Annotated in this window: 45 protein-coding genes and 2 pseudogenes (2 of these 47 cut by a window edge); 26 read left to right on the top strand and 21 right to left on the bottom strand. The window is 74.1% G+C overall.

The genetic code is table 11. The features are described from left to right. The coding region annotated (locus GA0070558_RS19635; RefSeq protein WP_176734275.1) for a glycoside hydrolase family 43 protein crosses the window boundary (this coding region is incomplete at its 3' end): on the bottom strand, positions 1-899 show 899 of its 1,035 nt. 136 nt of the annotated region lie to the left of the window's left edge. 425 nt (positions 900-1,324) lie between these two features. Here GA0070558_RS19635 and GA0070558_RS19630 point away from each other — a divergent pair. Both GA0070558_RS19630 and GA0070558_RS19625 read left to right on the top strand, forming a co-directional pair. Next, a complete protein-coding gene (locus GA0070558_RS19630) occupies positions 1,325-1,963 on the top strand; it encodes a M23 family metallopeptidase (RefSeq protein WP_091282366.1) in 639 nt (212 codons plus the stop codon). Between the two features lie 107 nt (positions 1,964-2,070). Then, positions 2,071-3,351 (top strand): S1 family peptidase, encoded by a 1,281-nt coding sequence (locus tag GA0070558_RS19625; protein ID WP_091282297.1) that lies wholly within the window; start codon positions 2,071-2,073, stop codon positions 3,349-3,351. Here GA0070558_RS19625 and GA0070558_RS19620 read toward each other — a convergent pair. The 3 genes from GA0070558_RS19620 to GA0070558_RS19610 are packed head-to-tail and all read right to left on the bottom strand — an operon-like array spanning position 3,273 to position 7,487. After that, a complete protein-coding gene (locus GA0070558_RS19620; RefSeq protein ID WP_091282293.1) occupies positions 3,273-4,226 on the bottom strand; it encodes an AfsR/SARP family transcriptional regulator in 954 nt (317 codons plus the stop codon). The two genes, GA0070558_RS19625 and GA0070558_RS19620, sit on opposite strands and share 79 nt — an antisense overlap. A gap of 29 nt (positions 4,227-4,255) precedes the next feature. Beyond that, a complete protein-coding gene (locus tag GA0070558_RS19615) occupies positions 4,256-6,913 on the bottom strand; it encodes a helix-turn-helix transcriptional regulator (protein WP_091282289.1) in 2,658 nt (885 codons plus the stop codon). Positions 6,914-6,944: 31 nt separating this feature from the next. Further along, positions 6,945-7,487, bottom strand: a complete 543-nt coding sequence (locus GA0070558_RS19610) for a winged helix-turn-helix domain-containing protein (RefSeq protein ID WP_256092026.1) — start codon at positions 7,485-7,487, stop codon at positions 6,945-6,947. Positions 7,488-7,780: 293 nt separating this feature from the next. On the opposite strand from GA0070558_RS19610, the gene GA0070558_RS19605 reads away from it, so the two are divergent. After that, on the top strand, positions 7,781-12,175 hold the full coding sequence (locus GA0070558_RS19605; RefSeq protein WP_091282282.1) for a carboxypeptidase regulatory-like domain-containing protein: 4,395 nt from the start codon (positions 7,781-7,783) through the stop codon (positions 12,173-12,175). Between the two features lie 132 nt (positions 12,176-12,307). Here GA0070558_RS19605 and GA0070558_RS19600 read toward each other — a convergent pair whose 3' ends face one another. Further along, positions 12,308-12,802 (bottom strand): winged helix-turn-helix domain-containing protein, encoded by a 495-nt coding sequence (locus GA0070558_RS19600; RefSeq protein ID WP_091282278.1) that lies wholly within the window; start codon positions 12,800-12,802, stop codon positions 12,308-12,310. Between the two features lie 117 nt (positions 12,803-12,919). Here GA0070558_RS19600 and GA0070558_RS19595 point away from each other — a divergent pair, with 117 nt between their 5' ends. Then, on the top strand, positions 12,920-13,393 hold the full coding sequence (locus GA0070558_RS19595) for an SRPBCC family protein (protein ID WP_228986512.1): 474 nt from the start codon (positions 12,920-12,922) through the stop codon (positions 13,391-13,393). A 68-nt stretch (positions 13,394-13,461) separates the two neighbouring features. On the opposite strand, the gene GA0070558_RS19590 is transcribed toward GA0070558_RS19595, so the two are convergent. Then, on the bottom strand, positions 13,462-14,637 hold the full coding sequence (locus tag GA0070558_RS19590) for a pectate lyase (protein WP_091282270.1): 1,176 nt from the start codon (positions 14,635-14,637) through the stop codon (positions 13,462-13,464). Positions 14,638-14,874: 237 nt separating this feature from the next. Between GA0070558_RS19590 and GA0070558_RS19585 the strand changes: the two genes are divergently transcribed. The 4 genes from GA0070558_RS19585 to GA0070558_RS19570 all read left to right on the top strand — a co-directional run bounded on the left by GA0070558_RS19585 (position 14,875) and on the right by GA0070558_RS19570 (position 21,476). Then, entirely contained in the window at positions 14,875-15,519 is a 645-nt protein-coding gene (locus GA0070558_RS19585; RefSeq protein WP_256092025.1) for a hypothetical protein, read from the top strand. Positions 15,520-15,631: 112 nt separating this feature from the next. After that, complete coding sequence (locus GA0070558_RS19580) at positions 15,632-18,370, top strand: helix-turn-helix transcriptional regulator (RefSeq protein ID WP_091282267.1); 2,739 nt, start codon at positions 15,632-15,634, stop codon at positions 18,368-18,370. A gap of 101 nt (positions 18,371-18,471) precedes the next feature. Further along, entirely contained in the window at positions 18,472-19,107 is a 636-nt protein-coding gene (locus GA0070558_RS19575; protein WP_218107038.1) for a maleylpyruvate isomerase family mycothiol-dependent enzyme, read from the top strand. A 107-nt stretch (positions 19,108-19,214) separates the two neighbouring features. Beyond that, on the top strand, positions 19,215-21,476 hold the full coding sequence (locus tag GA0070558_RS19570; protein ID WP_091282265.1) for a catalase: 2,262 nt from the start codon (positions 19,215-19,217) through the stop codon (positions 21,474-21,476). A gap of 86 nt (positions 21,477-21,562) precedes the next feature. On the opposite strand, the gene GA0070558_RS19565 is transcribed toward GA0070558_RS19570, so the two are convergent. Continuing rightward, positions 21,563-22,048: a hypothetical protein gene (locus GA0070558_RS19565; protein WP_091282356.1), complete on the bottom strand. Its 486-nt coding sequence runs from the start codon at positions 22,046-22,048 to the stop codon at positions 21,563-21,565. A 145-nt stretch (positions 22,049-22,193) separates the two neighbouring features. On the opposite strand from GA0070558_RS19565, the gene GA0070558_RS19560 reads away from it, so the two are divergent. The 3 genes from GA0070558_RS19560 to GA0070558_RS19550 all read left to right on the top strand — a co-directional run bounded on the left by GA0070558_RS19560 (position 22,194) and on the right by GA0070558_RS19550 (position 25,315). Beyond that, entirely contained in the window at positions 22,194-23,210 is a 1,017-nt protein-coding gene (locus GA0070558_RS19560) for a bile acid:sodium symporter family protein (RefSeq protein WP_218107037.1), read from the top strand. Positions 23,211-23,249: 39 nt separating this feature from the next. Further along, positions 23,250-24,569, top strand: a complete 1,320-nt coding sequence (locus tag GA0070558_RS19555; protein WP_091282262.1) for a sensor histidine kinase — start codon at positions 23,250-23,252, stop codon at positions 24,567-24,569. Between the two features lie 65 nt (positions 24,570-24,634). Beyond that, on the top strand, positions 24,635-25,315 hold the full coding sequence (locus GA0070558_RS19550) for a response regulator transcription factor (RefSeq protein ID WP_091282259.1): 681 nt from the start codon (positions 24,635-24,637) through the stop codon (positions 25,313-25,315). Positions 25,316-25,365: 50 nt separating this feature from the next. On the opposite strand, the gene GA0070558_RS19545 is transcribed toward GA0070558_RS19550, so the two are convergent. Continuing rightward, positions 25,366-26,724 (bottom strand): FNR domain-containing protein, encoded by a 1,359-nt coding sequence (locus GA0070558_RS19545; protein ID WP_091282257.1) that lies wholly within the window; start codon positions 26,722-26,724, stop codon positions 25,366-25,368. Then, positions 26,721-28,373, bottom strand: a complete 1,653-nt coding sequence (locus GA0070558_RS19540) for an amino acid adenylation domain-containing protein (RefSeq protein ID WP_091282253.1) — start codon at positions 28,371-28,373, stop codon at positions 26,721-26,723. Before GA0070558_RS19540 ends, GA0070558_RS19545 begins: the two co-directional genes overlap by 4 nt. A 442-nt stretch (positions 28,374-28,815) precedes the next feature. Here GA0070558_RS19540 and GA0070558_RS19535 point away from each other — a divergent pair, with 442 nt between their 5' ends. The 3 genes and pseudogenes from GA0070558_RS19535 to GA0070558_RS19520 all read left to right on the top strand — a co-directional run. Further along, a complete protein-coding gene (locus GA0070558_RS19535; RefSeq protein ID WP_091282250.1) occupies positions 28,816-29,883 on the top strand; it encodes a TauD/TfdA family dioxygenase in 1,068 nt (355 codons plus the stop codon). 975 nt (positions 29,884-30,858) lie between these two features. Further along, positions 30,859-31,074, top strand: coding sequence for a hypothetical protein (locus tag GA0070558_RS19525; RefSeq protein ID WP_091282244.1), 216 nt, complete (start codon positions 30,859-30,861; stop codon positions 31,072-31,074). Between the two features lie 944 nt (positions 31,075-32,018). Further along, positions 32,019-32,300 (top strand): annotated as a pseudogene (locus GA0070558_RS19520) (TetR/AcrR family transcriptional regulator C-terminal domain-containing protein); the annotation flags it as partial. Positions 32,301-32,360: 60 nt separating this feature from the next. Here the strand turns inward: GA0070558_RS19520 and GA0070558_RS19515 are convergent. After that, positions 32,361-34,586: a cytochrome P450/oxidoreductase gene (locus tag GA0070558_RS19515; protein WP_141722265.1), complete on the bottom strand. Its 2,226-nt coding sequence runs from the start codon at positions 34,584-34,586 to the stop codon at positions 32,361-32,363. 115 nt (positions 34,587-34,701) lie between these two features. Then, on the bottom strand, positions 34,702-35,784 hold the full coding sequence (locus GA0070558_RS19510; RefSeq protein WP_091282239.1) for an NAD(P)-dependent alcohol dehydrogenase: 1,083 nt from the start codon (positions 35,782-35,784) through the stop codon (positions 34,702-34,704). 73 nt (positions 35,785-35,857) lie between these two features. On the opposite strand from GA0070558_RS19510, the gene GA0070558_RS19505 reads away from it, so the two are divergent. The 8 genes from GA0070558_RS19505 (at position 35,858) to GA0070558_RS19470 (ending at position 46,132) form a co-directional block, all read left to right on the top strand. Beyond that, complete coding sequence (locus GA0070558_RS19505; protein WP_091282236.1) at positions 35,858-37,327, top strand: aldehyde dehydrogenase family protein; 1,470 nt, start codon at positions 35,858-35,860, stop codon at positions 37,325-37,327. After that, positions 37,324-38,616: a helix-turn-helix domain-containing protein gene (locus GA0070558_RS19500; protein WP_091282233.1), complete on the top strand. Its 1,293-nt coding sequence runs from the start codon at positions 37,324-37,326 to the stop codon at positions 38,614-38,616. Before GA0070558_RS19505 ends, GA0070558_RS19500 begins: the two co-directional genes overlap by 4 nt. 192 nt (positions 38,617-38,808) lie before the next feature. After that, positions 38,809-39,825 (top strand): alcohol dehydrogenase catalytic domain-containing protein, encoded by a 1,017-nt coding sequence (locus tag GA0070558_RS19495; protein ID WP_218107036.1) that lies wholly within the window; start codon positions 38,809-38,811, stop codon positions 39,823-39,825. Continuing rightward, the gene (locus tag GA0070558_RS19490) at positions 39,822-41,282 is read left to right on the top strand and encodes an amidohydrolase family protein (protein ID WP_091282227.1); all 1,461 of its coding nucleotides are present in this window, start codon (positions 39,822-39,824) and stop codon (positions 41,280-41,282) included. Before GA0070558_RS19495 ends, GA0070558_RS19490 begins: the two co-directional genes overlap by 4 nt. Before the next feature lie 13 nt (positions 41,283-41,295). After that, the gene (locus tag GA0070558_RS19485; protein ID WP_091282224.1) at positions 41,296-42,375 is read left to right on the top strand and encodes a BMP family ABC transporter substrate-binding protein; all 1,080 of its coding nucleotides are present in this window, start codon (positions 41,296-41,298) and stop codon (positions 42,373-42,375) included. Positions 42,376-42,411: 36 nt separating this feature from the next. Continuing rightward, positions 42,412-44,001 (top strand): ABC transporter ATP-binding protein, encoded by a 1,590-nt coding sequence (locus GA0070558_RS19480; protein ID WP_176734274.1) that lies wholly within the window; start codon positions 42,412-42,414, stop codon positions 43,999-44,001. After that, positions 44,001-45,221 carry an ABC transporter permease gene (locus tag GA0070558_RS19475; RefSeq protein WP_091282221.1) on the top strand — a complete coding sequence of 407 codons (1,221 nt, stop codon included), beginning with the start codon at positions 44,001-44,003 and terminating at the stop codon, positions 45,219-45,221. The genes GA0070558_RS19480 and GA0070558_RS19475 overlap by 1 nt, the downstream gene beginning before the upstream one ends. After that, the gene (locus GA0070558_RS19470; protein WP_091282217.1) at positions 45,218-46,132 is read left to right on the top strand and encodes an ABC transporter permease; all 915 of its coding nucleotides are present in this window, start codon (positions 45,218-45,220) and stop codon (positions 46,130-46,132) included. The genes GA0070558_RS19475 and GA0070558_RS19470 overlap by 4 nt, the downstream gene beginning before the upstream one ends. A gap of 75 nt (positions 46,133-46,207) precedes the next feature. Here GA0070558_RS19470 and GA0070558_RS19465 read toward each other — a convergent pair whose 3' ends face one another. Beyond that, positions 46,208-46,432 carry a hypothetical protein gene (locus tag GA0070558_RS19465; RefSeq protein ID WP_091282214.1) on the bottom strand — a complete coding sequence of 75 codons (225 nt, stop codon included), beginning with the start codon at positions 46,430-46,432 and terminating at the stop codon, positions 46,208-46,210. A 106-nt stretch (positions 46,433-46,538) separates the two neighbouring features. After that, positions 46,539-47,624, bottom strand: a complete 1,086-nt coding sequence (locus tag GA0070558_RS19460) for a sporulation protein (RefSeq protein WP_091282350.1) — start codon at positions 47,622-47,624, stop codon at positions 46,539-46,541. A 317-nt stretch (positions 47,625-47,941) separates the two neighbouring features. Between GA0070558_RS19460 and GA0070558_RS19455 the strand changes: the two genes are divergently transcribed. Next, the gene (locus tag GA0070558_RS19455) at positions 47,942-48,136 is read left to right on the top strand and encodes a helix-hairpin-helix domain-containing protein (RefSeq protein ID WP_077937498.1); all 195 of its coding nucleotides are present in this window, start codon (positions 47,942-47,944) and stop codon (positions 48,134-48,136) included. Between the two features lie 50 nt (positions 48,137-48,186). Here GA0070558_RS19455 and GA0070558_RS19450 read toward each other — a convergent pair whose 3' ends face one another. The 6 genes and pseudogenes from GA0070558_RS19450 to GA0070558_RS19425 all read right to left on the bottom strand — a co-directional run bounded on the left by GA0070558_RS19450 (position 48,187) and on the right by GA0070558_RS19425 (position 53,858). Continuing rightward, positions 48,187-48,765: an HD domain-containing protein gene (locus tag GA0070558_RS19450; protein ID WP_091282210.1), complete on the bottom strand. Its 579-nt coding sequence runs from the start codon at positions 48,763-48,765 to the stop codon at positions 48,187-48,189. Next, positions 48,762-49,103 (bottom strand): annotated as a pseudogene (locus GA0070558_RS19445) (transcriptional regulator); the annotation flags it as partial. The gene GA0070558_RS19450 and the pseudogene GA0070558_RS19445, both read right to left, overlap by 4 nt. A 76-nt stretch (positions 49,104-49,179) precedes the next feature. Next, positions 49,180-50,160, bottom strand: a complete 981-nt coding sequence (locus GA0070558_RS19440) for a phosphotransferase (RefSeq protein WP_091282203.1) — start codon at positions 50,158-50,160, stop codon at positions 49,180-49,182. Between the two features lie 104 nt (positions 50,161-50,264). Continuing rightward, positions 50,265-51,917: a glycoside hydrolase family 27 protein gene (locus tag GA0070558_RS19435; protein ID WP_091282199.1), complete on the bottom strand. Its 1,653-nt coding sequence runs from the start codon at positions 51,915-51,917 to the stop codon at positions 50,265-50,267. Between the two features lie 362 nt (positions 51,918-52,279). Next, on the bottom strand, positions 52,280-52,774 hold the full coding sequence (locus GA0070558_RS19430; protein ID WP_091282195.1) for a GNAT family N-acetyltransferase: 495 nt from the start codon (positions 52,772-52,774) through the stop codon (positions 52,280-52,282). Between the two features lie 58 nt (positions 52,775-52,832). Then, a complete protein-coding gene (locus tag GA0070558_RS19425; protein ID WP_077937505.1) occupies positions 52,833-53,858 on the bottom strand; it encodes an aldo/keto reductase in 1,026 nt (341 codons plus the stop codon). Between the two features lie 221 nt (positions 53,859-54,079). Here GA0070558_RS19425 and GA0070558_RS19420 point away from each other — a divergent pair, with 221 nt between their 5' ends. The 3 genes from GA0070558_RS19420 to GA0070558_RS19410 all read left to right on the top strand — a co-directional run bounded on the left by GA0070558_RS19420 (position 54,080) and on the right by GA0070558_RS19410 (position 56,042). Further along, a complete protein-coding gene (locus tag GA0070558_RS19420; RefSeq protein WP_228986516.1) occupies positions 54,080-54,493 on the top strand; it encodes a VOC family protein in 414 nt (137 codons plus the stop codon). Next, entirely contained in the window at positions 54,481-54,891 is a 411-nt protein-coding gene (locus tag GA0070558_RS19415) for an ester cyclase (protein ID WP_256092024.1), read from the top strand. The genes GA0070558_RS19420 and GA0070558_RS19415 overlap by 13 nt, the downstream gene beginning before the upstream one ends. Before the next feature lie 383 nt (positions 54,892-55,274). Then, positions 55,275-56,042 (top strand): IclR family transcriptional regulator, encoded by a 768-nt coding sequence (locus GA0070558_RS19410; RefSeq protein WP_077937506.1) that lies wholly within the window; start codon positions 55,275-55,277, stop codon positions 56,040-56,042. Here GA0070558_RS19410 and GA0070558_RS19405 read toward each other — a convergent pair. Both GA0070558_RS19405 and GA0070558_RS19400 read right to left on the bottom strand, forming a co-directional pair. Further along, positions 56,035-56,889 (bottom strand): IclR family transcriptional regulator, encoded by an 855-nt coding sequence (locus GA0070558_RS19405; protein ID WP_158229416.1) that lies wholly within the window; start codon positions 56,887-56,889, stop codon positions 56,035-56,037. The two genes, GA0070558_RS19410 and GA0070558_RS19405, sit on opposite strands and share 8 nt — an antisense overlap. Positions 56,890-56,938: 49 nt before the next feature. After that, positions 56,939-57,671 carry the 3' portion of a zinc-binding metallopeptidase family protein gene (locus GA0070558_RS19400; RefSeq protein ID WP_091282188.1) on the bottom strand. Its footprint extends 584 nt past the window's final position, so the window shows 733 of its 1,317 coding nt (coding positions 585-1,317); its start codon lies off the right edge, out of view; it ends in the stop codon at positions 56,939-56,941.

Below are 57,671 nucleotides of genomic sequence, written 5' to 3'. Positions count from 1 at the left end.
TCCACCGCCACCGACCTGGTGAAACCACCACCACCCGGCAACGCACCATTGTGATAGAAGAAATACGACCCACCGTTGAAGTCCACGATCCCCGGATGATTGGTGAAACTACTGCCCTGCCGCGGCATCACCGTCCCCCGGTACGTCCACGGCCCCGTCGGACCCGGCGCCGTCGAATACGCGATGAACTCACCACAACACTCCGCCGCGAAGATGTTGTAGTAGACACCGTTGCGCTTGTACACCCACGGCGCCTCCTCATACAACGTCGGACGACTCGCGTTGCCGTTACGCGTGCCGAACCCGGCCGTGGTCAACGGGATCTTCGTCGGGCTCCCCGAGTAGGAGATCATGTCCTGGTTCAACTTCACGTACCACAGGTTCGGGTTACCCCAGTACAGGTACGCCTGCCCGTCGTCGTCGATCATCACGTTCGGATCGATCTCACCATTACCCAGCAACGGACGACCGATCGCGTCACGGAACGGCCCCGTCGGACTGTCGGCCACCCCGACACCGATCACCATCCCGCCACCACGCTGCTTCACCGGCACATACCAGTAGAACTTCCCGTTACGCGCCGCCACATGACCCGCCCACGCATCCGACTCCGCCCACGCGAACGTCGCCAGACTCATCGGCGAACCATGATCAGTCCAGTTCACCATGTCAGCCGACGAGAACACCCGCCAGTCCTTCATCGTGAAGTACGTCGACCCGTCCTCGTCATGCCCGGTGTACAGATACACCCGACCGTTGTGCACCAACGGCGCAGGATCCGCCGTATAGATCGTCTGCACGATCGGGTTGTCCGCGTGGGCCGGGGCGGCGAACAGCGTCCCGACGCAGAGCAGGGTCGCGACCAAGGCGACACCGCGCCTGAGTCTCGTGCCGGTCAGGGTCTTCACAGATACCTCCCGAGGCGTGGGCAGCGCACCTGGCACAGGTGTCCGCCCGGGGTGGGTGAGTGCGTGGGTGGCCGACCGGCACCCGCCCGGGGGTGCGGCGGCGCGGTCGGCCCTGGTAGGGGCTGCGACATCACGGGTCGGAGCGGGCCCTGACGTCCACGCGGACGCCGGACGTGCTCAGCTCCCGGCTGTTGCTCTGGCTCTGCCGCCCCGGATCGGCGATCTCGGTGGCGGCGGCGGAGCGTGCCCTTCGCTCCTGAGAGGCAGGATACTTGTTACCGTTAACACGGACAAGACGGGGATCGATGTCGTGGCGGTGCCGCCCCGCGCGGGCCGCCCGCCGGCACCCCGGGCCGACCCCTCGGCCCGGCCACCCGGCACCCGGGGCGTTGCCCGGGTCTGCCATGCTCGGCACGATGACGACCGGCCGCCCCACTTCACGCCGCCCGCGCCGCCGGGCCGCCCTCGTCGTCCTGGCGGTCGGGGCGGTCGCCGCCCTCGTCGCCGTCGCCGGGGTCGCCTGGCAGTATCTGCGGCCACCGGGCCCGCGCCCGCTGTTCCAGCTCCCCGTCGCCTGCGGCGAGACGTGGCAGCTCGGCACCTATCCCGGGCACGACGACTACGACGTCGACCTGTTCCCCAAGCGGGGCGAGGCATGGGGGCGGCCGGTGCTCGCCTCGTACGCCGGCACGGTGACCGTGGCGGGGATCAACGGGTCGCTGGGTGGCCGCACCCCCGACAACCCGGACGGCCCGCGCGGCCGGGGCGGCGGGTACTGGGTGAAGATCGACCACGGCGGCCGGTGGGAGACGCAGTACCTGCACCTGCTCGAACCGCCGCTGGTCCGCGAGGGCCAGCGGGTCGCCCAGGGCGAGCAGATCGGGCGGGTCGGCAGCACCGGCAACTCCGGCGCACCCCACCTGCACTACGAGCAGCGCCGGGGCTGGGAGAAGGTCGAGACCCACTTCGACGGCGAGCCGTCGGGGATCACCCACGACGACGTCGAATACACGGTCACCCGCAAGAGCAACAACTGCGCCGTCGCGCGGCCGTAGCCGGCCGCGCCCGCCTTCCACTCACCGTCCAGATTGCTTCCACAGCCGGCTGGCAGCGTCTACGCCACAGACGCGAAGGGCGTCACGTGCGAAGGGACGCGACTCAGGTGCGAAGAGGAACGAACTGGAGGCTGGCCGCGGCGCTCAGCCTGATCGTCGCCGCCGGATCCCTCACGGTTTCCGGGCCGGCGGCGGCCGCCCCCGTCATCCGGCTGGCTCCGTCGGCCCCCGTGCAACCGGCCGACGTCGCCGGCTCGGTCGACTATCTCACCAGGACCTACGGCGTCAGCGTGCGGGAGGCGGTGCGGCGGCTGGAGTTGCAGCGGACCGCGGGGGCGTTGCAGGACGTGCTGGCCCGCGACCACGGCGACACCTTCGCGGGTTCCTGGATCGACCAGGAGAACGGGGGCGTGCTCCACCTCGCCAGCACCGCCGCCGAAAGGCTGGCCCCCGCGCTGGGCGCGATCCCGGACCGGCGGCACATCCGCGTCGTCGGGGTGCGGCACTCCCTCCGGGAGCTCGAGGCCAGGGCCAGAGAGGTCAGTGCCCGGCTGGGGCTCACGCCTGAGCAGGAGCCGGTGATCAACCCGCAGCGCAACCGGGTGGAGTTGCACCATGGCGCGGCGGACGCCGTGCGCGGCTCGGCCAGCCGGCGAGCGCTGGCCGCCGACCTGGGCGTCACGGTGGTCGACTCGCCGACCCCCGTCCCACAGGCCTGCGCGATCCGCAACTGTGAGGCGCCGATGCGCGGCGGACTGACGCTGGACTTCCTCGACTTCAACAAGAATCCGAGGCGGACCTGCACCAACGGCTTCAACGTGCACGGCTCGGACGGCTGGCAGTACACGGTCACGGCGGGGCACTGCAGCAAAGCCGGGGACGGCTACTACTCCCGGCACGCGGGCCTGTGGGTCGGCCGCTACAACAATCCGACCTATGTCAGCGAGATCTACCCCAACGACGGAATCATCATGCCGTACGTGGTGATGAACGGCTTCGAGTACGTCACGTACTGGGTGGTGAACCCACGCAACACGGTGTTCAACTCGCGGGTGAGCGCGCAGTTCCCGATCTACGGAATGTACAGCTACTCCCAGATCGGGGTCGGCTGGGTGGCCTGCCACACCGGTCAGACGTCCAACAACACCAGGTGCGGCACGGTCCTCACGAAGGACGGCGGGATGATCACGGACATCTGCACGCAGGACGGGGACAGCGGCGGCCCGCTCTTCAGCGAGGTCGACCACATGGCCTACGGCATCCTGCACGGCGGCACCAACAGCAACGGCACCTGCACCACGCGGTCGTACTACTCGCCGCTGTCGAAGGTCTTCGACTCCGCACGCTCGTACTCCGGCATCACGTTCAACGTGAACTCGGCCGCCTGATCGACCGGCCCCGCCGACCGGCGGGAGGGCCGTAGCCAGCGCCGCCGCCTGGCTACGGCCCTGCCGGTCCGTCGGGGTGGCGGCCCGGCCTGGGTCAGCACCCGCCGGTGCGCCTCCCGCAGGTCCGGCCCCGGGTCGATGCCCAGCTCGTCGGCGAGCCGCTCGCGGATCGACCGGTACGCCGCCAGGGCCTCGGCCTGACGGCCGGCGGCGGCGAGCGTCGTCACCAGGCCCGCCTGGACGCGCTCGTCGAGCGGGTCCCGCTCGGCCGCGCGGCGCAGCGGCGCCAGCACCGGCGCCGGACGGCGCAGCCGGACCGCGATCCCGGCGGCGTCGAGGACGGCGTCGGTGAACTCGCCGTCGAGGCGCGCGAACGTGGCCAGGGCCGCCGGGGTGCCGGCCAGGCCGTCGCCGGCGGGGCCGTGGCCGAGCCGCAGCGCCGCGGCGTACCGGTCGAGTGCCGCGGCGGGCTCGCCGCCCCGCGCGTACGCCTTCGCCTCGGCGACGGTGCGCCGGAACAGCACGAGGTCGAGTGCCTCCGGCCCGGCCGTGAAGCGGTACCCGTGGCCGTGCCGGGTCAGGTACGCGGACGGAGCGCGCGGCGGCAGGCCCGGTTCGAGCAGGCGGCGGAGGCCACCGACGTACTTGTGGATGGTGTTGACCGCGCTCGGGGGCGCGCCCGGGCCCCAGAGCAGGTCGACCAACTCGGGCGTGCCGACGGGGTGACCGGTGCGGGCGAGCAGGAGCGCCAGCAGGCAGCGTTGCTGCGGCGGCCCGGCATCCACCTCGGCGTCGCCGCGCCGGACCCGTAGCGGGCCGAGGATCCGCAGGTGCGTCGCCGGGCGGCGCGGATCGACACTGTGCGAAACAGGCATGGCATGACGATAGGTAGCGACGTGGATGCTCAGCGTACGTCGGATGACGTAATGACGCGGGCCAGCTCCGCCCGCGACTTGACGTGCACCTTCGGGTAGATCCGGTACAGGTGGGTGCTGACCGTCCGGGGGGACAGGAACAGGTGCGCCCCGATCTCCCGGTTGCTCAGCCCCTCCGCGGCCAGCCGGGCGATCTGCTGCTCCTGCGGGGTGAGGGCGGTCAGCGCGTCCGTCGGCCGCCGCCGGGTCTCGCCCGTGGCCCGCAGCTCCGACCGGGCCCGGTCGGCCCACGGGGTGACGCCGAGCGCGTCGAAGGTGGCCACCGCGGCCCGCAGCGGCGGCCGGCTCTCCGTGACCCGGTGCGCCCGCCGCAGCGCCGTGCCGTGCGCGAGCTGGAGGCGGGCACGGTCGAACGGCCAGCCGGTCAGGTCCTCGGCCAGCGCGGCCCGGTAGTCCCCGCCGAGCACCGCGCGGGCGTAGCCGAGGCCGACCCGCAGCGAGGGCGACCCGGTCCGCGCGGCGACCGGCTCCAGGTCGCGGACCACCGGGCGCAGCTCGTCCTGGAAGCCGCCGAGCAGGGCCGCCTCGGCCAGGTGCCCGAGCACGAGCAGCCGGTGGGCCGGGAAGTAGGCGCTGTCCGCCGGGTCGAAGATTCGCATGAGCTGCCGGAACGCGTCGTCCGGGTGGCCCTCGGCGAGCGCGGCGACGCCCCGGATGCGTTGCACGAGGGCCAGCATCGGCAGCCGCCGGCCGGCGGAGAGCACCTGCTCGGCGGCCTCGGCCCTGCGGTGGGCGGCGGCGACGTCGCCCCGCAGCGCCTCGGCCAGGCCCATGGTGAGGCTGCCGCCCAACGCCCACATCGGCAGCCCGGTCTCCTCCGCCAGTCTGATGCACTCGGCGGCCAGCGGCACGGCGGCCCGGGTGTCGCCCAGCGCCGCGTACGCCGACGCGGCCGCGTTGAGCGCCTGGGAGAGGACGCCGATCCGGCCCTGCGCGCGCAGCTCGGCCGCGGCGGACAGCGCGAACGTGCCGGCCAGGTCGAACGCGCCGACGGCCCAGGCAGCGATCGACAGGTCGCTGCGCAGGGCCGGTGGCAGGTCCATCCGGTGCGCCAGGCGCTCCAGCCGCCGCAGCGCGGCGGCGCCGTGCTCGACCGGTGCGACCAGCAGCATGATCGCGGTCACGCGCGGGTCGTCGTCGATCGATCCGAGCGCGAGCGTGACCTCGATGAACCGGTCGCGGACGGGCGTCGGAACGTTCGAGTAGTAGACGCGCAGCGCCAGGTCGTTCAGCGCCTGGAGGGCGCGCTCGGGGTCGCCGTCGCGGCGCATCGCGTCGATCAGGTCGGCGTAGGCCAGCAGCCGCTCCGGCCCGGACCAGGCCACCGGCAGGTACGTCTCGCGCAGCCAGGTCAGCCGCGCGTGGTCGGCCCGCCGCAGCGCGTGCTCGTCGATCTCGCCGAGCAGCCGCCGCACGGTGTGCGGGTCGCCCTGCTCGTGCGCCACGAGGCAGCTCGACACCTGCCGGTGGCCGCGCGCGGCAGGGTCCCCGCTGAGCTGGACGGCCCGGGTGAGCGCGGCCAGCGCGAGCGGCGCCTGACGCGGCGCGGCGGCGATCGCCACCTCGGTGAGTTCCCGGGCCAGCGCCTCGTCCGGGCCCGGTGCGGCCGACGCCCGGTGCCAGAGCCGGCGCTGCGGGCTGGCGGACAGCACCTCGGCCAGCGCCGCGTGCACGCGGCGACGGTCCGCGGGCGCGGCCTGCTGACGCAGCGCCGAGCGCAGCAACGGGTGCCGGAACCGCAGCTCGTACCGCTCGTCGACGGCGACCAGACGGGCGGTCACCGCCGGCTGGATCGCCTCGGTGGGCACGTCGACGCCGGCCAGGACCGCGGCGGCCGCCAGGATCTCGCCCAGGCCGGTCCCGTCGTTCAGCGCCGCGATCAGCAGCAGGGTCCGGGTCTGCGGCGGCAGGTCGGCGACCAGCCCGCCGAAGGTCCGCTCCACCCGCGCGCTCAGCGGCAGCGCCGCCGGCGACAGCGCGCCGTCGCCGAGCCGGGCGACCGAGGTGCCGAGCTCCACGATGCCCAGCGGGTTTCCGGCGGCCTCGTCCAGCACCCGGTCCCGCAGCCGCCGGGCCAACCGGGGCGCGGTCCGGTCCAGCAGCGTCCCGGCGTCCGCCGGGTGCAGGGGCTCCAGCCGCAGCTCGGGCAGCCCCGCCCTGGTGAGCCGCCGGTCGACGTCCTCGCCGTCGCGTACCGCCATGACCACGGCGACCGGGTCCGACCCGATCCGCCGGCAGAGGAACGTCAGGGTCTCCCAGGTGGCGGCGTCCAGCCAGTGCGCGTCCTCGACCGCGAGCAGCGTGGGCTGCTCCGGTTCGCCGAGCAGGTGCAGCACCTCGACGGCCCGCCGGTACGGCGAGTCCGCCGTCAGCGCGGCGGCCCGTAGCGGGCGGAGCAGGTGGTCGAGCCCCGCGTACGGGATCTGCCCCTCGGCCTGCACGCCGGTCACGCCCAGTACGCGCACCCCGCGCCCGCGCCCGGCGCGGACCACGTGCTCCAGCAGGGCCGACTTGCCGATCCCCGCCTCGCCGCGCAACACCAGCGCGCCGCCCCGCCCGTCGATGGCGTGGGTGAGCAGACCCCCGAGCAGGCTGATCTGGTCGTCCCGCCCGACAAGCCCTGCCATGCCCCCATCCTGCAACGCCACGGCCGGGGCCTCACCCGCCGTCGACCCGGGGCCGCCGGTGGTCGGTCAGCCGGAACCCGACCCCCCGCACCGCCACGACGGTGACGCCGGTGCCGAGCTGGTCGAGCTTGCGGCGCAGCCGCTTCACCAGGGACTGCACGCCGGCCGGGTGCTGCCGCCCCTCGTCGTGCCAGACCGTCCGGTGCAACTCGGCGTAGCTCCATACCCGGACCGGTTCGCTGGTCAGACGGGCCAGCAGGTCGCGTTCGAGCCGGGTGAGGAAGACCTCGCGCTCGCCGTAGCGGGCCGTGGACCGGGCCGGGTCGATCCGCAGCAGGTCGTCCGGGCCCGCCTCGGGGGTCGGCCGCCCCGCTGCGGGCGGCCCCTGGGGCACCGCGATGAGCCGGCGCAACTCGTCGAGGTCGGCCACCAGCAGCAGGGGCGCGATGCCGTCGAGGCGTTCGGCGAGCCGGATCCGCTCGGCCGGCGACGGCGTCACCGCGATCACCAGCGGGATCGGCGGCCCCGCCTCGTCGAGGGGGCCGGGCGGCCCGCTGCCGTCGCCGCCGGTCACCGCGCCCACCCGGACGCGATCGACGGTTGCTGCCCGAGTCTGTCAGCGCGGTGACAGCGACGGGCGGCCACCACCACCGGGCGGGCTGCTCCTAGCGACGAGTTGCTCACGTCGCGTGCTTGATCCTTCATCTTTGTCGATCATAGTTTGCCCACAGGCTGCCGGCGTGACCCGCACGGCGCCTGGAGGGCCTGGGGAACCGCGCGTACCGGTGCGTCCAGAGGGGAGGCACGGTCGTTGTACCCCTGTCACGGCCCGACCAACCGCGGGTCGTTCTGCAGGAGGCAGCACCGATGCTGAGACGTCCACACCCCAGGGGCCCGGCCGGGCGCCTGGTGAGCGCCGGTGCGGCGCTCGTCCTCGCCGCGACGGCCCTGGTCGCGACCGGTTCCGGGGCGCAGGCCGCGCCGGGCGGCACGCCCGCGGACAAGATCCGGCCCGAGCTGGTCAAGCAGCTCCAGACCAAGACCGAGAGCGACTTCTGGATCCACTTCGGTGCCCGGGCGGACCTGGGCAAGACCGCCGCGATCACCGACTGGACCAAGCGGGGCGCCGCCGTGGCGGACGCGCTGCGCCGCACCGCCGCCGACAGCCAGGCCAAGGTCCGCGCCGAGCTCGACGGCGCGGGCGCGAAGTACCAGACCTTCTGGGCGACCAACGCCATCAAGGTCAGCAGCGGCTCCCTGACGATGGTGCAGAGCCTCGCCGCGCACGCCGAGGTCGACGGCGTCTACGCGCCCGTCGCCTACGAGCTGCCCGAGGTCACGAAGGGCACCGACGAGAAGACGGCCAACGCCCTGGAGTGGGGCATCGCCAACATCAACGCCGACGACGTCTGGTCCCGCTACGGCGTCACCGGCGCCGGCATCACGGTGGCGAGCATCGACTCCGGCGTGCAGTTCGACCACCCGGCGCTGGTGCGGGCGTACCGGGGCAACAACGGTGACGGCACCTTCGACCACAACTACAACTGGTTCGACGCGGCCGGCGACTGCGCCGCCGCCCCCTGCGACGGCGACGGCCACGGCACCCACACGATGGGCACGATGGCCGGCGCCGACGGCGCCAACCAGATCGGCGTCGCGCCCGGCGTCCGGTGGATCGCGGCCAACGGCTGCTGCCCGACCGACGCCGCGCTGATCGCGTCCGGCCAGTGGATGCTCGAACCCACCGACCTCGACGGCGAGAACCCCGACGCCAGCAAGCGGCCCCACGTCATCAACAACTCGTGGGGCACCCGGCTGCCCTCCAACGACCCGTTCATGGAGGACGTGACGCTGGCCTGGGCCGCGTCGGGCATCTTCGGCGCCTGGTCCAACGGCAACAGCGGCCCCTCCTGCCAGACCAGCGGCTCGCCGGGCAGCCGGTCCAGCAACTACTCCACCGGCGCGTACGACGTCAACAACGCCATCGCCAGCTTCTCCGCCCGGGGCGCCGGCCAGGATGGGGCCGTCAAGCCCGACATCGCCGCGCCCGGCGTCAACGTCCGCTCCAGCATCCCCGGCGGCGGCTACGGCAGCCTCAGCGGCACCTCCATGGCCTCCCCGCACCTCGCGGGCGCGGTGGCGCTGCTGTGGTCGGCGGCGCCCGCGCTGGTCGGCGACGTCGCGGCCACCCGCGCCCTGCTGGACGGCTCGGCGATCGACACCGCCGCCGCCCAGTGCGGCGGCACCGCCGACGACAACAACGTCTTCGGCGAGGGCCGCCTCGACGCCCTCGCGCTGCTCGACGCCGCCCCGATCGGGGAGACCGGCACCCTCGCCGGCACGGTCACCGACGCGGCCACCGGCGACCCGGTCCCCGGCGCCACGGTCGCCCTCACCGGCCCGGCGTCCCGGCAGCTCACCACCGGTGCCGACGGCAGGTACTCGTCCCTGCTGCCCGCCGGCGACTACCAGGTCGCCGTGACCGCGTTCGGCTACGCCGCCCGGACCCTGCCCGCCACGGTCCGCGCCGCCGCGACCACGACGCTCGACGTCGCCCTGACGGCGGTGCCGTCGGTCACCGTCAGCGGCTCGGTCACCGACGGCTCCGGCCACGGCTGGCCGTTGTACGCGAAGGTCAGCGTCGAGGGCCTGCCGGTGTCCGACTACACCACGCCCGGCAACGGCCGCTACAGCCTCACCCTGCCCGCCTCGGCCACGTACACGCTGAAGGTGGAGCCGCAGTACCCGGGCTACCAGACCGTGACCCGTGAGGTCGTGGTCGGCTCCGGCAACAAGACCCAGAACGTCGCCGTCACCGTGGACCCGGCCGCCTGCACCACCGCGCCCGGCTACGAATACGGCTCCGACGGCGTGTACGAGACCTTCGACGGCGACCGCGCCCCGGCCGGCTGGTCGGTCGTGGACAACGCCGGCACCGGCCAGGGGTGGCGGTTCACCGACACGGGGAGCCGGGGCAACCTCACCGGCGGCACCGGCGGCTTCGCGATCGTCGACAGCGACGACTACGGCAGCGGCGGGAAGCAGGACACCTCGCTGGTCAGCCCGGTCGTCGACCTCACCGACGTCGCCGCGCCCGTGATCCGGTTCAACCAGGACCTCAACTGGGTCAGCTCCGAGCGCGCCGACGTCGACCTCAGCGTCGACGGCGGCGAGACCTGGACCAACGTGCTGCGCCAGGCGGCGGACGTGCGCGGGCCCAAGGTCACCGAGATCGCGATCCCGCAGGCGGCGGGCAGGTCCGGGGTCCAGGTGCGGTTCCACTACTACGACGCCACCTGGGAGTGGTGGTGGCAGGTCGACAACGTGCTGATCGGCAGCGAGGTCACCTGCGCGCCGACCGACGGCGGCCTGGTGCTCGGCCACGTCCGCGACGCCAACGACAACGGGTACGTCAACGGCGCGACCGTCACCAGCGACGACCGGCCGGCGCAGACGACCACCACCGTGGCCACCCCCGACGACACCGAGCTGCCCGACGGCTTCTACTGGCTGTTCTCCTCGCTGACCGGCGCGCACCGGTTCACCGCCAAGGCCGGCGGCTACGTCAGCCAGGGCAAGCAGGTCACGGTCGAGGCCGACTGGGCCACCACCGCGACGTTCAAGCTCGCGGCGGGCCGGCTGTCCGTGCAGCCGGCGGCGGTCAGCGGCACCGTGCGGATGCCCACCGGCACCGTCGCCAAGACCTTCACGGTGACCAACACCGGCGGGGCCCCCGTCGACGTCCGCTTCGGCGAGCGCGACGGCGGCTTCGAGCTGCTGCGGGCCGACGGCTCCCGGGTGACCCAGCGGCAGATCCTGGCCGCCGAGGGGGCCCCGGAGCAGCGGATCACCGCCGCCACGTCGCTGGCCGCGCGGGCGTCCGGCAAGGCGGCTTCGGCGGCCCCCGCCCCGGCCGGCCCGCAGGCCGCGCCGTGGACGGACGTCACCGACTTCCCGGCCACCATCATGGACAACCGGGTGGTCAGCCTGGACGGCAAGGTGTATTCGATCGCCGGCGGCAACGGCACGGCGTCGTCGGCGAAGAACTACGCCTACGATCCCATCGCCCAGACCTGGACCGCGATCGCCGACCTGCCCGGCGCGCGCAACGCCGTCACGGCCGGCGTCGTCGACGGGAAGATCATCGTGACCGGCGGTTGGGGCGCGTCCGGCCCCGACGCCGCCACCTGGTCGTACGACCCGGCGGCCAACGCGTGGACGAAGAAGGCGAACAACCCGGCGCCCCGGTCCGCCGCCGGCCAGGCCGTCGCCGACGGCAAGCTGTACGCGGTCGGCGGCTGCACGACGGCGAACTGCACGCCGATGTCCAACGACGTGCTCCGGTACGACCCGGCCGGCGACACCTGGGAGACGCTGCCCGACTACCCGAAGGCGGTGGCGTTCCTGTCCTGCGGCGGCATCGGCGGCGTCGTCTACTGCACCGGCGGCAACGACGGCTCCGTCGCGCAGAAGGCCGGCTATGCCTTCGACCCGGGCACCAACGCCTGGACCGCGATCGCCGACGCGCCGGCCGACAACTGGGCCAGCTCGTTCGCCGTGGCCAACGGCAAGCTGCTGGTCGTCGGCGGCTCGCAGGGCGGGGCGATCACCAACGCCGGCTTCGCCTACGACCCGGCGGGCAACTCGTGGTCGGCCCTGCCGAACGCCAACACCGCCCGGTACCGGGGCGGCGCGGCGTGCGGCTTCTACAAGGTCGGCGGCTCCTCGGGCGGCTTCACGGCGACGGCGGACAGCGAGGCGCTGCCCGGCTTCGGCGAGTGCGCCGAGGCCGCCGCGGACGTCAGCTGGCTGACGATCGACAAGACGGCGGCCACGCTGGCGCCGGGCGAGAAGGTCACGGTCACCGTCGGGATCGCGGCCACCGTGGACCAGCCGGGCACGTACACGGCGTCGGTGGTGATCACCGAGAACACCCCGTACACCGTCGCGCCGGTGTCGGTCACGATGACCGCGCAGCCGCCGAAGACCTGGGGCAAGCTGCTGGGCACGGTGACCGGGACGAGCTGCCAGGGCGTCGGCGCGCCGATCCCCGGTGCGGTGGTCCAGGTCGACTCCTGGGCGATGTCGTGGACGTTCGCCACCGACGACCAGGGCCGGTACGCCTACTGGCTGGACAAGCGGAACAACCCGCTGACGTTGATCGTCGCCAAGGACGGCTGGAAGCCGCAGACCCGCCAGACGAAGATCAACACCAGCACGCCCACCGTGGAGAACTTCGCGTTGGCGCCGATCCGCTGCTGACCGTCGACGGCTGACGGGACAGCCCCGGCCCGCCCGGTCACCCGACCGGGCGGGCCGCGGGCGTCCTGCGGCGGGCCGGCGGCTCGGAGCCCGGCGTGTTCGAGGGCCCGTGCCGGCGGACGGGGGAGGGGCTCAGGGCAGCGCCAGCCGGAAGCCGACCCCCCGGACCGCGTCGATGGTCGCCGGCACGCCCAGCCGGGCCAGCTTGCGCCGCACCCGGCGCACCACCGAGTGCAGGTCGGAGCCGCGGCCCAGGCGCTCGGTGCCCCAGACCTCGCGGTGCAGCCGCCGGTGGGTCCAGGTGTGCCCGGGCGTGCCCACCAGGCAGCGCAGCAGGTCGTGCTCCAGCGGGGTCAGCCCGATTTCGCGGTTGCGCCAGCGCAGCACCCGCCGGTCGGAGTCGATGCTCAGCGCGGTCGCGGCCGGCGCGGCGGTGACCACGACCCGGTGGGCCGCCGCCTCGGCGGGCGGGGCGGCGGGCTCGCCGGCCACGCCGAGGAACCGCCGCGCCTGGTCCACGCTGGAGACGATCAGGACGGCCTCGGACCCGCCGAACAGCTCGGCGAGGCGGCGGCGGTGCGACGCCGAGGAGGCGATGCCGATGGCCAGGGAGGGTCTCCCGCTCATCTCCGCCCTCCCCGTCCATCCGCTCGCGGAACGGCGTTGACATAATAATGTGTGTCGATGTCTGCGGCAATGGCCCTTCCCGACGGTCGCGCCGCTTCGGCGTGGCAGGATGTCGGCGTGCCCGAGGCCCGCAGACCACCGGTCGCGTTCGAGACGACCTGCGTCGTCGCGGCGCCGCCGGACGAGGTCTACCACCACCTGTCCGACCCGTTCAGCTACGTCGGGCTGTCGCCGCTGATCGTGGCGGTCCGCGACGTGCGCACGGGCCACGACGCGCAGGGCCGGGCCGTCGCCCGCTACGTCGCCGTCGAGCGGTTCCGGCTGGTCGGCCCGGTGCGGTGGGACAACCCGATCCGGGTACGGATGGTGGCGACGCGGCCGGGCGAGCAACTGGTCAGCGAGGTGCGCAGCCCCGGCTGGGTGTCGCTGCGCGCGGTGGTGGACCTGGCCGCCGAGGCGGGCGGCACCCGGGTGCGGGAAGGGGTGACCGCCGAGGCCCCGGTGCCGCTGCGGCGGTTCGTGGCGGCCAAGGCGCGCGAGGTCGCCGCGTACCGGGCGGCCGAGCTGACCCGCCGCATGGCGGCCCGGTAGCCCACGCGCGGCCCGGCGTCCGCGTCGCGGGCCCGCGACGCTGCGGGCCCGCGACGCCGGCACGGGGGTTACCGGTAGGTCAGGTCGGACGAGGAGTAGAGGCAGTTGGTGCCGTCGGCCCCGGTGCCGACCTGGGTGGGCTCGCTGCCGGTGTTGTTGCCGTTGTACTTGCGGCAGATCACCATCGACCGGCTCGAGTCGTTGACGATCGTGATGCCCGAGAACCGGGCGGTGTCGCCGTAGTTGACGTTGATCCCGGCCACCGTGTTGCCGGGGCGGGTCAGCGTGCTGTTGCGGATGACGACGGCGCGCTTGTACTGGGTGGAGCAGTTGCCGCAGGAGCGGTAGAACGTCCCGAAGTTGGTCGCCTGGAAGTTCTGGACGGTCAGCGTGCCCGCCCCGTTGTGCTGGAAGACCTTGTCGCTGGCGCTGCGCGCGCCACCGCCGTCGACCAGGAAGACGGGCGACCCGCTGCCGCGGAACGTGGCGGCGTCCTCGCCCACGTCCTCCCACCACACGTTGCGCAGCGTGCAGGACCCGGCGCAGTGCACGCCGTCACCGGCGGGGCCGCCGATGATGACGTTCTGCAGGGTGGCCCCGGCGGCGAGCTGGAACATCGGGTCCTGGCTCTCCTCCTGGCTGCCGTCACCGATGCAGCAGTAGCGGCGCATGCCGCCGTCGAACACCCCGGAGACCGGGATCGTGCCGTCGACGCCGACCTGCCCGGTCGGCGTCGGCCAGGATCCGGTCGGCGGCGGCGTGGTGGGCGGCGGCGCGGTCGGTGGCGGCGTGGTCGGGTTGCCCGGCGTGGTGGGGCTGGTCCCGCCGGTGCAGGTGACGCCGTTGACCGCGAAACTGGTCGGCGTCGGGTTGCTGCTGTTGTTCCACGTGCCGTTGAAGCCGAACGCGGTCGAGGCGTTGGTGGCGAGGTTGCCGTTGAAGCTCACGTTCGTGGCGGTCACCGCGCTGCCGCTCTGCGTCACGGTGGCGTTCCACGCCTGGGTGACCGTCTGGCCGGCGCCGAACGACCAGGTGAGCCGCCACGAGGTGAGGGGGTCGCCGACGTTGGTGAGGGTGACCGTGGTGGAGAAGCCGCCCGGCCACTGCGAGCCGACCGCGTAGCTGACGCGGCAGCCGGCGGCGGCCTGCGCGGCGCCCGCCGTGGCCACGACCCCCGCGGCGGCGAGCGTGGCCGCCGCCGCTGTGACGACGAGAAGGGACTTTCGGCGCTGTCTGTGCAGCATGTTGCTCCCTGGCTGTACATGGGGCCCGCGGAGGTGCCGGCAGCCGGTGCCCGCCGGATGCCGGAGCGGACCCTGGTCCGTGCCCGGACGCCCGTCCGTCGGACGGGCCGCGCCGCCCACTGGGCAAGCGCATTCACCCAGCAGAGCGCAGAACGATGATCGACACAATCCCGGTCCCGCCGCCGCGTAGGGAAACACCCGATTACCGCGCGGGCGCGCGGCCCTAGCGTCAGGCGCATGCCCCGTCGTACGCACACCCCGGCCCGCCCGCTCCGCCCGGCCCGGGTCACCAGGCGGTTCCACCGCCTGGCACCCGTCCTGCTGCTCGCCCTGCTGGCCCCCGCCGCCTGCGGCCGGCTGGCCGGCCCGCTCTCCGCCGACCCGGGCGACGCCGCCGACCGACCCGCCCCGGTGTCGTCGCAGCCCGGCGGGTCGGCCGACCCGGCCGCTCCGGAACCCGGCGACCCGACCGGCCCGGCCGACGGGCAGTCGCCGGAGCCGGGGGACGACGCGCTGGCCCTGCCCGACCCCTGCACCCTGGTCCGCAAGGCCGAGGCCGAGAAGCTGGCCGGCCTCGGACTGGGCGACGGCAAGTCGGTCGGGGACACCTGCACCTACACCGCGCCCGCCGACGGGCCGACCGCGCAGGTCGAGGTCTTCGTCGGCGACGGCGCGAAGAACTACCTCGACGTCGAGCGGGCGCTCGGGCACGAGACGCGGGCGCTGCCCGGCGTGGGCGACGAGGCGTACGCGACCGCCGACTCGTTCTTCGTCAACGCCTCCGGCAGGTGGGTGGCCGTCCGGCTGGTGCGGCTCAACGACCCCGAGGAGAACCGCGGGCCGTTGGAGTCGCTCGCCCGTACCGTCGCCGCCCGGCTCTGAGGACGGTCGCGCCCGCGCCGGAGAGGTCGTGCCGGGCGTCGCGGTCTGCGGACGCCCGCCGCGCTGACCGCCGCCTGGCCCCCCGGTGGCGGACCCGTGCCATCATCCCGCCATGGAGACCTCCCTGGTGGGGCGCGACGCGGTCGCCGACCGGGCGTGGCGGGCGCTGGTCGCGGGAGCGCCGGTGCTCGTGGAAGGCCGTAGCGGCATCGGCAAGACCGCCCTCTGGCGGGCCCTGGTCGGCCGGGCCGAGCGGGCCGGGTGGTCGACGCTGACCTGCGCCCCGGCCGAGGCCGAGGTGGCGCTGCCGTTCGCCGCGCTGGCCGACCTGCTCCGGCCGCTGGCCGCCGCGGTGCCGGCCCTGCCCCCGCCGCAGCGCGCCGCCGCCGAGATGGTGCTGCTGGCCGCGCCCGGCGACGAGGTGATCGACGAACGGGCGGTCGGCGCGGCGACCCGCGCCCTGATCGAGGGGGCGTTCGGCGCGGGGGCCCCGGTGCTGCTCGCCGTCGACGACGCGCCCTGGCTCGACCCGCCGAGCGAGCGGGCGTTGCGGTTCGCGCTGCGCCGGCTCGCGCCCCGGCCCGCCGTGCTGGTCGCCCGGCGCACGGACGGCACCGGGCCCGCCGCCACGCCCCTCGGCCTCGACGACGACCGGCCCGGCGGCGCGCCGGTGACCCGTGTCGCCCTGCCCCCGCTGGACGCCGGCTCCCTGCACCACATCGTCCGGACCCGGCTGGACGGCGCGCTCAGCCGCCCGCTGTTCGCCCGCATCGTCCGAGACGCCGGGGGCAACCCGCTGCTGGCCATCGAGATGGCCCGGGCGGCGCTGCGCCTGCCCCGCCCACCGGGGCCCGACGAGGACCTGCCGGTGCCGTCGTCGCTGCGCCAGCTGCTCGCCGACGCGCTGCGGGCGCTGCCCGCCCCCACCCGGGACGCGGTGCGGCTGGCCGCGCTGCTGACCGTGCCCACCCTGCCGGATCTCGCCGCGGCCGGGGTGCCGGCGGACGCCTGGGACGCGGCGGAGGAGGCCGGCCTGCTCCGTGTCGCCCCGGACCGGGTCGGCTTCGTCCACCCGAGCTACGCCGCCGCCGTTCGCGGCGGCATCCCGCCCGGGGTGCGCCGGCGGCTGCACCGGACGCTGGCCGACGCGGTGCCGGATCCCGACGAACGCGCCCGCCAGCTCGCCCGGTGCGTCGTCGAGCCCGACGAAACAGTCGCCGCCGAGCTGGCCGCCGCCGCCGAACGTCAGCGCACCCGGGGTGCCCCCGCCGTCGCCGCCGACCTGTTCGAGCGAGCCGCGCAGCTCACGCCCGCCGCCCAGGCCGACGACCGGGACCGGCGTCGCCTGGCCGCGGTGCGCTGCCGGATCGACAGCGGCGACCACGCGGCGGCGGGCGCGGCGGCCGACGCCGCGACCGGGCAGCTCACCGGGCAGGCGCGGGCGGAGGCGCTGCTGCTGCGCGCGTTGGTCGCATGGTTCGCCGACGACCTCGCCACCGCCGTGTCCACTGGCGAGCGCGCGCTGGTCGCCGCCGACGGCGGCCCCCTCGCGGGGCGGATCCACGCCCACCTCACCCTGTTCCACGACGGGCCCGGGGCCGCCCGGCGGCACGCCGAGGCCGCCATCGCCCTGATCGGCGCCGACGAGGACCGGCCCCTGCTGACCGCGTCGCTGCTGCTGCTGTTCTTCCACGAGGTGCGCGCGGGCCTGCCCGCCCGCACCGGGCTGCTCGACCGGGCGCTGGCACTGGAGGCCGGCGAGCCGTCGTGGCTGGCCGGCACGATCCCGGCGATCTGGTGGAAGGCCGTCGACGACCACGACCGGGCGCGCGAACGGCTGCACGACATGCGCACCCGGGCGGCGGCGCGGGGTGACGAGCCGTGGCAGCACGAGCTGCTCACCCACCTCGGCGAGGCGGAGCTGCTGGCCGGCCGGTTCGCCGCCGCCGAGGCGCACATCGCCGCCGCCCGGCAGCTGGGTGAGCAGCTCGGCAGCGCGCTGGTCGGCGAGACCTGGCTGGCGGGGACGCTGGCCGCGTACCGAGGGCGGCTGGCCGAGGCCGCCGGGGTCGCGGAGGAGGGCCTGCGCCGGGCCCGGGAGGTCGACGACGACTGGAGCCGGCGCATCCACCTGCAACTGGCCGGGTTCGTGGCGTTGTCCGCCGGCCGGGCCGGCGAGGCCGCCGCCGCGTACGGCGAGCTGGCGGGGGCGCTGTCCGGCTCCGGGATCGTCGAGCCGGTCGCCCTGCGCTTCGAACCGGACTGGATCGAGGCGTGCGTCGGCTGCGGTGACCTCGACACGGCGGGCCGGGCCCTCGCCCGTCTCGCCGAACGGCACGGGCGACTGCCCCGGCCGTGGACCACGCTCGGGCTGGCCCGCAGCCGGGTGCTGGTCGCCGGCGCCGCCGGCGTCGACACGTCGCCGGCGCTCGCCGCGCTCGGTGCCGCGCGGTCGGCCGTACCGGCGGACGTGCTACCGCTGGACCGCGCCCGCTGCCTGCTGGTCGCGGGTCGCGCGCTGCGGCGGGCCCGGCGTCGCCGGGAGGCCCGCGCGGCCCTGGAGGCGGCCGAGGCCGAGTTCGACGCGCTCGGCGCCGCCGCGTTCGCCGCCGCGACGCGCGGCGAGCTGGACCGGATCGGCCGGCGGACGGCCGCACCGACCACGCTCACCGCCACCGAGGAGCGGGTGGCCCGGCTGGCCGCGCAGGGGCGCACCAACCGGGTCATCGCCGACACGCTGTTCATCAGCCCGAAGACCGTCGAGGCCAACCTCGCCCGGGCCTACCGCAAGCTCGGCATCTCCAGCCGCGCCGAGCTGGGCGCCGTGCTGGGGCGGCCGGCGTCCGGCTGAGGGGTGGGCCGGTCGACGGCGACCCTGGACAGCGGTGCCGCCGCCCGGCGGCGGGCCGCACGGCCGGTGCCGGGGCGGCGCGCAGGAGGCAGAATGTCGCCGTGTCCTCCGACCTGCTGGCGATGATCGCCGCCGAACGCCGCCGCATCGCCGACCTGCTCGACTCGCTGACCCCCGCCCAGCTGGACACGCCCAGCCTGTGCGGGGCCTGGACCGTGCGGGAGGTCGCCGGCCACCTGGTCTCGCCGCTGGTGGTCAGCCCGTGGCGGGTCCTGCCGCTCGTGCTGCGCTCCGGTTTCAACCTGCACGCGGCGAACGCGCGCCTGGCCAGCCAGGTGGCCCGCCGGCCGGCCGGCGAGCTGGCCACGGCGCTGCGGACCCACGCCGAGCATCCGTTCCGGCCGCCCGTGGTCGGGTTCTTCGGCCAGCTCACCGACGTGCAGGTGCACGGGCAGGACATCCGCCGCCCGCTGGGCCTGCCCGCCGACCTGGACCCGCTGCGGCTGCGTACGTCGCTGGACTTCCTGACCGGCGGCCGGGCCGTCGGCTTCGTCGACCGCCGCCGGGTCGCCGGGCTGCGGTTCGAGGCCACCGACCTGGACTGGGCGGCGGGCGAGGGGCCGGTGGTCCGGGGCACCGGTGAGGCGCTGCTGCTGACGCTGACCGGCCGACGGGTGGCCCTGCCCGAGCTCGACGGCGACGGGGCCGCGGTGCTGGCCGGGCGCTGGCCCGGCTGACCGGCGACGTCCGACGACCCGACACCCGTCTGGTCCGTTTTGCTCGAACCCAGCAGGGTACGACCCGGATGCCCGTTCATCGCCGCATCCCGGAGGTACCCGTCCAGATGAGTGCTCGCAAGCCCGCCAAGGCGGTCAAGGATGTGGTCGAGGCCGCCGCGGGGAAGGTAGCCGACGTCCTGACCCCCGACGCCCCCGGCGCGCCCGGCAGCGTCCCGCCCCCCGTCGCGGAGCCGACGACGCCGCACGGCCCGCTGCCCCCGAAGGGGGAGCAGGGCGCTCCCGAGACCCGCAGCCCGACCGGTGCGCCGACCGGCGCGCCGACGACCGCGAACGGCCAGCAGGGCGCCTACCTCACCACCTCGCAGGGGGCGCGGCTGCGCGACACGGACCATTCGCTCAAGGCCGGGCCGCGCGGCCCGATCCTGCTGCAGGACCACCACTTCCGCGAGAAGATCACGCACTTCGACCACGAGCGCATCCCCGAGCGCGTCGTGCACGCCCGGGGTACGGGAGCGCACGGCGTCTTCGTCGGCTACGGCACCGCCGAACCGATCACGCGGGCGGGCTTCCTCGCCAAGGGCCGCGAGACCGAGGTCTTCGTGCGGTTCTCCACCGTGCTCGGCTCGCGCGGCTCGGCCGACACGGTCCGCGACACCCGGGGCTTCGCGACGAAGTTCTACACCGACGAGGGCACCTTCGACCTCGTCGCCAACAACATGCCGGTCTTCTTCATCCAGGACGCGATCAAGTTCCCCGACATCATCCACGCCGGCAAGCCGCACCCCGACCGGGAGATCCCGCAGGCGCAGAGCGCGCACGACACGTTCTGGGACTTCGTCTCCCTGCACACGGAGGCGCAGCACCACACGATGTGGAACATGTCCGACCGGGGGATCCCGCGCTCGTACCGGATGATGGAGGGCTTCGGCGTGCACACCTTCCGGCTGGTCAACGCCGCCGGGGAGACCGTGCTGGTCAAGTTCCACTGGAAGCCGCAGCTGGGCGTGCACTCCCTGACCTGGGAGGAGGCGCAGCTGCTCGGCGGCGTGGACCCGGACTTCCACCGCCGGGACCTCTACGACGCGATCGAGGCGGGGGCGTACCCCGAGTGGGAGCTGGGCGTGCAGGTCCTGCCCGACACGCCGGAGGAGACGTTCGCCGGGATCGACCTGCTGGACCCGACGAAGATCGTGCCGGAGGAGCTCGCGCCGGTGCAGCCGATCGGGCGGCTCACGCTCAACCGGACGCCGACGAACTTCTTCGCCGAGACCGAGCAGGTCGCGTTCCACGTCGGGCACCTGCCGCCGGGCATCGACGTCACCAACGACCCGCTGTTACAGGGCCGGCTCTTCTCGTACGTCGACACGCAGCTCACCCGGCTCGGCGGGCCGAACTTCTCCCAGCTCCCGGTCAACCGCCCGCACGCCCCGGTCAACGACATGCTCCGCGACGGCTTCCACCAGCAGGCGGTGCACGCGGGCGTCGCGCCGTACCGGCCGAACTCCCTCGACGGCGGCAACCCGTTCCCGGCCGGCGACGCCGAGGGCGCGTTCGTCGACGTGCCGGTGACGGTGGCGCAGGCGCCGAAGGTGCGCGCGAATCCGGCCTCGTTCGACGACCACTTCAGCCAGGCCCGCCTGTTCTGGCTGAGCATGTCGCCGGTGGAGCGGGAGCACATCGTCCGCGCCTACACGTTCGAGCTGGGCAAGTGCTACCACCAGGCGATCCGGGAACGTCAGCTCGCCTGCCTGGCGAACATCGACCCGGTGCTGTGCGCGCAGGTGGCCGCCGGGCTGGGCCTGCCCGCTCCGGAGCCGACCGTGCCGCTGGCGGACGTCGCGCCCAGCCCCGCGCTGTCGCAGGTCGGCCGCGAGTGGCCGGCGGACGGCCGCACGGTCGGGATCGTCGTCGACCCCGACGCCGGCCTCGACGGGGTCGGCCAGGTGCAGCGGGCCGTCTTCGCGGCCGGCATGGTGCCGCTGCTGATCGCCCCGCACGGCGGGACCGTGGGCGGGCTGCCGGTGCAGCGGACCTTCGCCACCGGCCGGTCGGTCGAGTTCGACGCGCTGCTGCTGGCCGGGGCGCCCGTGCCCGCGCCGGACGCGCTGCCGGCGCGCGACGAGAAGGCGGGCGCGCCGGGTCCGGCGGCCGTCGACCCGCGCGTGCTGCTGCTGGTGCAGGAGTGCTGGCGGCACGCGAAGGCGATCGGCGCGTGGGGTGCGGGCGTCGCCGTGCTGGAGCTGGCGGGGGTGGCCGGCACCCCGGGCGTGGTCGCGGGCGACTCCGGCGACGACGCCCTCGCGGCCGTGCAGCGGCTGCTGGCCACGCACCGGGTGTGGGAACGGTTCCCGGTGTCGCTGCCCTGACCGTGCCGTCGGCCGGGGGCCGCCCGTCCGCCGCAGCGGAGGGCGGCCCCTGGCCGTGCGGGCGGGAACCGGCCGGGACGTGCCGGTCAGGAGGTGCCGGACAGGGCGGTGACGAGCCCGAAGCCGCCGCAGCACAGCACGCCGACCACGGCCAGCGTGACGAGCAGGATGCTGTAGTTGGACCACATGCCGAAGCGCGTGACATCGGTGCCGTGCCCGTCGTGGACCCGGTTGCGCCAGCCGCCGAAGCGGAACGACAGGTGGTGCGCGGCCCCGGGCTGCGCGACGAGCGCGGTGGTGATGACGGGGATTCCGATGAAGTCCGTGTACCGCACGTCGTGCGGCCCCGCCGGGACGGCCACGTGCCAGGTGCCCTCGCCGGGGATCGGCACCGTCCGGCCGTCGATCTTGAACTTGCTGGTGGCCGGGGCGGGGACGAGGTAGGGCCCCCGGTTGACCGAGACGACCAGCACGGCGTGGCCCGGGGGCGGCGGGATCGGTTGCGGGTAGGCGGTCAGCGGCGCGACCGCGCCGGGCCAGGGCGGGTACGACGGGTGAGGAGGATACGACACGGCCACATCCTGGCATGGCTGCGCATCCCGGGCCGGGCCGCAGGGGGTGCCGGCCGCGACGGGTGGTGTGACCGTCGCCGCAGTCCTTGACTCCGCACCGACGCCCGTAGCAGCATCGCAAGGCGATACGCTGTCTCGAATTGTGGTGACTGTCGGGGAAGGGTCGATCGTGCGCCGCTGGCTGTCCCGGATCCCGCTCGACCCGTACATCCTGGCGCTGCTGGCGACCCTGGTGGTCGCCACCGTGCTGCCGGCCCGGGGCCGGTTCGCCGACGGCGCGTCCGTGGCCACCACCCTCGCCATCGGGCTGCTGTTCTTCCTCTACGGCGCCCGCATCTCGCCCGGCGAGGCGTGGGCCGGGGCCCGGCACTGGCGCCTGCACGTGCTGGTGCTGTCCAGCACGTTCGTGCTGTTCCCGCTGCTCGGGCTGGCCGCCCGGGTCCTGCAGCCCGCCGTGCTGACGCCGGAGCTCTACCAGGGGCTGCTGTTCCTGTGCGTGGTGCCGTCCACCGTGCAGTCGTCGATCGCGTTCACCTCGATGGCCGGCGGCAACGTGCCCGCCGCCATCTTCAGCGCCTCCTTCTCCAACGTGGCCGGCGTGCTGCTCACCCCCGTGCTGGCCGGCGTGGTGCTGGCCGGCACCGGCGCGGTGAGCTTCTCGGCGGGGTCGGTCCTGGAGATCGTGGCCCAGCTGCTGCTGCCGTTCGCCGCCGGGCAGGCCCTGCGGCCCTGGCTCGGCGGCTGGATGGGCCGGCACAAGCGGGTGCTCACCCTCGTCGACCGGGGGTCGATCCTGCTGGTCGTCTACACCGCGTTCAGCGCCGGGGTGGTCGCCGGGGTCTGGCAGCGGACCTCGCCGGGCCGGCTGCTGGCGCTGCTCGGGGTGCTGGCGGCGCTGCTGCTGGTGGTCCTGCTCGCCACGGCCGGGGCGGCGCGGCTGCTCGGCTTCACCCGGCCCGACCGGATCACCGCGATCTTCTGCGGGTCGAAGAAGAGCATGGCGACGGGGCTGCCGATGGCGGCGGTGCTGTTCAGCCCGCAGACCGTCGGCCTGGTGCTGCTGCCGCTGATGTTGTTCCACCAGCTCCAGATGCTGGTCTGCGCCGAGCTGGCCCGCCGCTGGGCGGCGGGCGGGCCCGCCATCCGGGAGGACGCTCGGTGATCCCTTCCGCTCGGATGGGTGATGTGTCATCTTCGAGGGATGCGGGTCGGTAGTCACGCCGGTGCACGGGCCCGACCCCGCACCGGGCTGACCGTCGGCCTGCTGGTCGTCGCCCTGCTGGCCCTGTTCGGGGGCGTCGCGTACGCCGCCCTGCTGCACGTCCAGCAGGCGAAGATCCGCCACGAGCTCGACTGGGCGGTGCTGCACGGCCGCCCAGCCGACCCGTCCGGCTGCACCTGGATCTTCGGCGGCGCGAGCGACACGGGGCACGCGGGCGCGCCCCCGGCCGGTTTCCCGCGGCACGAGGCGATCCACGCCGTGGCCCGCACCGGTCGGCCGCAGGTCAGCCAGGTGGCCCGCAACGGCACCGTCTACCACGTACGGACGCAGCTGCGCGGCGACGAGGTCGTCCAGGTGGTCTTCGACGCCCGCTTCCAAATCGCCGAGCGCCGCTACCTGCTCTGGGGGTTGTCGCTCGCGGCGGCGGCGGTGCTGGTCGCGGCGACCGTGACCGACCTGCGGTTGCGCCGCGCGGCGGTGCTGCCGCTGGCCGAGGCGCTCGACCGGCAGCGCCGCTTCGTCGCCGACGCCAGCCACGAGCTGCGCGCCCCGATCACCCGGGTGCACACGGCGGCGCAGTTGCTGGCGCGGCGCGCGGCGCGCTCCGGCCACGACGCGGACCAGGCGGACCTGGACCGGCTGCTGGACACCACCCGCCGGCTGGGGGAGATCGTCGACGAGCTGCTGCTGTCGGCCCGGCTGGCCGACACGACGTCGGTGGCCCGGCCGCCGGCCACGGTCGACCTCGCCGTGCTCGTCACCGAGGCGGTCGAGGCCGACGCGCCGCGCGCCGCCGAGCACGGGGTGACGCTCGCCGTGGCCGGCGCGGACGCCCCGGTGCCGGTGCACGGCGTCGGGCCAGCGCTGCGCCGGGTGGTGGCGGAACTGCTGGCCAACGCCCTGAACCACACCCCGGCCGGTGGCCGCGTCGAGGTGCGGCTGCGTCCGGCGGCCCCGGGCCACGTCGAGCTGGTGGTCACCGACTCCGGCCGGGGCTTCGACCCCCGGCACGCCGACCGGATCTTCGACCGGTTCCACCGGGGTCCCGGCTCCGGGGACCGCCGGGTCGGGCTGGGGCTGGCCCTGATCCGCGAGGTGGTCACCGCGCATGGTGGCACGATCAGCGCCGCCGGCCGGCCGGGGGCCGGGGCGGCCTTCACCGTACGGCTGCCGGTGCGCGGCGGGTCGCGGCCCGGCGCCACGCCGCCGGACGGCGACGCCGCCGGTTCCCGGTGGCCCTTCTGCTGGTGGGTCGGCCGCGACCGGGCGGGCCAGGAGCGCGAGCTGACCGGCTCCTGACCGGGCCCGATCAGCGGAGAATTCCGCGGGTCAACCTTCTCAGCATTCGGTGGGACCATAAACAAATGGACGACCCGCCGGCCCCGGCGCACGGACCGCTGCTCCTCGTCGAGGACGACGCGGAGCTCGCCGACATGCTGGTCGAGCTGTTCAGCGGGGACGGCTACCGCATCGACCTGGCCCGGGACGGGCAGCGGGGCCTGCACCTGGCCCTGCGCGGCCGCTACCAGGTGATCATGCTCGACCGGCGGCTGCCCGCCATCGACGGCGTCGACCTGCTCATCCGGCTGCGCCGCTGCGCCGTCGCCGCCCGGGTGCTCATGCTCAGCGCCCTGGCCGACCCCACCGAGCGGATCCGGGGCCTGGACGCCGGGGCCGACGACTACCTGCCGAAGCCCTTCGAGGTGGCGGAGCTGATGGCCCGGGTCCGGGCGCTGACCCGCCGCCGCTTCGACGGGGCGGAGCTGATCCCCATCGGGGCCGGGCAGCTCGACCTGGCCCAACGCGGGGTGCGGCTGCCCGACGGCCGGGAGGTGACGCTCAGCGGGCGGGAGTTCGAGCTGATCCGGCTGCTCGCCACCCAGCCCCGCATGGTGCACAGCCGCAGCCAGCTGCGGGGGCGGGTCTTCGGCGCCGACCGCACCGAGGCGGTGGTCGACACGTACGTGCACTACCTGCGGCGCAAGCTCGGCGACGGGGTGGTCCGCACCGTGCACGGGCTCGGCTACCAGATCGGCGCCCTGTGAGCCGGCCGCCCGGGACCGGTGCGGTCCCGGGCGGCCGGGCGGCCCGTCCGTCAGGAGTCCCAGATCGCGCCGTACGCGGGGACGCCGCGTTCCTCCATGCCCCGCACCACCTGCCAGGTCAGCGGGCGGTTCGAGATGCAGATGACCGCCTCGGCATCGAACTGGCGGTACGCCTGCCAGGCCAGCCGCAGCATGTCGGGCTTGCCGTCGCGGGCGGTGTCCCACAGCAGCGCGTCGGGCTGGTGGGCGAGGATCTCGTCGACCAGCGCGTCGCCGAAGGTCTCCCGGTGCCGGCGGGCCACCCAGACGAGGCGGGCCGGCACCTGCTCGGCCAGCAGGTGCGGCAGCACCGGGCCGATGCCGCTGCCGGTGGCCACGTAGACCACCCGCCGGAACAGGGTCTCGACGTTGGCGACCCCGGCGGTGCTGATCCCCTTCACCCAGACCCGCTGAGGCGCGTCGTCGATGAACCGTCCGGTCCAGTCGCCGGCCCGGGAGACGGTCAGCCGGAAGCCGCTGCGCCCCGGGGCGGGCACGTTGGCGAAGGAGTGCCACTCCCACAGCGGCCGGCGGCTGATCGCGGTGGACGAGCCGGGGAACGGGGTCACCCCGTGGTCGAAGTGGACCAGCGCCACGTGTGACGAGGGGCGCTCGACCACGACCGGCACCCGGCGCAGCCGCAGCCAGGGCAGGGCGATGCTGGCGGTCAGCACGGCGAGCACCCAGCCCTGCGGGGAGGCGGCGAGGGCGACCGGCCCGCCGGCCAGGAGGCCGGCCTGTGCCCACAGCAGCAGCAGCGCCGCCCAGCCGCCGAGGCGGTGGGTGCGTTCGAACAGGTCGTGCCGGCGGGACCGCACCGGCGGCAGGGCGGTGCCGACGACCGCCAGCAGCAGGCCGGCGGTGGCGTAGCCGGTGACCAGGGCACCCGCCCCGCCCGGCCCGCGCCCACCGGCGGCGGTCAGCGCGCCGAGCTGCCCGAGATACCAGGCGGTGCCGGCGAGCGCCCCGCCGACGTGCAGCCCGCCGAAGTGGTAGACCTTGCCCAGGGTCCAGCGGATCCGCAGGGGCCACCGGGTCGGCGCGCGGGTGGCCAGCCAGAAGAGCAGGTTGATCACGTACTGCTGGCGCACCAGGACCGCCAGCGCGACGTTGGCCAGCGCGGCGGCGCCCAGGGCCTCGGCCGCGCCGGGCCCGCGCCACCAGTCGGCGGCCAGGCCGTACGCCAGCAGCGCGGCGTTGGCCGCGAGCACCGCCGCGACCAGGCGGTGGTGGTGCATGAACCGGGGGTGGGCGAGGACCCGGCGCAGCGTCGACACCGGGGGCGGCGGCGCGTCGCCGGGCGGGCCGGCCGCGTCGGTACGCGGGGGAGCGGGCGGGGTCGGCTGCGGCCGGAGGGGGGTGGTGGTCACGCCGCCGCCTCCTCGATGTGCGCCCACTGCCAGCGCAGGTCGAGGGCGAGCCGGCGTAGCGCGTCCCGGTCGACCTTGCCCCGCCCGGTCATCGGCAGCTCCGGCAGCGAATGCACGGCCGCCGGCACGCAGTAGTAGGCCAGTGCGGCGGCCACCGCGTCCCGGCACCGCTGCGGGTCCAGCTCGGCCGGGGCGACGAAGGAGACCAGGTCGCGGTCGGTCAGCTTGAGCGTGACCGCCGCCCGGCAGCCCGGCACCGCCTCCAGCACGGTCGAGACCGCGTCCAGCTCGACCCGGAAGCCCCGGACCTTCACCTGGTCGTCGGTGCGGCCCAGGTGCTCCAGCTTGCCGTCGGCGCTCCAGCGGCCCCGGTCGCGGGTGCGGAACATCAGCCGGCCGCCGCCGAGGAACGGGTCCGGGGCGTACCGCTCGGCGTTGAGCGCGTCGTTGTCGAGGTAGCCGGCGGAGACGCAGCCGCCGCCGGCCCACATCTCGCCGACCTCGCCGATGCGGCACGGCCGCCCGTCGGCGTCGAGGACGTAGACGGTGTTGTTCGGCGTCGGCCGGCCGATGGTGAGCGGTCCGCCGGGCCGGTGCCGGTGCATGGTGTTGACGATGGTGGTCTCGGTCGGCCCGCAGCAGTTGTAGAAGGCGCGGCCGGCGGCCCAGCGGTCGGCCAGCGGGCGCGGGCAGGGCTCGCCCGCCACGGCGACCGTTCGCACCCCGGCGCACCGGTCCGGGTCGATGCGCCCGAGCACCGACGGGGTGGCGACCACCACGTCGGCGCGGGCGGCGGTGGCGGTGAGGTCGCGGTCGCGCACGAGCAGGGTGCCGCCGTTGGCGAGGCACCCGAGGATCTCCCAGGCGGCCATGTCGAAGGCGACGTTGAGCAGCTGGGCCACCCGCCGGCCCGGCCGGATCCCCAGGTTTCCCGGCGCGGTGAGCAGGAGGTTGGCCACGTTGCCGTGGGTGACGGTGACCCCGTTCGGCGTGCCGGTGGTGCCGGAGGTGAACAGGACGTAGCAGCCGTCGTCGGCGGTCACCGGGCGGTCGGTGCCGGGGGCGGTCAGGTGCCGGCCGGGCGGCAGCGGCTGCGCCATCAGCTCGTCGACGGCGAGCCGCGTCACGCCGGGCAGCGCCGGCACCGTGTCCAGGGCGCCGGCCGTGGTCAGCACCACCCGGCACCGGGCGGTCGTCGCGACCTGCCGCAGCTGCCGGTGCGGGGTGATCCGGACGTCCTGCGGGACGTAGGCCGCCCCGGCCTTCAGCGTCGCCAGGATCCCCACCAGCATCGGCAGCGAGCGGCTGGCGAAGACGCCCACGGCGTCCCCGGCCCGTACGCCGAGGTCGGCGAGCCGGGCCGCGAGCCGGTTGGCCTGGCGGTCCAGCTCGCGGTAGTCGATCGTCTCGCCGAGGTGCTCGGCGGCGACGGCGTCGGGCGTGGCGGCGGCCCAGCGTTCGAACGCCTGGTGGATGCGCAGGTCGGGCACGGTCACCTCGGGTCCCCGGCCGAACCGGTGGAAGAGCCGGCGCTCGCGCGGTGGAAGGTGGTCCAGCAGGGGGCCTCGCCAGCCGTCCGGACCGGCGGGGAGGGCGCTGACCGGGCGGGGCGTCGCGCCGTGGATCGTGTCGGACTGTCGTACGGGCATGGTCGCTCCTCGTCTGACCGGCCGCCCTGCGCGGCGATCAGCATCGATGCTCGACAATTTGTTTGGGAAATGTCTTAGATTCCGCGGGGGCGCCCCTGGCCTGCTTGTCAGATTGCGAGACGCCGTCTCTCTTGACGTCGCGCTGAGGCTGCCCTAGCCTGGGGCGACACCGTCAGCCGCAGGAGACGCCATGATCCGAGTTCCGCAAGGCGCTGGATTGTTGGTGCGCGGTTACGAGGAGCCGCTGCGGGTACACCCGCCGCGAGAGGGCATGCGCCCCGGGACCGCCGCCGGGGATCCGCAGACCCCCTTCTGACGGGCCGCCCCGCCGCCGTGAACGGCGGCGAGGCCGCCCCTTGTCGTCGATCGCCCGGCCCGTGGCAACGCCCGCGCCGGGGCACCGACCCGTACCCGTCAGAACCGACCCTCGGAGCGCATCATCATGACCACCGCAATCGACCTCGCCCCCATCTCCGGCCCGTCCGCCTGGCGCGGCGACGAGCTGCGCACCTCGACCGAGTGGGTCTACCAGCTCAGTGACGCCGAGCGCGCCGAGCTGGAGACCGTCGGCCGCCGCTTCGTGGCCGACAACCCCGACCTGCGTACCGTGACCGCGGCCGACTACCCGCTGCCGGCCTGCGCCGGCCTCAACGAGGAGTGCGCCCGCCAGCTCGACTCCGGGCGCGGCTTCATCCTGGTCCGGGGCCTGCACACGGAGGAGTACGGCGACACCCTCGCCGGCGCCATCTTCTTCCTGATGGGGCTGCACCTCGGCGTGCCGATGGGGCAGAACCAGATGGGCGACGTGCTCGACCACGTCATCGCCACCTCCAACAAGACCCTCGACGACCCGTCGGCGCTGCCGTCGCGGGTGCGCGACCGGCTGCCGTTCCACTCCGACAGCTCCGACGTCGTCGCGCTGATGTGCCTGCGGGCGGCCAAGGCCGGCGGGGCGAGCAGCCTGGTCAGCGGCACCACCATCTACAACGAGATCCTGCGTCGCCGGCCGGACCTCGCGCCGCTGCTGTTCGAGTCGTGGCACTGGGACTGGCACCGGCAGGACCCGGACGCCCCGGCCCGCACCTACACCTCGCCGATCTGCAGCTACGTCGACGGCGTGTTCAGCACGTACGCCGGCAGCTCGATGATCTTCTCCGCGCAGGACTACCCGGAGGTGCCCCGGCTCACCGAGGCGCAGATCGAGCTGCTGCACCTCTACGACGAGGTGTCCCAGGCCCCCGGCCTGGCCCTGGACATGGACTTCCAGCCCGGGGACGTGCAGTGGCTGCTCAACTACGCCGCCCTGCACTCGCGCACCGGCTACGTCGACTTCCCCGAGCCGGAGCGCCGCCGCCACCTGCTGCGGCTGTGGCTCAAGCGCGACGTCGGCCGGCCGCTGGTCGCCGGGTTCGGCAAGCACGTGGTGACCGAGCGCGGCAGCGAGATCGCGCCGGGTGGCCGGTTCCGCATCGCCGAGGCGGTCGAGCCCAACTTCGAGTGGGGCAACTGACCCACCGGCCCCTCGTCAGGACGGCCCGCAGCGCCCCAGAGTCGTGGCGCGGCGGGCCGTCCGCGTCGTGACCGCCCGTCGCCCTCACGCGGGCTGCGCCTGGCGGGCGCGCTCGGAGTCCCGGTCGGCCCGCCGGCCGCCGCGCGGGCGCTCGGCGAACACGAGCAGCCACCCCATGAGGACGACCTCGCCGACGAACGTGACTGTGGCGACACGCCGTAAGAGACGTAAGTACCTCGGCTCAGTTCCCCTGCTGGTCGCCGAGCTGTCAACGCGCCACGAAGCAACCAGGGCGTACCGGGAGGGTTCCCCGGTACGCCCTGAGTCGTTCCCGCGCCCAGGCCAACGACGGGCACCCGCCCTCCCCACACCGCTGGCACCCACCAGCGGCCCAGTGCTGTCGGATGATCCGCTTCGCCAGCCAGGAAACCCAGACTTCCCGGGGGACCTCCTGGGGCACGCTCATGCCCGCGCGCCGTCCGCCGCCCGCTCCACGGCGGCCAGTTGCTTTCGGGCGTAATCGTCCAGCCAGCACCCGTCCCGCTGGCAGTACGAGCACGGCTTTCCTGGGCCGTGCCAGTACCCATGCCGGCGGCGGACCTCCCGCCACCGCGCCAGCACATCGGTACCGTGCCGCTCCGCCACCCAGCCGGCCAGGTGGTCCTCCGCCCAGCGCCACTGGCGGCACCCGCCGTGCCCCGTGCATGATCCGCATCGCTTGCCGTCACGGTGCTGTTCCGCGCTCCGCCTGGCCGCCAGGAACAGGTCCGCGCGACTGGGCGGCCCGTCGTCCATCACCATTCCCACCTCCAGAGACAGGCAGGTCCGGGCACGGAGCCCCGCTCGCGTACCCGGACCGCTCACCAGTTGCGATTGCCACTACAGCTTCCCTTTCAACGTGCACACCGTCAAGCTTGCAGGCGGTTACGTACGGACTGGCAACGTGTACCGGTAGCACGTGCATACGGTCTGGGCGTGAGATTGGTGGCTCTTTCCGACATCGCCGAGATGCTTGGCGGCGTGTCGCGCACGAGGGCCACGGAGATCACGAACCGCAAGACCTTCCCCGCGCCCCTGGACACGGTGGCCAGCGGCAAGGTGCGGGTCTGGGAGCGCGCGGCGGTAGAGACGTGGATCAGGACCTACCGGCCCCACCAGGCCCGGGACGCCGCAGCCGATGAGGAGAGCTGAGCGGCCAGAACAGCAGACACGCAACGGCCCGGACCGACTGGTCCGGGCCGTTGTCCGTCAGGGCTCAGGCGGTGGCCTTCACCTTCGCCTTCGGCCTGGTGGCCTTCTCCTGGCCGTAGCGCGACAGCGGGTCCATGGCCTCCACCGCCGCGGCCTCCCCGGGGACCTTCTAGACCCGGGCGGGACCCAGCGGGACCCGGTGGGTCCGACAGTGGTCCCGGGACCATGCCCCGTCAGGATCCGGGAGGACCCGGACCCGGGACCGAACGCGCGGGGGGTCATCGCTGGACCCGGGCCACCCGGAGCGCGGTCCTCACGGTGGAGAAGGTCCAGGGAGCCGGAGGCGAGAGGACTTTCAGGTCCTACTTCGTGCTGGATCACGAAGGACGCCGGGAGTCGGAGGCCGTAGAGCTGGACCCGCTCACGCTTATGTGCGCTGGGGTTGATCGGGGGACGATACCGGCAGCCCTTCCGGAGCGTTGGGCTTTCGCGGCGGCACGAGGTGCTGCCCCTCGTGCACATCAGCGGCAGGTTCGCTACGTCAAGTGGCCCAGGATGGACAGCGGCGGCCCCGGCGTACCTGGCCTCTGCGCAACTTGTTCTGCGAAGGGGGGCGAGGTGAAGGAGAAGGTTGTCGACACCGCCCAGCCAGGCCCAACCAGCCGGACATGGCCCCTGGCCTGGGGATTTCGTTGCAGCCAGGGCAGCCAGACCGAACGATGAGGCCCCGCCGGCACCAGCCGGCGGGGCCTCCTTCCTTGCGCGTCAGGCGACCATGCGGCAGGCGTGGAAGGCGGCCAGGGAGAGCGCCACGAAGACTACGCACACCAGGACCAGATCCCAGGGGATGAGTCGGAACCTCATGCCGTCACCTCGTCCCCACGCTCCAGGGCGGCCTCCAGCTCCCGGGCGCGGGCGCGCACGCAGAGGTAACCCAGCTCTGCCGGGCCGGGGGCTTCTCGCTGCCGATGACCGCCCACGCGTACGCGTACGTCTTCGGCTTCGTGTTGCAGGAGGTGTCGCTGCCGTTCGACGGCGGCGACGCCGCCACCGAGGTCGCGGAGTCGATCATGGAGGGGTTCGCGGCGGGCGACTACCCGCACCTGGTCGAGTTCGCGACGCAGCACGTCCGGCAGCCCGGCTACCACTTCGGCGGGCAGTTCGAGTTCGGCCTCGACCTGATCCTCGACGCGCTGGCGGCCCGCAACGGCCCCGCGGGCCCGTAGCCCCATCACGCCGAACGGGCCGGCCCCGGTGCGAGGGCCGGCCCGCTCAGCAGGCGGGTGCTAGAGGTCCAGCACCAGTCGTTCGGAGCAGCTGCGGCCCACGCAGATCATCATGCTGCGTCCGGCCGCGCGCTCGGCTTCGGTGAGCAGCGAGTCGCGGTGCTCCGGCGCGCCGGCCAGCACCCGCGTCTCGCACGCGCCGCAGTAGCCCTTCTCGCAGTCGTACGTCAGGCCGGGCACCGTCTCGCGCAGCACGTCGATCATCCGGCGGTCCCTCGGCACCCGTACGGTCGCCCCGGTGCGGGCGAGGTGCACCTCGAACTCGGTGTTGGCCGCCGGGTCGAAGGCGACCTCCAGGTCGTCGCCGGCGGTGAACCGCTCGACGTGCAGCTGGCCCGACCGGCCCGCCTCGGCGCAGGTCCGCTCCAGCGCGCCGATCATGGCGGTGGGCCCGCAGCAGTAGATGGCGGTGTCCGGCCCGGCGGACGCGACGAGCGCCGCCAGGTCGGGCAGGCCGGCCTCGTCCTGCGGCAGCAGGGTGGCCCGATCCCCGGCGAGCGCCACGACCTCGTCGGCGAAGGCCATCGAGGCGCGGGTGCGCCCGCCGTACACCAGCCGGAACGGCGCGCCCCGGCGGTGTGCCTCGCGGGCCATCGCCAGGATCGGGGTGATGCCGATGCCGCCGGCGAGGAACAGGTAGCCGGGGGCGTCGACGAGCGGGAAGTGGTTGCGCGGGCCGCGCACGGACAGGGTCGCCCCGGCGCGGGCCACCGCGTGCAGCTCCACCGAGCCGCCCCGGCCGCCCGCCTCGCGCAGGGCCGCGATGCGGTAGTGGTGGGCGTCGTCCGGGTCGCCGCACAGGGAATACTGCCGGACCCGGCCCGACGGCAGCCGCACCTCCAGGTGCGCCCCGGGCGCCCAGGGCGGCAGCGGCGCGCCGGTGGCGTCGGCGAGGCGTACCTCCAGCACGTCGTCGGCGGCGACGGCCGTGACCTCCACGCGCAGGTCCCGGTCGACGGTCGGGCCCGTGGCCGGGCGTGTGCCCGGGGTGTCGGCGGCGCGGGGGCCGGGGGTGAACACGGCGGGTACGGCGTCCCAGCCGGTCTGGTTGCCCCGGGTCGGGTAGGTGACCAGGCCCTCCTCGACGACCCGGTAGTCGGGCAGCCGGGTGAGCACCTGCGTGATCATCTCGCGGAACATGAGGCGGGCCAGGTGCGCGCCGGCGCAGCGGTGGCTGCCGATGCCGAAGCTGAGGTGCCGGGTGGCGTCGCGGTCGAGCCGGATCTGCTCGGGCTCGGGGAACACCGCCGGGTCGTGGTTGGCGGCCACCCAGGGGATCAGCACCCGCTCGCCGGCCGTGACCGGGCAGCCGCCCACCTCGGCGTCGGCGCGGGCGGTGCGGGCCATCGACTGCGACGGGGCGAACGCCCGCAGGAACTCCTCGGTGGCGTTGTGCAGCAGGTCGGGGGAGTCGATCAGCCGCTGCCGGTCCTCCGGGTGGCGGCTCAGGTGCACCAGCGTGGACCCGGTCAGCGACGTGGTGGTGTCGACCCCGCCGGCGATCAGCAGCCCGATGACGGAGACCAGCTCGTCGGCGTCGAACAGCTCGCCGTCGGGGCGGCGCTGGGTGGCCAGGTAGCTCACGGCGTCGCCGGTCGGCTGCGCGCGGCGCTCGACGATCAGCTCGCGGATGCGCTGGTCGAGGTACGCCAGGCCGGCGGCCCCGCGCGCGGCGCGTTCGCTGCCGGGCAGCGCGGCGAAGATGTCGTGGATGGGGCCGGCGAGCTTGGCCCAGTCGGCCTCCGGGAAGCCCAGCCAGTCGAGGGTGACGGCGGCCGGCAGCGGGTTGGTCAGGTCACGGACGAAGTCGACCGAGCCCTCGGTGATGAACAAGTCGATCACGCGGGTGGTGTGCCGGGCGATCATCGGGGCCAGCGTCGCCACCGCGTCCTGGGTGAGCAGCGGGTTGATCAGGTCCCGGTACTCCGTGGCGGCCGGCGGGTCCAGCTCGATCGGGTACTGCTCCAGGCCGGGGCCCCGGGGGATGACGATGGCGGTGCCGTCGCCCCCGGCGACGGACCGGGCGGAGGAGAAGGCGTCGTCGTCGCGGGCGATGCGGACCACGTCGGCGTACCGGGTGGTGTAGACGAAGCCGCCGTGCGCGGTGGTGCGCCCGACCGGGCAGGTCTGCCGGTACGCCTCGTAGTAGCCCACGGGGTCGGCGTTGCACTCGGCCGAGTGGTGGTCGAAGGGGGCGGCCGGTGTGGTCAGCTGGTGTTCGGTCATGGGGACGAGCTCCACGGGTGCGGGACGCTGCGCGGTGTTGCCCAGCCGCGCCACTGGGGTGTCGGACGACGAGCGTAGCGCGCTCGCATCACGAGACGGTGTTGCGAATCGAGCATCAGAAGGTGAGGACGGCCTTGCCGACCTCGCCGGCGCGTACCGCGGCCACCGCCTCGTTGATCTGCTCGAACGGGAAGTAGGTGATCAGCCGGTCCACCGGGAACCGGCCGGCGGCGTGCAGGTCGAGCAGCTTCGGCAGGAAGACCTGAGGCAGGCTGTTGCCGCCGATGATGCCGGTGACGGTGCGGCCGTTGAGGATGCTGCGCCAGTCGAAGCTCATCCGCTCGCTCGGCCCGACGCCGATGACGCCGCAGCGGCCCAGCGGGCCGAGGACCTCCACCGCCGTGCGCAGCACGTCCTCCCGGCCGGTGGTGTCGATCGCGACGTCGAAGCCGTGCGGGGCGATCGCCGCCAGCAGTTCGCGCGGGTCCCCGGCGGCCGAGTGCACCCCGTGGGTCGCGCCGAGCAGCCGCGCGGTGTCCAGCTTGCCGGCGTTGACGTCCACGGCGGCCACCACGGCGCAGCCGGCCGCACGGGCGGCCAGGATCGCCGCGACGCCGACCGCGCCCGCGCCGAAGACGACCAGCGACGACCCGACCTCCGGGCGCAGCACGTTGAGCACCGCGCCGGCGCCGGTGCCGAAGCCGCAGCCGAACGGGCCGACGACCCGCAGGTCGATCTCCTTCGCGACGGGCACCACGGCGCGGGCCGGGGCGACCACGTGGGTGGCGAAGGACGACTGGCCCAGGAAGTGGCCGTTGACGGGCGCGCCGTCGAGGGACAGCGCCGAACTGCCGTCCGGCCGCCGCCCGGCGAAGTTCACGGCGTCGAACCGGCGACAGTACGCCGGGTTTCCGCCGAGGCAGAGCGGGCACTCGCCGCAGGAGGCGAAGCTCATGGCCACGTGGTCCCCGACGGCGACGCCGGTGACCCGCCCGCCCACCTGCTCCACCACGCCGCTGCCCTCGTGGCCGAGGACCGCCGGGGTGGGGAAGAAGTTCGAGAACTCCAGGTCCGTGCCGCAGACGCCGACGCTGTCCACCCGCACCAGCACCTCGTCCGGCCCCGGCTCGGCGAGGTCGAGCTGCTGGAGGGTGAACGGCGCTCCCGCGCTCTCCAGCACCGCCGCAGTGATCCGCACACGTCCTCCCGGTCAACTCACAAAGCGAGACTGCATCTTGACATGTGAAACATGAAGGGTCAAGGATTCCCTCATGGCTGACCTGGACATTCCCCCCGCCCGCCAGCTCATCGACGGCGCCTGGGTCGCCGCCGCCGACCAGGGCGAGCTGCCGGTGCTCGATCCCGCGACCCGCGCGCCCATCCAGCCGGTGGCGCAGGCCCGGGCGGCCGACGTCGACGCCGCCGTCGCGGCGGCCCGCCGGGCCTTTCCCGCCTGGGCGGCGACCTCACCCACCGAGCGCGGGGCGATCCTGCGCCGCTGGGCCGACCTGATCGCCGCTCACGTCGAGGAACTCGCCGCCCACGAGGCGCGGGACGTGGGCAAGCCCCGCTCCGGCGGGCGTCTCAACATGTACATCGCGCACGGCATCGTCGACTACTTCGCCGGCGCGGCCGACAAGCTCACCGGCGTCACCCTGCCCACCCGCACGCCGGACTACTTCGGCTACACCCGCCCCGAGCCGTACGGCGTGTGCGCCGTGATCATCCCGTGGAACGTGCCCGCCGTGCTCACCGCGGCCAACGTCGCCCCGGCCCTCGCCGCCGGCAACACCGTCGTGCTCAAGCCCTCCGAGATCGCGCCGCTGGCCCCGTTCGCCCTGGCCGAGCTGGCCCGCCGGGCCGGCCTGCCGCCGGGCGTGCTCAACGCCGTCACCGGCCTCGGCCCCGAGGCGGGCACCGCGCTCACCGGGCACCGCGACGTCGACCACATCAGCTTCGTCGGGTCCACGGTGACCGGCCGGGCCGTCATGCGGGCCGCCGCCGAGAACCTCGTCCCCGTGAAGCTGGAGCTGGGCGGCAAGTCCCCGAACGTCGTCTTCGCCGACGCCGACCTGGACGTGGCGATCCCGGCGATCGTCACCTCGATCACCGAGAACGCCGGGCAGAACTGCTACGCCGGGTCCCGGCTGCTGGTCGAGGAGTCGATCCGCGCCGAGGTGGTGGAGCGGGTCGCCGCCGGCATGGCGGCCGTGCGTACCGGCGCATGGGACCAGGACCTGGACATGGGGCCGCTGGTCAGCCAGGCCCAGTACGACCGGGTGCGCGGCTTCCTGGCCGAGGCCCCGACCGCCGGGGCCCGGCTGGTCACCGGCGGCGAGTCGGCCGGCGGACGCCACGGCGACGGCTGGTTCGTCGCGCCGACCGTCTTCGACGGGGTCGACTCCGGCATGCGGCTGGCCCGCGAGGAGGTCTTCGGCCCGGTGCTGGCCGTGCAGGGCTTCCGCGGCGTCGACGAGGCCGTGGCGCTGGTCAACGGCACCGACTTCGGGCTGCTGACCTGCATCTGGACCAGTGACGTCTCCCGGGCGCTGCGGGTCGCCGCCGACGCGCGCAGCGGCCAGGTGGCGGTCAACCAGTTCCACGACGCCGGGGTGATCGGCTTCCCGTTCAACATGCAGAAGGAGAGCGGGTTCAGCCGGGGCGGCGGCTACGCGGCGCTGCGCGAGTACACCCAGGAGAAGGCCGTGGCGGTCCGCCTGCTCGACCGCCCATCGGCGTGACCCGGCCGGGCGAGCTTCCGGCGGCCCGGACGCGGCTGACCGTCGCGACCGGGCCGCCGCCGGCCGTGTTCGCCCAGGCCCTCGCCGAGTTGGCCTTCGGCGGCGCCGGCTGGCCGGGCCTGCTGGCCGCGCTCGCGCAGCGCGTCGGGGCGGCCTGCCGGCTGGTCTCCGAGGCCGGGGAGCTGCTGGCCGCCAGCGACGGCGCGGCCGGCGACGCCCGCGGCGCCGACCCCGACGACGTACGCCGGGCGCTGGCCGGCTCCCGGGCCGGCGGCGGGCCGGTGCCGGGGATCGTCGCGGGCCGGGTCCGCTGCGCCGACGGGTGGACCGGCCGCGCCGTGCCGGTCGGCGCGGGGCAGCGGCGGCTCGGCGCGCTGCTGGTGGCCGAGCCGGTCACCGCCGGGCAGCTCGACCTGGCGCGGGCCGCGACCACCGCGCTGCTGATCGACGCCGTACGCCGCGAGTCGCCCCCGCCGCCCGCCCTCGCCGACGCCGCGGCCGTGCTGCGGGCGCTGCGTGACGGCGTCCGCCCGCCCGGCCCCGGCGACCCGCTCGGTGCGGGCGTCCCGCCCGGCGTCGCCGGCTCCGGTGGGGTCGTCGGCCCGCGCGGGTTCACCGAGGCCGACCTGCTGCGGGCCGGGGCGACGCACGGGTGGCGGCTGGACCAGCCGCACGCGGTCGCCGGGATCGGTTACACCGGGGCCCAGCAGCGGCGCTGGGCGTCGGCGCTGAGCTGGCTGGACCGGCCCGTGCTCGCCGAGGGACGGCGGGCCTGGACCCTGCTGCACGGCGAGGACGTCGAGCGTGAGGCGACCCGGCTGCGGGCCCGGCTGGACCAGATCGTCGGCGTGGGGCAGGTGCGGGTGGCCAGCGGCGCGACGGTCAGCGGGGCCGCCCGGACGGCGGCGTCGTTCCGCGACGCGGACCGCCTGCTGAGCCTGCTGCTGCGCCAGCCGGACGCGCCGCCGGAGCTGTCGTTCGGTCGGGCCGGGCTGCACCAGGTCCTGCTGGCCGTGCCCGACGAGCGGCTGCGCTGGTTCGTGCGGCGGCACCTGGGGCCGATCGCGCACCGCGACGACCTGCTGCGCACCCTGGACTGCTGGCTGGCCACCGGGGGCAGCCGGCAGGCCGTCAGCGAGCGCCTGCACCTGCACCGCAACTCGGTCGGCTACCGGGTGGGTTTGATCAAGCGGCTGCTCGGCGTCGACCCGCTCGATCCCGACACGGCGACGGTGCTGCGCACCGCGCTCTCCGCGCGGGAGCTGCTGGCCGCGTCCGACCCGGGCTGACCTGCTGGTCGATGCCCGGTGAACGGTGCGCCGGGGACGTAAAGGCACGGCTTGGTTTCGCTGGCGTTCCTGTTTCGGTCAAGCCGTTGACATGCCGACGGACCGCAGGCAGAGTACGTCGCTAAGCAACGCGAATCACAATGCAAGACGCCATATTGATTGGCAGAGCGCCGGAGGGGTCCTGTGCGAGCGATGGTCCAGACGGGGTTCGGTGGCCCGGAGGTGGTGCGACTGCGCCACCTGCCCGACCCCGAGCCCGGCCCGACCGAGGCCGTCATCCAGGTGCACGCCGCCGCGCTCAACCACCTCGACCTGCTGCAGCGCAAGGGCCCCGGCCGGCTGCCCGGCTTCCGCCTGCCCCACGTCGCCGGGATGGACGTCGCCGGCCAGGTCGTCGCCGTCGGTTCCGACGTCACTACGGTACGCCCCGGCGACCGGGTGCTGGTCGACCCGACCGTCGGCTGCGGCGCGTGCCCCTCCTGCGCCGCCGGCCAGCCCGGCTACTGTCCCCGGCTCGCGGTCGTCGGCGGCAACCGCCCCGGCGGCTTCGCCGAGTACGTCGCCGTCCCCGCCGCCGTCGTGCACCCCGTGCCCGCGCACGTCGACCTCGCCGACGCCGCAGCCCTGCCCACCGCCTGGAGCCTCGCCTGGCACGCCGTGCACCGCGTCGGGGCCGTCCGCGCGGGGGAGTGGGTGCTGGTGCAGGCCGGCGCGAGCGCCGTCAGCATCGCCGCCATCCAGCTCGCCCGCCGCGCCGGGGCACGGGTGATCGCCGTGGCCCGCACCGAGGCCAAGCGGGCCCTCGCCGCCGACCTCGGCGCCGACGCGCTCGACCTCGACGAGCGGACCGTCGCCGAGGTGCGCGAACGCACCGGCGGCCACGGCGTCGACCTCGTCGTCGACCACGTCGGCACCGCCACCTGGCCGGTCTCCCTGGCCAGCCTCCGCACCGGCGGCCGGCTGGCGCTGCTCGGCAACACCAGCGGCGACCAGGTGACCTTCTCCCTGGCCGACGTCTACCACCGGGGGCTGCGCCTGCTCGGCGCGGGCGCGTACGCCCCCGCCGACTTCGCCGCCATGCTCGACGCGTTCTACGCCGGTGGGCTGCGGGTGGTGCGGGCCACCGAGTACGCGCTGGCCGACCTGCCCGAGGCGTACGCCCGGCAGGAGTCCCGCGACCTCGTCGGCAAGATCCTGGTGCGGCCATGACCGGGACCCCGCCGCCGACCCCGGCCGCCGCCGGCCCCGCCGACCTGCTGATCGTCGACGCCGAGATCGTCACCATGGCCCCCGGCCGCGAGGTCGTCACCGGCGGCGCGATCGCGGTCACCGCCGGCCGGATCGCCGCGCTCGGCCCCGCCGACGCGCTGCGCGCCGCGTACCCGGGCAGCCCGGAACTCGACGCCGCCGGCTGCGTGGTCGTGCCCGGCCTGGTCAACGCCCACCAGCACACCACCGCCGACCCGCTCGTGCGCAGCAGCATCCCCGACGACGTCCCCGCCCAGCAGGCCATCTACGACTGGATCGTGCCGCTGCACGCCGCCGTCACCGGCGACGACGACGAGCTGTCGGCCACCCTCACCGCCGTCGAGGCGCTCAGCTACGGCGTCACCACGCTGCTGGAGCCCGGCACCGTGGCGCACCCGCTGCGGGTCGCCCGGGGGCTGCGCGCCGCCGGCATCCGCGCCCGCGTCGGCGGCTGGGGCTGGGACACCCCCGGCGCGCCCTACGCGCTGCCCGCCGCCGAGGCCCTCGCCGCCCAGGCCGACACCGTCGCCGCGCTCGCCGGCGACGACCTCGTCACCGGCTGGATCACGCTGCTCGGGCACGACCTGGTCAGCGACGAGCTGTTCACCGGCGCCGCCGAGCTGGCCGAGCGGCTCGACGTGCCGATGACCTGGCACATCTCGCCGGGCCCGGACGACGTCGCCGCGTACGCCGCCGCCGGCCGCGCGCGGCCCGTGCTGCACCTGCGCGACCTCGGCGTGCTCGGCCCCCGGCTGCTGCTCGGCCACGCCGTCTGGCTCGACGACGCCGAGCTGGCCGCGATCGTCGACTCCGGCACCGCCGTCGCCGCCTGCCCCGGCGCGTACCTGCGCCTCGGGCAGGGCGTCAGCCGTGCCGGCCGGCACACCGAGCTGCGCCGCGCCGGCGGCCGGCTCGCGCTGGGCTGCGACTCGCACAACGCCGGGGACACCCCCGACGTGTGGCGCGCCGCCCGGCTCTTCGCCGGCCTGGAGCGGGACCGGGGCACGCCCGACCCGCTGCGCGCCGACGAGGTGTTCGCCCTGGCCACCGTCGACGGCGCGGACGCCGTCGGGCTGGGGCGCACGACCGGATCGATCGAGGTCGGCAAGGCCGCCGACCTGGTCGTGCTGGACACCCGGACCATCTCCTGGGCCCCGCGCGGCGACCTGGCCACCCAGCTCGTCTGGGGCGCGGCCGGGCACACCGTCCGCGACGTCCTGGTCGACGGTCGGCTGGTGGTCCGCGACCGGCGGGTCACCACCGTCGACGTCGACGCCCTGCGCGAGGAGGCCACCGCACGCCGGGCCGCCCTGCTGCGCCGGGCCGGCATCGACATCCCCCATCGCTGGCCGACCGTGCCCGCGACCGAACACTGCGCGCGCCCGGCCGAGCCGGCCGCCGCAGCGCCCCCACTGTGAAAGGAAACGCACCATGACACTTCGTACCGCGAAGGGCCCGGCGGCGGTGCTCGCCGGCGCCCTGGCGTTCGCCCTGTTCGGCTGCGCCAGCAACGACGCGTCCGCGCCCTCGGCGGCCGGAACCGCCAGCGGCGGGACCACCCAGGCCGGCCAGCCCGACGTCAACGGCGACGGCAAGGTCGTCATCGGGGTGCTCAGCCCCGGCGACATCAACGACAAGGGCTACTACGAGAGCTTCGTCGTCGGCGCCGAGAAGTTCGCCACCAGCAAGGGCTGGCAGGTCATCAAGCGCGGCAGCGTCCCGGCCACCGAGGCGCTGGCCGCCGCGCGGGCGCTGTGTCAGCAGGGCGTGGACATGGTCGCCCTCGGCGCGTCCGAGCTCAAGGACGCCATCCCCGCCTCCGAGGAGCCGGTCTGCGCGAAGACCGCCTGGTACGTGCCGTCGTCGGAGAACGTGCCGCAGACCCCGCGCACCGTCATCTCCAGCGACGACCCCAACCAGAGCATGCTGGCCGCCGGCTACGCCACCGGCCTGCTGATGCAGCAGAAGAACGCCACCAAGGCCGGCTTCGTCACCGGCATGGAGGCCGACTTCTCCGTCAACGCCGCCAAGGCGTTCAAGGCCGGCATCCGCATGGTCGTGCCGAAGGCCGAGCTGGTCACCACCTACACCGGTGACTTCAACGACTCGGCCAAGGCCCGGGAGGCCGTCCAGGCGCAGCTCAGCCAGGGCGTGAAGGTCATCTACCCGTACCTGGGCGGGGCCACCGACGCCGCCGCCAAGCTCGCCGCCGGCGGTGGGGCCATCACCCTGACCCCCGGCACCGACCGCTGCGACTCGACCGACCCGCGCTTCGACATCTCGGTCATCTTCGACCCGGGCGCGTACTTCGCCGCCGCCCTGGAGCTGTTCGCCAAGGGCGAGATGCAGCTCGGCACCACCAAGGTGTGGCACCTCGGCAAGGACGCGTACCCGACGGTCAAGATCTGCTCCCCCACCGCCGAGCAGACCCAGAAGATGGACGCCTTCATCGCCGACGTGGGCGCCGACAAGATCGACACCAAGGCGGAAGTCGCCAAGCTCGGCTCCTGACCCCTGCCGCTCGACGACCAACGAGGTGGACGGACTGTGAACGTTGACGACCAGCTGACGCCGGCTCTCACCCTGCGCGGGGTCAGCAAGCGTTACGGTCCGGTTGTCGCCTGCGACGCCGTGGATCTCGCCGTACGGCCCGGCGAGATCCACGGCCTCCTCGGCGAGAACGGGGCCGGGAAGTCGACCCTGATGAAGATCCTGCTCGGGCTGGTGCACCGGGACACCGGCACCATCCTGCGCGGCACCGAACCGATCGAGATCGACAGCCCGCAGGTCGCCGCCGACCTCGGGCTGGGCATGGTCCACCAGCACTTCAGCCTGATCGAGCCGCTCACCGTCTGGGAGAACGTCATCCTCGGCGACACCGGGCGGGTCGACCGGGCGGCGGCCTGCGCCCAGGTCGAGCAGGTCGCCCAGCGCTACGGGCTGCCCATCGACCCGCTCGCCCGGGTCGACCGGCTCTCCGCCGGGGAACGGCAGCGCGTCGAGCTGATCAAGTGCCTGCGGCGCGACCCGTCCGTGCTGATCCTCGACGAGCCGACCTCCGTGCTCACCCAGGCCGAGTCGGCCGAGCTGTTCACGGTGCTGCGCCGGGTCGTGCAGGCCGAGAACCGCGCCGTCATCCTGATCAGCCACAAGCTCGCCGAGATCATGGCCGCCACCGACCGGGTGACCGTGCTGCGGCGCGGCGCGGTGGCGTTCCACGGCACGACGGCGGACACCACCGCCCAGGAGCTGGCCCGGCAGATGGTCGGCCGCGACGTCTCGCTGCGCGCCGAGGGCGCGGCCCTGGGCCTGCTGCCCGTCGAGCCCCAGAGCCCGGCCGGCGCGCCGCCGTCCACCGACCCCGCCGGGGCGGCCCCGGCGGCGGACCCCACCACGCCGGCCGCGCTGCGGCTGCGCGGGGTGACCCTGCGCGTCGGCGGCCTGCCCGTCCTCGACGACCTGCACCTCGACGTCGCCCCCGGCGAGATCGTCGGCCTGTACGGGGTCGAGGGCAACGGCCAGGCCACCCTCGGCGAGCTGCTGTCCGGGCTGCTGGTCCCCGACGAAGGCGCCGTCGAGGTCGGCGGCCGTCCCGTCGAGCTGACCCGGCCCGGCACGCTGCACGAGGCCGGCCTCGGCATCGTCCCCGAGGACCGGCACCACTCCGGGGTGGTGCTCGACATGAGCGTGGCGGAGAACCTCGTCATGAAGTCCCTCGCCGGGGTCTGCACGCGCGGGGTGCTCAGCCGGCGGCGGATGCACCGGATCGCCCGCCGGCAGATGGCCGAGTTCAACATCGTGGCCCCCTCGCCGGACACCCCGCTGCGCAGCCTCTCCGGCGGCAACCAGCAGCGGGTGGTGCTGGCCCGGGAGCTGTCCGCCGGACCGAAGGCGCTGGTCGCCGCCCAACCCACCCACGGGCTGGACGTCGGCGCGATCGAAGACATGTACGTGCGGCTGCGGCAGGCCGCCGCGGAAGGAGTGGCCGTGTTGCTGATCTCCACCGAGCTGGAGGAGGTGATGGCCCTGGCGGACCGGATCGCGGTGATCTCCTCCGGCCGGATCGTCGGGGTCCTCCCCACCGCCGAGGCCACCGCGGAACGCCTCGGCATGCTGGTCGGCGGGGTGGCGCACTGATGGCCGCCGCCACCACCGTCGCCGCGCCGCCCACCGGCCCGAGCGGCCCCGACGCCACCGGCCGCCGGCTGCTGCGCCGGCTCAATCCGGGCGTCGGCGGCTGGCAGGTGGCCGCCGCCACGGCGGCGACCGTCGCCGTCGCCCTCGCCCTGTCCGCCCTGCTGATCTCGGTCACCGGCGGCTCGCCGACCGCCTCGGCCAAGGCCATGTACCAGGGCAGCATGGCCAGCCCCGCCGCCTGGACCACCTCCCTGCTGTACGTCGCGCCGCTGCTGCTGGTCGCCGTCGGGGCCTGCGTCAGCGCCCGCTCCGGCTTCTTCAACATCGGCCAGGAGGGGCAGGTGCTGATCGGGGCGCTCTTCGGCGCCTGGGCCGGCCTGCGCCTGGCGCTGCCCGGACCGCTGCTCGTCGTCAGCGTGCTGGCCGCCGCGGCAGTCGGCGCGGGCGCGTGGGCCGGGCTCAGCGCCCTGATGTACCGCTTCCGCGGCGTCAACGTCGTGGTCAGCACGATGCTGATGACGTTCCTGGCCCAGCAGCTCGTCTCGTTCGCGGTGAACACCCCGTGGCTGCTGCAGGAGTCCCGCCTGGGCCGGGGCACCCTGTCCCCGCAGTCCAACCCGCTGCCCGAGGGCGCGCGGATCAGCTCCCTCGGCGAGTACCCGAACCTCCAGATCAACGGCGGCCTCGTCCTGGCCATCGTCGTCGCGGTCGTGTTCAGCCTCGCGCTGGCGCGTACCCGCTGGGGGTTCCGGCTCACGATGACCGGCCTCAGCCCGGCGGCGGCCCGGCATGCCGGCGTGCGCGTCGGCGCCCTCGGCGGGATGGCGCTGGCCATCTCCGGCGGCCTCGCCGGCCTGGCCGGGGCGCTGCTGCTGGCCAGCCCCGTCGGCACCAACCGGTTGCAGCCCGGCATGTCCCTCAACATCGGCTGGGACGGCCTGCTGGTCGCCCTCGTCGCCCGGAACAACCCGCTGCTGGCCATCCCGGTCGCGGTGCTGTTCGGCGTGCTCCGGGCCGGGGGCAGCTTCCTGGCCGCCACCGGGGTGCCGCCGTTCCTCGTCGACGTGGTCAAGGCGCTGCTGGTGCTGGCGTTCGTCGCGCCGCCGGTGGTGATCGGCATGCTGCGCAAACGCCGCCGCGCCGGCGAGCCGGCGACCACCACGCCCGCCACCGACCCGGCCGTGAGCAAGCAGGACGCTATGGAAGGCAGTCTGGCATGAGCGCCGCCGACAACATCGCCACCATCCTCTCCAGCGGGGCCCGGCTCACCGTCCCCCTGGCCTTCGCCGCCTGCGGCGAGTACGTCGCCCAGCGCGCCGGCACCCTCAACATCTCCGTCGAGGCGATGATGCTCGGCGCCGCGTTCGGGTCGATCGCCGTGGCCAGCGCCACCGGCAGCGCCACCATCGGCCTGGCCGCGGGCGCGCTCGTCGGCGTGGCGGTGGCGTTCGTGCACGGCAACCTGTCGCACCGGGTGCAGATCAACACGTTCGTCGTCGGCCTGGTCCTCAACGCCCTCGTGCTGGGCCTGACCAGCTACCTGATCACGGTGAGCACCTTCACCGGGCACCAGGTGTGGCAGGTGAGCGTGCCGGTGCTGCGGGACATCCCGATCGTCGGCCCGATGCTGTTCGTGCAGCGCTGGCCGGTGTATCTGCTGCTGGCGGTGATCCCGTTGACCTGGTGGCTGGTGCAGCGCAGCCGGTGGGGGCTGGAGCTGCGGGCCGTCGGGGAGAACCCACAGGCCGCCGACGTGAGCGGGATCCACGTCAACCGCCGCCGCCGGCAGGCGCTGCTGTGGTGCGGGCTGCTCGCCGGGCTCGGCGGCGCGTACCTGGCCGTCGGCGAGGTCGGCTCGTTCAACCAGAACATGACGGCCGGGCGCGGCTACCTGGTGATCGCGGCCGTGATCTTCGGCGCCTGGCGGCTCGGCCGCACGCTGGTCGGCTGCGTCGTCTTCGGCCTCGCCGACGCGATGCGGCTGGCACTGCCGGCACTCGGGGTCACCATGAACTCGCAGTTGCTGATCGCCGCGCCGTACCTGCTGGCCCTGCTCGCGATGCTGGTGTTCGCCACCGCGCACCGCGAACCCCGGGCGCTGGCCCAGCCGTTCCAACGCGGCACCACCTGACGCGGGCGGCAGCGAAACGGACGGGTGCCCGGTGCGCCGAGAACTGCTCTCGGCCGCCGGGCACCCGTCGTGGCGCTACTTCGTGGTGCCGGTCAGCGCGACCAGGGCGTTGGCGGTGCGGAAGTAGGGGTTGCGGCCGAGGTCGCCGACGGTGGTGATGTCGAAGGCGTCCTTGAGCAGCTTCGCGTCGCCGTCGCTGACCCCGGCGAGGGCGGACACCGGGGCGTCGACGATCTCGGTGAGGGGCTTGTCCTGGTAGGCCTTGTCGACCAGCTTGGTGAGGTCGGCGGTGACGGGCATGCACACTCCTTCGAAACTCCGGCCGGACAGCCCGGCCAGATGCGGACAAACCTGACAAATTAGATCATGAAACGGCGTGCGGATCCACAGTGGACCCGCCGGAGGCTCACTCCTCCTCGTCGCCGCCGTCGTCGTCCTCGTCGTCGCCGAAGACCTCGTCGGCGATCATGCCGCCGGCGAAGCCGAGCGCCGCGCCGCCGACCACCCCGGCGGCGATCCCGCCCATGCCGGGCCCGTCGTGCCGCTCCTGGTGCTCCTCCTTGTAGTGGCCCCCGGGGTGCCCGTAGCCGGGCGCGCCGTATGCGGGCTGGCCGTAACCCGGTGCGCCGTAGGCGGGCTGGCCGTAGCCGGGCGGCGGGGGCGGCGGCGGGTAGCCGGGAGCGCCGTGGCCCTGGACGGGCGGGGCGTAGCCGAGGCCGGCGTGCGGGCTCCGGTGGCCGTCGAGAACCTGGCGGATCCAGCCGTCGACCTGTGCGGCCCAGTCGCCGTGCTCGGCGCCGCCGTGGGCGACGTGATGGCGACCGTACGAGTCGTGGCCGCCACCGAACAGGCCGCCGCGCTTGTCGAACTCCAGCACGACGTCGACGCCGTGCTCGTTGGCGACGAAGGTCAGCTCGACCTCGTTGACGGCGTGGGCGTACTGCGGGGCCGCGAAGTATTCGATCTCCTGGTAGAACGGCAGCGTCTGGTGCAGCCCGGAGATGTGCCCGCGTTCGAGGTCGGCGGCCTTGAACTGGAAGCCGAGCCGGCCGAACGCCTCCAGGATGCGCTCCTGCGCCGGCAGCGGGTGCACGTACACCGGGTCGAGGTCGCCCTTGTCGACCGCGCCGCGGATGGCCACCTCGGTGCGCAGGCCCATCGTCATGCCGTGCAGGTGCTGCCCGTACAGGTCGGTCACCGGGGTCTCCCACGGCATCGCCACCTGGAACGGCAGGGAGAGGTGCTGCCCCTCCCGCAGGTGCAGGCCGCCGGCGACCTGGACGCGGTGGAACTCGACGAGCGCGTCGTGCCCCTCCTCCGCGCCGTCGACCTCCACCCGGGTGACCAGGCCGACGGTGATGTGGTCGATCTCCACGTCGTGGCTGCCGCCGGTCAGGTTCACCTGCCCGCCGAGCAGCAACCCCGGGCGGGTGTTCGGGTTGGACAGGACCGTGTCGACGCTCGGGCCACCCACCCCGAACGCGCCTAACATCTTCTTGAACACTCCGTGCGTCTCCCTTGACAGCCACCACGCGCGCCACGCGGGATTCGGCGGAACTTTCACCGGAAACCCTTGTGCCACAACGGATTCAGCGGCGTCCATGGTGGAAGCCGCTGCGTCGGAAAAGTACCCACTCAACCTGAGAGGTAGCTGAGTGCGCCGGTATGGCTACTCTTCGATAAGGTTGCGGGGGAGGGTGAAGACGAAGCCGACATCGACCGGTTCTGGCACCGAGCCGCCCGACTCGCTGGAGTGGAATCCTGAGCCCAGCCCGGAGATAGCGCTGACCTGCCCGTAGGGTCGACGACGTGACTTCCGCCCTCGACGCGCTCCCCCGGATCGGAGCACCCGCGACGCGGGCCCTGAACAACGCCGGCTACACGACCCTGCGCGAGCTGGCCGGGGTGCCCCGCGCCGAGCTGGCCAGGCTGCACGGCATGGGGCCGAAGGCCCTCGGGATCATCCAGCACTCCCTGGAGGAGCACAACCTGAGCCTGGGGTAGGGCACCCGCAGCGGCGGCACAGGGAAAGGAACCCACCGACGAGGGAGCCGCTACTCCGGCCGTGCGGGGGGCGTGAGCCAGGCCAGCGGCTGTCCGGTCAGTGCGGCGTCGGCGAGGCGGTGTGCGGAGTCGGTCCTGAGCGCGGCGCGGCTGCTGTCGATCCAGCGTTGGACGTTGTCGATGCCCTGGTGGCGGTATTCGACGGCTTGGACGAGGCACTCGAGTTTGTCGGCGTCTCGGGCGACGACGGCGTCGAGGGTTTCGCCGGCTTCGTATTCGGTGACGGCGGCGGTGATGGTGTCGGTGACGGCGGGTGGGCAGCCGGCGACCTGGTCGGCGGTGATGGTGGTGTTGGGGGCGGCGGTGAGGTAGCGCTTGGCGATGTGGGGCAGGTCGGTGGTGCGGGTTTCCTGGGTGTCGTGCAGGACGCAGAGCATGGTCACGCGGGCGGGGTCGGCCCCTTCCATGGCGGCGAGGATCATGCCGATCAGGGCGGTGCGGTGGGAGTGCTCGGCGATGGTCTCGGGATGCTTGACCCCGGCGAACCACCAGCCGGTGCGGGCGGCGCGTTTCAGGACGCCGGCCTCGAAGATGAACCTCATCGCGGCGGCGTGCTGGTCCTCGCTCATCTGCCCGTCCCCGTGCCGGTGATGCCTTCTGTCCGCAGGCTGTAGACGATAGAGGTTAGTTCCTGGCGGGACTGCGCCGAGATCCGGTCGCTGTCGAGAGCGGCGACGGCACGGTGGGCGAGGGCTCGTCCGGTGGCGGGGTGATCGTGGACGAGCCCGCGTCGTGCGGTGAGCAGTGCCCACAGGCTGTGGGTGTTGAGGTCGATGAACGGGTGCTCGGCGTTGAGGCGCTCGACCAGGTGCCGCAGGAGTCGGTTGCCGCGCCAATCGTCGATGGTGTCAGGCATGAAGGTGTCGTCGGGTTGGCGGTAAGGGATCTCGCCGATCCAGTACGCCGACCGGGACGGCACCCCGCCGGCCGACTGATCGTGCACCACACCCGATCCGGCCCGGCTCGCCGAGAGTGGACCGTGCTCAGGGTCGCGGCAGTCGACTCAGCGCGGATAGTCCCCACCCGGTCGGGTCCTCCCCGGGCGGCACCATCGCGAGGGCCTGCCAGAGCAGCAGGATGTCCCACCAGCCCGACTCCGCCGGGGTCAGCGGGCGCACGGCCTGGTAGCCGGCGAGAAACTGGGCCTGGACCTCAGGTGGCACCGGCCCCCAGTCGTGGTAGCGGGTGCCGAGCAGGACCGTCGCGCGGGCCAGGTCGACGAGCCGGTGGTCGTGCCGGGCTTCCTCGAAGTCGAGGACCGCGGTGATCTCGCCGCCGGCACACAGGACGTTGGCGGAGCGGAAGTCGAGGTGGACGAGCTGCCGTGGCAGCCGGTCGGGTGGCGCGCCGGCGACCAGTCCGCGCAGCGCGTCGCGGGCCACCGCGGGCAGCGGTGCGGCGCGGCTGTCGAGCCATTCGGTGATCTGCTGTGTCAACGGTGGGGACGCCACGGCGAGCGTGGCGAATCGTTCGGCGTGCGGGTATGCGGCGAGCACATCGTGCAGCCGGGCCAGGACGGTGCCGGCTGCCCGCACCTGACCGGGGTCGGTGGTGTCGAGAAGATCGCCCTCGATCACCCGTTGCAGGCCCAGCGAGACACCGTTGGCCTCGACCTGGAGCCGGCCGTCCCCGGTGGGAACCGGCGCCGAGACCGGCAGGCCCCGGCCGTCGAGCCAGCTCGTGAGTCGGGCCACCTCGGCCAGGCGCGGGAAACGATCGGGCAGCACCGACCACTTCGCGAGCCGCCGACCGGACGGCGTGTCGACCCACGCCAGCGCGTTGCCGCCGCTCATCACGATCCGCTCGCAGGAGTCGACGCGTACGCCCCAGTGTTCGCCCAGGACGTCGGCGACCCAGCGGCCCGCCGCCCGCGCGTCGCCGAAGCCGAACCTTGCGTCGAGCGCGCGGTGCGGATCGTGCGCCTCCCACAGCATCTCCACCACCGGCACCTGCGATCCGCTCATGCGGCACAGTGTGGCGGATTGGCGTACGGGAAGGCGGGCGCCCCGGATGCCGGGCCGTCTGCCGACGGTGGCGTCCGGGGCGCCCGGTGGCGCGTGGGGTCAGGTCAGGCCCGGCTCCACCGCTGGTTCGCGGCGGTGTGGCAGGTCCAGGCGAGCACGGTGGTGCCGTTGGTCGTGCCGGCGTTGTTGACGTCCAGGCAGAGCGACGGGAACCGTACGTTGCTGATGGTGCCGTTGCCGTTGAAGGTCCACTGTTGGTTGGTGCCGCCGTTGCAATCCCAGATCTGGGCCCGCGTGCCGGCCGCGGCGTTCGTGGGCAGCTCCAGGCACTTGCCCAGGACCTGGAGGGCCTGGCCGGACTGGGTGAACTGCTGGTTGGCGTTGCTGTGACAGTCCCAGATCAGCGCCCCCGTGCCGTTGGCCGTGTTGCCGTTGTCGACGTCCAGGCACCGGCCGCTGGACTCGCTGCGCAGCCGGAACGTGGTGGTGGGCGGCGGGGTGGTGGTGCCGCCGCCGCTGACCCGGTAGACGACCGTGCCGTGGGCCGGCACGCTGGCGGAGATGGCGCCGGTGGTGGTGGACGTGCCGTTCGTCCAGGCGTCGCGCAGGGTGAACGAGGAGCCGGACTTGCCGATCGCGGCGGCGGTGGTGGAGACGGTGGTGGTGGAGCTGCCCTGGTTGAACAGGGCCACCGCCACGTCGCCGTTGGCGAGCCGCTTGGCGAGCACCCGGCGGGTGCCGTCGTTGGAGACCTGCGTGCCCTGGAGGCCGAGGGTGTCCTGGTTGATCGCGATGAGGTTGGCGTTCTTGAGGATGGTCTGCGTGGCGCTGTCCATGTTGCGGATGTCGTTGCCGGCGATCAGCGGCGAGGCCATGATCGCCCACATCGCGAAGTGGCTGCGCATCTCGGTGTCGTTCATGCCGCCCCGGCCGACCTCCATCATGTCGGGGTCGTTGAACGCACCCGGACGCGCGTAACCGGCCAGCGGCACGGTCACGTTGATGATGTTCTGGATGCCCATGGGGTAGCCGTTGGTCTGGCCGGTGTTCCAGGCGTTGGTGATGTCCTCGGTGGTGCGCCAGATGTTGGCGACGTCGCCCCAGTTGCGCATGGGGCCGGTCTTCTCGTGGATGCTGTTCGAGTTGATGCTGTAGAGAATGGGGCGACCGGTGGCGGCGAGCGCGTCGCGCATGATGGCGAACCGGTTGACCTGCTCGTTGATGGTGCCGGTGGGCGAGCACCAGTCGTACTTGAGATAGTCGACGCCCCAGGCGGCGAACTGGCGGGCGTCCTGGGCCTCGTGGCCCATGGCGCCGGTGGCCCCGGGGTAGGAGTTGAAGTACTGGGCGCAGGTCTTGTCCAGCGGCGCCTGGTAGATGCCGAACTTGAGGCCCTTGCTGTGGATGTAGTCACCCAGGGCCTTCATGCCGCTGGGGAAACGGGTCGGATCGCCCTGCAGGTTGCCGGCCGAGTCGCGGTTGGGGTTCATCCAGCAGTCGTCGACGACGACGTACTGGTAGCCGGCGTCCCGCATGCCGGAGTTGACCATGGCGTCGGCCATCTGCCGGATCAGCGCCTCGCTGATGTTGCAGCCGAACGTGTTCCAGCTGTTCCAGCCCATCGGCGGGGTGCGGCCCACCCCGTTGTCCAACGCCTGAGCTGGTTGCGGCGCGGCAACCGTGTCGACCACGGTCAATCCGACTGCTCCCAGGAGTGCGACGCCAAGGGCGGCGAACCATCTCGTACGTGCGCGCATTGACTCTCCATCTTCGGGACGGTGGACGTCGTCGTGCCGCCTGCGAATTGATATGCCATTCGGCAGGCATGGGTGGGTGCACTGGTGACATCTTGGTGGTGGTCACCTGCGATTACGGGGCGGGAATGCGACCTGTCCTCAGCGCTGCGCGGAATTCCCGAATGGCCACGGCTCGACGCGGTAATACGCATCGCTCCGAGACCGGCGGGGATCCCGATAAGCTGGCTGGAGCAGCCCGGTAGCTCCTCGGGAAAGTTAACATGTGACCGCTCACACGGGCAAGCAAAGGAGCCGACGGTGATCGTCGGTCGCCAATGGGGTTACGTCCGGTGTTCCCGCCGCGAGCCGCCCGGTGGAGTGCGTCAGGCGAGTTGCTCGTCACCTCGGATGCGGGCGTGGAGGTGCATGTCGTGCCGGCCGTCGGAGTGGACGGCGTCGCTGCCCTCGCCCAGTGCCCAGGCGCTCAGGCCGGTCAGTGCGCGCGAGGCCACCCCCGCTCCCCTGGCGGCGGGAAGCACCCAGTAGGCGCACCCCGCGACACCGTCATCGAGGTTCAGGCCACCCATGGCGATACGTCCCAGCACCTCGCCGTCGCTGCGGGTCACTGCCCAACTGGCACCGGTTTCCCGCGCCCACGCCTGACGATACTGATCGAACCATTCGTGGACCTGCTCCTGGGAGGCAGGCTGACGAGTGTGCCAGTGCCGAATCTCCGGGTCCGCGTAGGCGGCGAAGAAGACCGCCGCGTCGCAGGGCGCCCACGGGCGCAGGAACAGCCCGCCCGCAGCGGGAAGCACCGGCTGCGGGCGGGCGGCAAACGTCCCGGCGGGGATGGCCGGCGGTGTCGAGAGGGCCACGGGGGCACCCTATCCAGCGATGCCGCCCTCGCGGCCGGGGCGACGGCCGCCTGTGGCGTCAGCGCCGCCGCAGGGCCGGGTCGGTCAGCGCCGGCGGCTGGTACCCGGCGTCGGCCGGGTTGACGTTGTGGCCCGGCGGCACCAGCGCGTCGATGCGGTCCAGCACGTCGGCCGGGAGCCCGTCGAGCTGGCCCGCGCCGAGCTGGCTACGCAGCTGCTCCAGGGTGCGGGGGCCGATGACGGCGCTGGTCACGGCCGGGTGGCTGAGCACGAAGCCCAGTGCCAGCTCGATCAGCGTCAGGCCGCTCTCCCGGGCCAGCGCGTCCAGCTCGCCGACCAGGTCGAGCTTGCGGTCGCGGGCGGCGGCGTCGCGGAAGTCGAAGTGGTCGCCGTTGCGCCCGGCGCGGGAGTCCGCCGGCACGCTGCCCGCGCGGTACTTGCCCGTCAGCCAGCCGCCGTTGAGCGGGCTGAAGACCATCACCCCGAGCCGGTGCCGCTCGCAGGTCGGCAGCACGCCGGCCTCGGCGCCCCGGGCCAGGATCGAGTACGCCAGCTGCTCGGTGGTGAAGCGTTCCCGCTGGCGCTGCTGCGCGACCCACTGCGCCTCGACGATCTGCTCGGCGGGGAACGCGGAGGTGCCGATGAGGCGTACCTTGCCCTGCCGGACCAGGTCGGACAGGGCGCCGAGGGTCTCGTCGACGTCGGTGCGCGGGTCGGGGCGGTGCACCTGGTAGACGTCGATCCAGTCGGTGCCCAGTCGGCGCAGGCTGTCCTCGACCGCCTGCGTGATCCACCGCCGGGAGTTGCCCCGCCGGTTGCGGTCGGTGCCCATCGGCTCGTGGAACTTGGTGGCCAGCACCACGTCGTCGCGCCGCCCGCGCAGCGCCCGGCCGACGATCTCCTCGGTCTCGCCATGCGCGTACACGTCGGCGGTGTCGACCAGGTTGACCCCGGCGTCGAGCGCCTCGGCGACGATCCGGTGGCACTCCTTCTCGTCGGTGTTGCCCCACGCGCCGAACATCATCGTGCCGAGGCAGAGCGTGCTGACCTCGACGCCCGTGCCGCCGAGCCTGCGGTAGCGCATGATCTGATCGTCCTCCTGCTGGTGTGTGTGACCACGCTGGCACGCCGACCCGACCCCCGGCACTGTCCCGCCGGGTCGAATCGGCCCGGACGGGTTTGTGTCCCCGGCACATCGCCGCCGCGACCGGGGGACGAATAGGCTGGTGACAGCGTTGTTATGGACATTCCGGCACGGTGGAGGTACTCATGGGGACCGGCCTGACCCAAGCCCGATGGACGCACGTGGCACTGCCCACCGGCGACCTCGACAAGGCGATCGCGTTCTACACCACGCTCACCCCGCTGGTGGTGGTGGAGCGGTTCGCCGACGCCGACGGGGAGAGCGTGTGGCTCTCCAACGACAAGCAGGTCGAGACGCCGTTCGTGCTGGTGCTCGTCTCGTTCAACAAGGACAAGGGCGGCCAGCTCGGCCTGCTCCACCCGTTCGCGCACATCGGCATCGAGGTGCCGCAGCGCTCGGACGTCGACGAGATCGCCGCGCGGGCCCGCGAGCTGGGCTGCCTGCACTGGGAGCCCCGCCAGATGCCGCCGCCGGTCGGCTACATCTGCGCGCTGAAAGACCCCGACGGCAACGTCATCGAGATCTCCCACGACCAGCAGGTGTTCGACACCGTACGGCGGCTGTGGGGGAACTGACCGCGGCGGGGACCCGGGCCGCGGTGCTGCGCTACCTGGCCGCGCTGAACGCCCACGACGCCGACGCCGTCGCCGCCTGCGTCAGCGTCGGCTTCGTCAACGAGCACACCGCCGGGCTCGGTCGCGGGGTGGTCGGCCGGGCCGGCTACCGGGAGCGGCTCGACGGCTTCCTGGCCGAGTTCGCCGACCTCCGCTACGAGGTGGAGGAGCTGATCGTCGAGGGGGACCGGGCCGCGCTGGCGTACCGGATGTCGTTCCGGCTCGTCTCCGCGGGCCGGGCCCCGGTGCGCGTGCGCGGGATGTTCCGGTTCCGGGTCGACGCCGACGGCCTGGTCGCGCACCGGGTCGACTACTGGGACAGCGGCGAGGTGCACCGGCAGCTCGCCGTCGAGCAGTGACTGGGCGTGGTCGCCGCGCCTGGGCCGATGTCGCCGGCTGGCCCCTTTGCTCTGCACCCACGGACGCAGCGGTCGCTGAGAGTAGTTGACCGCTGCCGGTTGCTGTTGGTGGCACTCCGCAGAATTGCAGCGTGACGGCCGTGTTGCCTCGGTGGGTGCAGAGCAAAGGGTGCGGGGTGCGTGGTCCGGTCTCGCGGGGCGTGACGCAGCGTCAGCGCCGGCCGGGCCTCGGCGGCCTGGCACCCCTATATCGCGCACCGTAGTCGGAGAGTGTGGCGGAGGGGCGGCGGCCACGCCGCCCCTCCGCCACGTTCGCGCCCCTCCCGTCGCGCTGGGTAGAGTGCGCATCCTGCGGAGACGACGGGGATGCGCGAGGTGACGCGATGGCGGTCGGGGTCGGGGTGGAGGAACATCACGGCGACGCGCCGGCGATCCAGACCGTGCAGCGGGCCGCCACCATCCTGAAGGCGTTCTCCGCCGAGCGGCCCCGGCTCACGCTGGCCGAGCTGACCGCCGACCTCGCGATCAGCCGGGCCACCGCCCACCGGTACGCCCGCGCGCTGCGCGCGGCCAACCTGCTGCGCTTCGACACGGCCACCGCCACGTACACGCTGGGCCCGCAGGTGCTGGCGATGGAGGCCGCCGCCCGCGCGGCGCTGCCCATCGTCACCGCCGCCGAGCCCTACCTGGACCGGCTGACCCGGCTCACCAACCAGACCTCGGTGCTCAGCGTGTGGAACGGCGAGAGCCCGATCGTGGTCCGCTGCATGGACAACGTCAGCGGCGACGTGCGGCTGAGCGTGCGTACGGGCTCGCCGCTGGACCTGGTGCGCTCGGCGCAGGGCCGGGTGTTCTGCGCGTACCTGCCACCCGCCGAGGCCCCCGTGGTGGCCCGCCAGCTGCGCCTGTCGGCCGGGCTGCGGGCGGTGGTCGAGCAGGTGCGCCGCGACGGGTTCGCCGTCAACTCGCCGGAGGACTTCGGGGTGCGGGTGCTGGCCGCGCCGGTGTTCGAGCGTACCCAGGTGGTGGCCGCGTTGGGCGTGCTCGGCACGGACGCGGTGCTCTCCGGTGCGGCGGAGGCCGCGGCGGCGGACACCCTGCTGCGCATCGCGCGCGAGTTGTCCGAGGGGCTCGGCGCGGCCGTCAGCTGACCCGGCCGGCGCTCCCGCGTGCCGCCGGGGGACGGGAACGGTGGCCGTTGCCGTTCTCCGGCGCGGGGTGGTGGCCGGTGCCGGTGCTGCCCAGCTCGGCGGTGACCAGGGCGGCGACGCGCTGCAGGGCGATGGCGAGCGGGGTGTCGGTGCCCTCCGGCACGGAGGTGGTGGTGCCGACGATGGCCATCGCGGCGATCAGCGTGCTGCCGCGGAAGATGGGCGCGGCGATGCTGCGCACGCCGTTGGCCGACGGCGTGTTCGCCGAGATGCCGGTGCGGCGGATCTTGTCGACCTCCCGGCGCAGCTCGGCCGAGGCGGCCAGCTCGTCGGCCAGCCCGACCACGTCGTCCTCGGGCAGGAAGGCGCAGAAGACCCGGCCCTGGGCGGACTCGGTGCGCGAGAGCCGGGAGCCGGTGCGGACGCTGACGCGGATGACCCGGTCGGTGTTGTCGTCGGCGCGGACGACCACGGCCGTGTCGCCGTCCCAGACGCTGAGCACCACGGTCTCGTCGATCTCGCGGACGAGCTGCTGCATGTGCGGGCCGGCGATGCTGATCACCGGCATCGCGGCGCGCGCGGCGGCGGAGAGGGTCAGGATCTGCGGGCCGAGCGAGTAGAGTCCCTCCCGCTCGTCGTAGCGCAGCAGGTTGCTCTCGCGCAGCGCCTTGGTGTAGCGGTGGGCCGTCGCCTTGCTGGTGCCGAGGCTGGCGGTCAGTTCGTTGAGGCTGAGTCGTGGGCGCGCCGCGGTGAACGCGTTGAGGATGACCGCCGCGCGCTGCACGGTCTGGATCGCCGGGGCGCTCTGGTCCGCGTTCTTCCCCGGCGAGGGGCTGTCGTCCGCCATCTGGATCCCTCGTTGCGTGAAGTGAGACAGTATCATGGCATATGGCACATCAGGCTGTCGATATCTGCCGGCTTCGTAGCGCGATGTCGGCATAAATCCGGGCGAAACGTGTCAGCTCGGCCACCGCGTAGCGGTCCCGCCGAGGGTCGCCCGGGTCCGCCGGCAGCGACGGCGGGCCCAGCCGGACGGTCGGCACCCCCCGCCCGCGCAGCACCACCCCGTCGGTCGACCCCGTCCAGCCCCGGATCGGCTGGGGCGCGTGGCCGTGCGCGGCCCGCCAGGCGGCGTCGGCCCAGTGGCAGATCGGGGCGTCGGGATCGGTGGCGGCGGCCGGGTGGACGGGCCAGCCGGTCACGCTCACCCCGCAGTCGCCCAGCGGGGTGCCGCGCAGCCTCTCGGCCAGCGTCGCGGCCAGGGCGTCGGCGATCTCCGCCGGCTCGTCGCCGGGGACCGTCACCAGGTAGAGGTGGAAGTCGAGCCGCCCGGGCAGCAGGTCGGGCTTGCCCGGTTGGCCGGCCCGCACCGCGCCGATGCCCACCTCCGCCCCGACCTGGCCGCCGCGCCCGGCGCGACTGGCCAGGTGCGCGGCGCGGAACGCCTCCAGCGCCGCGACCACCCGGCCGAGGTGCGCCAGCAGGCCCCCCGGCGGGACGGCGGCGTCGCGGAACAACGCCGGATGGAACCGGCTGGTCAGCCGTACCCGGACGAACATGGCCCCCGGCTCGGCGGTGAGCACGCCCGGCGGGCCGCTCTTGGCCACCACGGCGGCGGTCGGCAGCGGG

It is taken from the genome of Micromonospora haikouensis (assembly GCF_900091595.1).
Classification (GTDB): domain Bacteria; phylum Actinomycetota; class Actinomycetes; order Mycobacteriales; family Micromonosporaceae; genus Micromonospora; species Micromonospora haikouensis.
This window is presented reverse-complemented; position numbering and strand designations above follow the sequence as displayed.

Bases quoted from the DNA above. Each gene is read 5' to 3' on its own strand.
- GA0070558_RS19605 (WP_091282282.1), top strand. From the start codon at position 7,781: ATGCTGAGACGTCCACACCCCAGGGGCCCGGCCGGGCGCCTGGTGAGC.
- GA0070558_RS19435 (WP_091282199.1), bottom strand. From the start codon at position 51,917: ATGCGCGCACGTACGAGATGGTTCGCCGCCCTTGGCGTCGCACTCCTG.
- GA0070558_RS19440 (WP_091282203.1), bottom strand. From the start codon at position 50,160: ATGAGCGGATCGCAGGTGCCGGTGGTGGAGATGCTGTGGGAGGCGCAC.
- GA0070558_RS19540 (WP_091282253.1), bottom strand. From the start codon at position 28,373: ATGCCCGTACGACAGTCCGACACGATCCACGGCGCGACGCCCCGCCCG.
- GA0070558_RS19570 (WP_091282265.1), top strand. From the start codon at position 19,215: ATGAGTGCTCGCAAGCCCGCCAAGGCGGTCAAGGATGTGGTCGAGGCC.
- GA0070558_RS19505 (WP_091282236.1), top strand. From the start codon at position 35,858: ATGGCTGACCTGGACATTCCCCCCGCCCGCCAGCTCATCGACGGCGCC.
- GA0070558_RS19485 (WP_091282224.1), top strand. From the start codon at position 41,296: ATGACACTTCGTACCGCGAAGGGCCCGGCGGCGGTGCTCGCCGGCGCC.
- GA0070558_RS19425 (WP_077937505.1), bottom strand. From the start codon at position 53,858: ATGCGCTACCGCAGGCTCGGCGGCACGGGCGTCGAGGTCAGCACGCTC.
- GA0070558_RS19495 (WP_218107036.1), top strand. From the start codon at position 38,809: ATGGTCCAGACGGGGTTCGGTGGCCCGGAGGTGGTGCGACTGCGCCAC.
- GA0070558_RS19550 (WP_091282259.1), top strand. From the start codon at position 24,635: ATGGACGACCCGCCGGCCCCGGCGCACGGACCGCTGCTCCTCGTCGAG.
- GA0070558_RS19475 (WP_091282221.1), top strand. From the start codon at position 44,001: ATGGCCGCCGCCACCACCGTCGCCGCGCCGCCCACCGGCCCGAGCGGC.
- GA0070558_RS19410 (WP_077937506.1), top strand. From the start codon at position 55,275: ATGGCGGTCGGGGTCGGGGTGGAGGAACATCACGGCGACGCGCCGGCG.
- GA0070558_RS19555 (WP_091282262.1), top strand. From the start codon at position 23,250: ATGCGGGTCGGTAGTCACGCCGGTGCACGGGCCCGACCCCGCACCGGG.
- GA0070558_RS19515 (WP_141722265.1), bottom strand. From the start codon at position 34,586: ATGACCGAACACCAGCTGACCACACCGGCCGCCCCCTTCGACCACCAC.
- GA0070558_RS19490 (WP_091282227.1), top strand. From the start codon at position 39,822: ATGACCGGGACCCCGCCGCCGACCCCGGCCGCCGCCGGCCCCGCCGAC.
- GA0070558_RS19580 (WP_091282267.1), top strand. From the start codon at position 15,632: ATGGAGACCTCCCTGGTGGGGCGCGACGCGGTCGCCGACCGGGCGTGG.
- GA0070558_RS19590 (WP_091282270.1), bottom strand. From the start codon at position 14,637: ATGCTGCACAGACAGCGCCGAAAGTCCCTTCTCGTCGTCACAGCGGCG.
- GA0070558_RS19470 (WP_091282217.1), top strand. From the start codon at position 45,218: ATGAGCGCCGCCGACAACATCGCCACCATCCTCTCCAGCGGGGCCCGG.
- GA0070558_RS19585 (WP_256092025.1), top strand. From the start codon at position 14,875: ATGCCCCGTCGTACGCACACCCCGGCCCGCCCGCTCCGCCCGGCCCGG.
- GA0070558_RS19460 (WP_091282350.1), bottom strand. From the start codon at position 47,624: ATGTTAGGCGCGTTCGGGGTGGGTGGCCCGAGCGTCGACACGGTCCTG.
- GA0070558_RS19615 (WP_091282289.1), bottom strand. From the start codon at position 6,913: ATGGCAGGGCTTGTCGGGCGGGACGACCAGATCAGCCTGCTCGGGGGT.
- GA0070558_RS19535 (WP_091282250.1), top strand. From the start codon at position 28,816: ATGACCACCGCAATCGACCTCGCCCCCATCTCCGGCCCGTCCGCCTGG.
- GA0070558_RS19465 (WP_091282214.1), bottom strand. From the start codon at position 46,432: ATGCCCGTCACCGCCGACCTCACCAAGCTGGTCGACAAGGCCTACCAG.
- GA0070558_RS19630 (WP_091282366.1), top strand. From the start codon at position 1,325: ATGACGACCGGCCGCCCCACTTCACGCCGCCCGCGCCGCCGGGCCGCC.
- GA0070558_RS19405 (WP_158229416.1), bottom strand. From the start codon at position 56,889: ATGGCGGACGACAGCCCCTCGCCGGGGAAGAACGCGGACCAGAGCGCC.
- GA0070558_RS19620 (WP_091282293.1), bottom strand. From the start codon at position 4,226: ATGCCTGTTTCGCACAGTGTCGATCCGCGCCGCCCGGCGACGCACCTG.
- GA0070558_RS19450 (WP_091282210.1), bottom strand. From the start codon at position 48,765: ATGAGCGAGGACCAGCACGCCGCCGCGATGAGGTTCATCTTCGAGGCC.
- GA0070558_RS19600 (WP_091282278.1), bottom strand. From the start codon at position 12,802: ATGAGCGGGAGACCCTCCCTGGCCATCGGCATCGCCTCCTCGGCGTCG.